Raw genomic sequence first — 57,671 nt, 5'->3', positions numbered from 1 at the left:
AGAGAAGTAATCTACTCCAAGATTTACTTCTCTTTCATTTTATTAAAGAATACTCTACTAAAAATAATCTCATTCATTTGTAACAATTTCCCTTCTTTAACCGTACAATTATAAAATGTAAAAAACAGAATTATGAGCGCAGCAGGTTCTATAATGAGTGCCAATACTAGTTTAAAAAATAATCGAAGAAGTAAAACTTCTAGATTAGAAAAATTTGTAAATACTACATCTAACAATACTAGTGAATTTTTTGACCCAAAAAAAGCAACACCTGAACAATTAGAAGCAATTAGACAGCGATTACAAGAAGAACACAAAGCCATTCAAAAAAAGAAAATTATACTTACAGTTAGTATTGTTGGTTCTATCGTAATTGTATTAACTGTTTTAAATTATTTTTTATAAATTATCTATTATGGGAGGATATTATGGTTCACCAGCTACAATTCTGAAAAACAATAGAAACCTACTTAAAAAACACGATCGCAATAAATGGAAAAATTTGCAAACTTCTTATAGAAAGGCATTAAAAGAAAAAGAAGCTTCTCCAGAATTATTAGCAGAAATTAGAAAAAAAATCCAAAGGCAAAGAAGAAATAATATTCTTATCCCATTACTATTGACTCTTATATTTGCCACTTTACTCTATTTGGGGATAGCTTGTTATTTTAATTTGGGTTAAACTAATTTTATAATGCATGAGGAATTATACCCCTATTTCATCAATATCTTTTCCAATGTCATCAATATTTTCAATAGGCTCTACTTTTTTTGATTTCCAATGTTTTTCTAAAAAAAATAAAACGCATAACAAAATAAAGCTCCTATTGGAATTCCAATAAGACTGTACACAACATTATCGATATCTATATCTAAATAAAAAAATTCAGATATAATAACTAAGATTATTCCATACACAAACTGACCGAAATAATAGGTAATTACACCTAAAATTGCAAACAACCATTTGTTTTGATTGTATTTTTCAGCAAGTGTGTAAAAACGCTTACCTAACCAATAAATTAAAAATAATCCCAAAAACATAACTATTCTTTTCTATATTTTTTAGTTTCTTCGAAAACATGTTCTAATATTTTCGCATCTTGTTCAGAAAATTCAACTTGTCTACGTTGCATTACCACTTTAGCTACTTCAAAAGCTTTTTTGGTGAGGTAAGTAGTAAATCCAGATGCGCCACCCCATGAAAAGCTGGGCACAAAGTTTCTTGGAAATCCGCTTCCAAAGATATTGGCAGAAACACCAACTACTGTACCTGTGTTAAACATGGTATCAATACCACACTTGCTATGATCGCCCATCATTAATCCACAAAATTGTAAGCCTGTTCTAGCAAAACTTTCCGTTTCATAACTCCATAAGCGCACTTCTTCATAATTATTTTTTAAGTTGGATGTATTGGTATCAGCACCTATATTGCACCATTCACCTAAAACCGAATTCCCTAAAAATCCATCATGTCCTTTATTGGAATACCCAAACAACACCGAATTATTAACCTCTCCTCCTACTTTACAATGAGGACCAACCGTAGTGGCTCCATATATTTTAGCACTCATTTTTACTTGAGCAAATTCACATAATGCAAAAGGACCTCTAATTACAGAACCTTCCATAACCTCAGCATTTTTACCAATATAAATAGGTCCTGTAGACGCATTTAAGGTAACAAACTCTAATTTTGCACCTTCTTCAATAAAAATATTTTCTGGTGCAATCACATTTACACTTTTTGGAATCGGTTGTGAATGCCTGTCTTCTGTAAGTAATTGAAAATCCTCGCGTATTGCTTCATCATTTTTTGAAAATATATCCCAAGTATTTTCTATTCGAAGAATTTCTTCATCATAGTCAATCAATTCGTAATCGTCAAAATCTACTTCTTCTTGAGTATCATTAGAATAAAATGCAATGATTTCTTCTCCAGAAATAATGGCTTGATTGGGTTCCAAATTTGTAATCATCTCCACTACAATTTCATTTGGAAAAAACGAAGCATTAATCATAACATTTGCTTCCATCTCAACCATTGGAAATTTTTCCATCAAATACTCTTCCGTTAATGTTGTAGTGGTATAACCTAGGTATTTTTCCCACTTTTCTCTAATAGTTAAAATGCCTACTCTAATATCGGCTACAGGCCTAGTAAAAGTAAATGGAAGCAAAGCATTGCGAACGGTCCCGTCAAAAAGTATGTAGTTCATTTTAAATAAATTTAAAGATTGAAACGTTTCAAAAACGAGAGCTTTTTCAACGTAAGCCAAAGTTACATGTTTTAAATTATTTTCATAAAAAAACCTTCCGAAAAGGAAGGTTTTTTATATTCAGATAAATTTCGATTATTTTTTATCGAATTTAGCATATTTGCTTTTGAATTTATCAATACGTCCTGCTGTATCAATAAGTTTCGATTTACCTGTGTAAAAAGGGTGAGATGTTCTAGAAATCTCCATTTTAAATACTGGATACTCTACTCCTTCGTGCTCAATTGTTTCTTTTGTTTCTACTGTAGATTTAGTAATAAATACATCTTCATTTGACATATCTTTGAAAGCTACTAATCTGTAATTCTCTGGGTGAATTCCTTTTTTCATCTTGATAAATCTTTTTATTTGTGATTATAAATTGCTTCGCGGCTTCTTTATTTTATTAAAAAAGGTGTAAACACTTTATAACCTTTTCGTTTATAATCTTTTAATTTGAGAGTGCAAATTTACACTAAATTTTTAATTCACAAGCATAGGTGTAACTTTTTTTTATTTTTTTACACTAATAAGGAGAAACTTTATTATTTCTATATTTGTAAACTATTAAAACTAACAAACCATGAACGAAATTATTAAAAAAAACGGAATTAAATTTGGAATTATTTCAGGTGTAATTGGAATTTTATCGATAATAATCCCCTATGTAACAGATTTAGGCCTTCTTGTAAAATGGTGGTATGGAATATCGATCTTATTGATTTATTTTATCGTTGGGTGTTTTTTATTGATAAACACTAGAAAAGAATTAAATGATGTTATTGCATTTAAAGATGCTTTTCTTACTTATATAATTTCAGCCTTAATAGGTATTGCAATAGGAGTGGTTTTTAATATCATTTTCTTTAATTATATAGATACTGAAGTGGCTCAACAAGTAAAAGATTTAAATATCGAAAATACGGTTGCCATGATGAAGAAATTTGGAGCACCAACTAATTCTATTAAAGAAACTGTTGAAAAATTAGAAAATTATAATCAATTTGGTATTGCAGAACAATTAAAAGGTATTATTTGGAGTTTATTAGGCTCTACCTTTTTTGGATTAATATTAGCTGCAATATTTAAGAGAAAACCAAAAGAACAATTCTAAATGAATCTATCCATAGTTATTCCTTTATTAAACGAACAAGAATCGTTACCTGAATTACATAATTGGATTGTAAAAGTTATGACTAGTCATAACTTTTCTTATGAAATATTGTTTATAGACGACGGAAGTACCGATGCTTCTTGGGCAACTATTGAACAGCTTTCAAAAGAGAATACAAATGTAAAAGGTATTCGGTTTTTAAAAAATTATGGCAAAAGTCAGGCTTTACATGCTGGTTTTGCTAAAGCTCAAGGTGATGTTATTATTACTATGGATGCCGATTTACAAGATAGTCCGGATGAAATCCCAGAATTATATAATTTGATTTGTAAAGAGGGATTTGATTTAATTTCTGGATGGAAAAAGAAACGTTATGATTCGGTGCTTTTTAAGAACATTCCTTCTAAATTATTCAACTGGGCTGCTAGAAAAACATCAGGAGTAAAATTAAATGATTTTAATTGTGGTTTAAAAGCATATAAAAACGAAGTCATTAAAAACATTGAAGTTTCCGGGGAAATGCATCGCTATATTCCAGTTTTAGCTAAAAATGCAGGATATTCAAAAATTGGTGAAAAAGTAGTGATTCATCAAGCCCGAAAATATGGTAGCTCTAAATTCGGTATAAGTCGCTTTATTAATGGCTTTTTAGACTTGATTACTATTTGGTTTTTGTCTAAATTTGGGAAACGTCCTATGCACTTATTTGGTGCGTTAGGCGTGTTTATGTTTTTCATTGGTTTTGTAGCAGCAGGTAGTATTGGTTTTATGAAACTATGGAAATTATACCATCACGAACCTACTATTTTAATAACGAACAACCCTTGGTTTTACATTGCGTTAACCACTATGATTATAGGAACTCAATTGTTTTTAGCAGGCTTCTTAGGAGAAATCATTTTGAGAACTAAAAACAACGAAGAACGATATAAAATTTCAAAAATAATAGCGTAATGAAGAAGTATTTATTACTACTATCTCTTTTATTAATTTTTAATAGTATTAGTGCCCAAATTAAAACAGGTAGTGACCATACTAATAATTTAGAAATTACTTATGAAGTTATTTTTGATTCTTCTAAAAATAAAACAGAAATAGCAGATTGTATTAGTGAAAATGATTTTTTAGAGAGTATGACAAACTATATAACAGATAGAGAAAGGATTTTTTTGAAGGGTAATTATGAATATACTTATTATATAAACAATACCGAAATATTAGCTGGAAAGATTTCTCATGATTATTTGATCACTGTTCAAAACAATAAAGTTTACTTCAGGTTTTTTAATTTTATACACGCTGAAGGCAATTCAAAATTTAATTCTATTGGCATATTGCCATTTAATTTTAACAATACAGTAGCGTCAGTTTTTACAAAAGATAATTACTCCGAAATACTTTATGATTTAAAGTTTAACGTTGCAAACCAAATAAGACAGTTAAGTAAAAATTGTTTTTAAAACATTCTAAAAACATATAATATGCATATCGACAAACAAATTCTAGACAAAGCAAATGAATGGTTAACGCCTACATTTGACACCAAAACAAAAGAAGAAATTGAAACAATGATGACTAGTGCTCCTAAAGAGTTAGAGGATTCGTTTTATAAAAATTTAGAATTTGGTACCGGTGGTATGCGTGGTGTAATGGGAGTAGGCACCAATAGAATTAACAAATATACCTTAGGAAAAAACACACAAGGCTTAAGTAATTACCTTAAGAAAGTTTTTGCAGGTGAAGCGCTTAAAGTAGCGATTGCCTATGATTGTCGTCATAATAGCAACACACTCGCTAAAGTGGTGGCAGATGTTTTCTCTGCAAATGGAATTCAGGTCTATTTATTCTCTGACTTAAGACCTACTCCCGAATTATCTTTTACTGTACGTTATTTAAACTGTCATGCAGGAATTGTTTTAACAGCTTCTCATAATCCACCAGAATATAACGGTTATAAAGTGTATTGGCAAGATGGGGGTCAACTAGTTCCTCCTCAAGATGGTGAAATTATTGATATCATTGAAAACCTACAATATAGCGATGTTCTTTTTGAAGCAAACGAATCGTTAATTGAATATATTGATCAAGAAATTGACGAAGCATTTTGCCAATCTACTCTTGAAAATGCAAGTTTTAACACACCACAAACGGCCAAAGACCAATTAAAAATTGTATATACATCTTTACATGGCACCTCTATTAAAGCAATTCCAAATGTGTTAGAAAAAGCGGGCTATACAGATGTTAATATTGTAGCGGAACAAGCGGTTCCAGATGGTAATTTTCCAACCGTAAAATCTCCAAATCCTGAAGAACCAGAAGCGCTAACTATGGCAATGGCTTTAGCAGATAAAATTAATGCTGATATTGTTGTAGGAACCGATCCTGATAGTGACCGTTTAGGAGTGGCTGTTCGTGATTTAGAAGGTAATTTAAAGTTGTTGAACGGAAACCAAACCATGGTTATTATGACTGCCTTTTTGTTAGAACAATGGAAAAGAGCTGACAAGATTACAGGAAATGAGTTTATTGGCTCGACTATTGTATCGACTCCAATGATGCTAGAATTAGCTTCTGAATATGGGGTAGAATGCAAAGTAGGTTTAACTGGGTTTAAATGGATTGCTAAATTTATCAAAGATTTTCCAAACCAGCAATTTATTGGAGGTGGTGAAGAGAGTTTTGGATATATGGTAGGTGATGCCGTAAGAGATAAAGATGCTGTTGCTGCCATTTTACTCGTTTGTGAAATTGCTGCACAAGCAAAAGCTGCTGGAAGTTCTATATTTAAAGAATTAATAAACTTGTCTTTAGATTATGGCTTTTATAAAGAATACCTTATTTCTATTACTAAAAAAGGAATTGAAGGCGCTCATGAAATTAAACAAATGATGATTGATTTACGTGAAAATCCTTTGAAAGAAATTAACGGGCAACGTGTGGTTTGCATTGAAGATTACCAAAGTTCGAAAGCATTAGATTTAATGAGTAATGAAACCTATGAGATTACCATTCCTAAATCGAATGTATTGATTTATTATTTAGAAGATGGAACTAAAATATGTGCACGACCAAGTGGTACTGAACCTAAAATTAAATTTTATTTTAGTGTCAATACTATCTTAGAATCAATTGAAGCCTATAATAATACAGAAGCATTTTTAGATCAAAAAATTAAAAATATTATAACAGAAATGAATCTTATCTAATGGATGAAAATTTAAAAAAAATAATTCCTTTTGCTTTAAAATACAAGAAAAATGCAGTTTTAAACATTATATTCAATACCTGTTACGCCTTTTTCTCAACCATTTTAATGGTTAGTTTAATCCCTACATTAGATGTATTATTCAAACAATCAGAAACGGTATTAGTAAAGCCTGAGTTTAAAGGTATAGGCAGTTTAAAAAATTATTGCCAAGATTATTTAGGGTATTATTTAACAGCTATTTCCGAAGAAAGAGGCTTAGAATATTCCTTATTATTAGTGGTTTCAATAGTAATTGTAACCGCCTTGTTTAAGAATTTATTCAACTACTTAGCCTCTTATCAAATTACTATTTTACGCTTGGGCGTTTTAAAAGATTTAAGAGAAAAATTATACCATAAAATTATCCACTTACCTATTTCTCATTATTCAAATACTAGAAAAGGTGATATTATGGCTCGTATGCTAGGAGATGTTTCTGAAGTACAAGCTTCTTTCTTTCAAATTTTGGAATTAATTGTTAGAGAACCTTTAACAATCCTTTTTTCAATAGTAGCCATGTTATTAATTAGTGCCAAACTAACGCTTTTCGTATTCATATTTATTCCTATTTCTGGATTAATTATTTCAAGAATTGGAAAAAATTTAAAATCGAAATCACTTAAAGTACAGCAAGAACAAGGCGTTTTCATTTCCATTTTAGACGAAACCTTAACGGGACTTAAAGTGGTTAAAAGTTATAATGCAGAAGATGCTTTCGTCAAAAGATTTACAGGATCTTTATGGCGTTTATTAAGATTAAATACCAGTATCTTTAATAAAAACAATTTAGCGTCTCCTTTAAGTGAATTTTTAGGCATTGTAACGATTGCTGCTTTATTATTATACGGAGGACATTTAGTATTAGTTGAAGAATCATTAGACAGTACTTCTTTTATTGGTTACATTGCTTTAGCTTACACTATTTTAACACCTGCAAAGGCCATTTCAAAATCTTTTTATCAAGTAAAAACGGGTTTGGCAGCGGCAGAAAGAGTGTTTATTTTAATGGAACAAGAAAATAACTTAACCAATAAAGACGGAGCATTTGAAAAAAACACTTTCGATATCGGAATCGAAATTCAAAACATCAGTTTTGCTTACCAAGATGAACCTGTATTAAACAATTTCTCATTGCATATTCCAAAAGGGAAAACCGTTGCTCTTGTGGGCCAATCTGGAAGTGGAAAAAGTACTATTGCCAATTTACTGACTCGTTTTTATGATATTCAGGAAGGTAATATTCAAATTGATGGTGTAGATGTACGAGACTGGAACATGCATTCGTTACGCGATTTAATAGGTTTAGTAACCCAAGATTCTATTCTATTTAATGACACGATTAAAAACAACTTATTAATTGGAAAACCAGAAGCTACTGAAGAGGAGCTCATTACTGCTTTAAAGATTGCCAATGCCTATGAATTTGTTAAAGATTTACCAGATGGAATTAACACAAATATTGGAGAATCTGGAAGTAATTTATCGGGCGGACAAAAGCAGCGCTTATCAATTGCTAGAGCGGTTATAAAAAACCCTCCTATTATGATTTTAGACGAAGCTACCTCAGCCTTAGATACAGAAAGCGAAAAATTAGTACAAATTGCCTTAGAAAACATGATGCAAAATAGAACTTCTGTAGTTATTGCACACCGTTTATCGACAATTCAAAAAGCAGATACTATTGTGGTAATGCAAAAAGGACAAATTGTAGAACAAGGTACTCATACCGAACTTTTAGCCAAAGATGGTATGTATGCTAAACTTGTATTGATGCAGTCTTTTGAATAGATTTCATCCATAAATTTAATTTACAGCGAATTGAAAAGTTAAATACTTAAAAATATATTTCAAAAATCATTACTTTTGAGAGTCTTGTTTTTAAAGTATGTATGTAACGAGTGCAGATATTAAGTTAACCAATAATGATCAAGTAATTATTTGGAAATATTTGGATTTATCCAAGTTTTTAGACATGTTGTTATCCCAAAAATTGTTCATGTCTCGATCTGATAAATTTGAAGATCAATATGAAGGTACTTTTTCAGAACCTACTTTTGAAGAAATTAAAAAAATTGCAGCAAACAATCCGAAGTTTTTAGATTACTATAAATCGCATCGTGAGAAAGTCGTAGTAAGTAGTTGGCATGCTAATGAATACGAATCGTTTGCTATGTGGCAAATTTTTACAAAAAACAACGAAGGCTTAGCCATTCAATCTACGATTGGAAGATTAAAAAAAGCGTTAGAGGTAGAAAAACATTTTCAACAATTTATAGGAGAAGTAAATTATATAGACTACAAAAAAGAATACATTCCTTTTGAGGATACCTTTTTTCCTTTTTTATTCAAGCGTAAAAGTTTTCAATACGAGCGGGAAATTAGAGTAATTTCTGATGTAAGTCATGCTAAAATTTCGATTAACGATGGTTTAAAAATAGAGGTTATTATTAATGAGTTAATTGAAAAAATTTACATTCATCCAAAAAGTGAAAATTGGTATAAAAACTTAGTCGTTCAAATGGTAAAAAAATTAGGATACGAAATTGCCATTGAAAAATCAGATTTAGAGAGCGATATCTTAATTTAAAACTTTATTGAATTAAATCTTTGGCTTTATCCCAAATTTTACTTCCCTCTTCTTGTATTTTAGTAGCGTTTTCTTCCAGATATTTCATATCCTTTACCTCTTGAATCTTTTCATTGCACTTTTTAAAATTTTCAATCATTAGCAAAACTTCTTTTTGATCTTGGATGTTACTTTCATTGAGTATTTTTTCCCAATCCATTTTTGATAGTTGATCGGTTACATAAGAAATTACAATTTTACTAATGAATGCTTTATCGTAAACTGTATTTATCCATTCTCCTTGTTTTCTGTTTTCAAGGTAACGAATGGTTTCTTCAATTTGTTCTTTATCATTTTTAGAGAGCAAAGAACTGTTTTTTAACTTTTTTAAAGCTACAATAGCTTTTTGATTATTTTCTCTTTTAATACTAACGTAGGCATCAATACTCCAAGACAATTCGTTATTTAAGCCTAATGTATTACAATCTTCTAAAAAAACTTCAAAATCATCTAACCCTCTTTCTTCATCTATGTCTCTTTCCATAGAAAGTCTATCTATTCCTCGAAGTAAATAATTTAGAGAATGAAAAGCTATATAATTTTGTTCTTTATCAAAATTATTCCAACCAAAAAGAGTTTGTATTAACTGTAAATCAACTTTTTGATTCGTATTCAACCAATCGATATTTTTAGTAGCTTCATTTTCAGAAAGATAATACAAGCTTTTTTCCATGAAAATAAGACCTCTATAATATTGAAAAATCATTTTAAAACCAGCATCTTCTATGTTTTCTGGATTTATTTTCGAAGATTCATACAAGGTTATTGATTTACCAAAACTTTTACTTATTACGCCAATAATTCCTAAAAAAGCATGCTCATACGTTTCGATTTTTTTCTTTTCATCTCCAGCTAGCAATTTTTGTTTGGTCATTTTTTCTTCAGAATTAGTATACTGCATTGCCTCTATAAGTGTTGGAAAAACATCCTCATCTGTTTTATCTATCACTTTTTTTAAATCTAAATAATCTTTGTAAATAGAAGCCATTTCAAGAAAAGAAATATTCTCTGTATCAACGTCTTTTAATGTATTTGACAAATCATTTAATTTATCTTTAAACGGAAGGAATTCACTAGGATAGTTTTCCATTGGAACTGACGAACGCATTGCTATTTTTAAAAATTTATATTTAGCAATCTCATCTGTTTTTAAACATTCTTCTAGATTTGATTTGTCTTTTTGTAATAACTCTAAATCTGTTTTCTCCTTTTTACAGGAACAAATTATTAAACAGATAAAGAAAATGAATCGTTTGTTATTCATTTTCTCGCTGTTTTTCTATTTTGTCTTCCAATTCTTGTTTGGGTTCATATCCAATTGTAAGAAATTCTAATGCACCACTAGCGGTATATGTTAATTCATAGTATTGTAAACCTCCCTCTTTACATTCGGTTCCTGTTGCACGATAATCTCCTCCAAAAGTATCGGTTGTATTTCCTGAATCGTTTACTCCGTCTATATCTTGGTCAACATAACCAAACTTACTTGAAAACGGTAAATTTTCTCTATATCTATTTATTTCGTCAACTTTCATCCCTGCACCTACTGGAAAACCATGTAAATCAACATAACCATTATATACCGTAAGAGGGTAAACATAATTTTTAGGATCTGCTTTTTCTTTTAATCTAGTTTCATTCTCTTTTAGAAATTCTTCATCCCAATCATCTCTATTGAAAGGCTGCCAATCTTTAGCATAATTCAACAGCCCTTCTTTTCCTTCTGGGCTATCTAGTTTCACAAAATAAATATAAACTGCTGCTACATTTCCTTTTTTTTCACCTTGCCAATCATCAACACCAATACCTAAAGAATCCCAAACCTGAGTTAAATCTGTTTTTCTACTTGGTTTACCTAATACTTTTTCCCATGTAGTAAGTGGCATACCTAATTCTAACCGTTCGCCCTTGTAAAAAATTCCACAACGTTCTACTTTTATAGATGCGTTAGTAATATCTTTATCCTTATTTTTCATGTTTTGACATTGTATGTTTAAAATGGTTAATAATAATAAGAGGAGTACAATTTTTATCCTATGTATCATTTTGTATTCTTTTTAAAATAATCCATTACTTCTTTTATTCTTTGCATGCTAGCTTTATTAATTTCTTGAATTTCAACATGTGCATGCTCAAAAATTGTAGCATACTTTAAGCGATCTATTATTGCTTGATTATTTTTATTGTTTTTCCAATCTAAAATAATTTTATTTAATTCAGGATGAATCTTTTCAGGATGAACAAAATAGGTATCTGCAATATAATTGGCCAATTGGTCTCCATTCCAACCTTGATTAAATTTGGTTCCAATGTCTTTAACTGCTGTTTTTGCTAATGATGCAGCCAATTTATTTAATGGATGTGAATAGGAATCTTTGGCTAATTGCGAATGTGAAGGGCAATTCCCATAATTTGAATTCAAATGTGATTGCGCTTCTGGAATTACCTTGTCAAAGGATCCTAAAATTACATTGATTACTACTTTTGGAAAATAGCCCATGGCTTGAGCTAAATAGTTAGTTGACATTGAAAAAGTTTCGGCCATTCTTGCACCTAATTTTTCAGGAAAATCAGTTGAAAACCAGTGTAATCCATCTGCTTTTTTATATTCCGCAGCTATAAAATCTTGAAAGTTCAAATAATCTTCAAACCAGCTCAACCAAGTAGAAAACTCAACTCCTAAATAAGTGCTATTTGTTTTTGCCGTATCACTTTTTTGTCCATTAGCAAAATCTTGAAGTGTTTTTAAAATTAACATTTCAGCTAAGGTTCTATGCTTTGGCACCCTTCTTTTATATTCTTTAAATTTAGGATCAAATAATAAATCACTAATCTTTGGGCCTACACTAGCAATGGTGTCATCTGCTAAAAATGTACCGCTCACTACAGGCAATTGACTCCAAGCTTTTCCCTTATAATCTTGAATCCATGGATAAACATCTGCTCCATGCATTCTTAAAGCTATCTCTGTAAAATTAGTATGAGCAAAATAATCTTCTAAAACGTGTAATGCTGCACCAAGACATCTAAATCCTTCTTTTGTTTTCCCATAATTACATGCTGCTCGAATTTGCTCTTTTACATAAGTAACGGTCGCTGGTCTTTCTGGAAAATCTCTCCAGAAAAAGTTAGACATATTTCTGGTGGAATCTATTAGCCAAGATTGTTGATTATCACCTGCATATAACGTTTTTTGTTGTCCATTGTAATTGAAGGCTATAATTTCACCTTTGTCGTCTTTAATTTGTGATTCATCTTCTAATCCTTTAGGATTATCTATATGCTCTTCTGGTCTATAAATTCCTAAAATATCTTTATTTAAGGCACCAAAATGTGTATCAAAAGTTTTCTTTAAATCATTATAATTATCGATAGGCTCTTTGCCTCCATGTTTTGAAGCATCATAAACAAATTCTTTTATGGCTAAGATTTCTATTAAATTGACCCATCCTTGATGTGACAATTTCATTGGCGAAGCTTCTTCAACAACCTTATTCTTTTGTGTTTGTATAGCGAAATTTGTACTTCGTACTGTTAAGCCAACGATTACCTGTGAAAAATCGCGCAACCAATTTCCATAATAAATTTGATTAACTTGATTGGCATCAAATAAATCTCTAGAAACTAATGATTCAAACTCAATATCACCATGAGCATAAGCAGCATTCGTATTTGTTTTTCTATTTCTTCCGGCACCAAAATTAGAAATATCCTCACCAGGAATTTCGTCATATTGCTGGGTTTCGTTTACATAAGTTGTTATTTTTTCATGCAGTTTAGAAAAATCTACTACTAAATCCCCTGAATAAGCAGGTATTTCTGTTGTAGCATAAGTGAGTGTACTTTCATTAAAAATATCAAATTTGAATAACTGATAAGAAAATTTGGCTCCTTCATCGATGACATCGTTGTCTTCTTTTCCATTGGTAGCATAATCTGTTCGTAAAAGATTATCAATATGGTGTCCAAATTCTTCCACTAATGCAGCTAAAAGCATGGCAGAAGTGTCGTTGTTAGTTACTGCTTCTTCAATAATTTTTTCGTAAACAATAATTTTTCTTTGCTTATTACTATACCCTGCATCATGTCCGTTAACTGGTATTTTTGAAACAATAATTTCAGGATTCTTTACTTTTTTATCGCATAAATCTTTATATAATTTACTCAAAGCGCTAACTTCAATATCGTTACCAAAAACTTCCAACATAAAAAAAATAAACGGCATTTCGGCTAAATCCTCTGCCAAGGATGTTAATTGATCTAAAGCATAAGTACTTTCTAAGGTATAAACTTTATTTTCAAGCACCTTAACATTTGGGATTTCAGGTTCTCCAAAAACAACACCTTGATTTGAAGTAATATTTATTTTCTTTCCGGCATTAATTACAATATTTCCAGAGGCATAATATATTTCGTTTCCACCTGTTTTTTCTGTAATTGTACCCTTTACTATTCTTGTTCTAGTCATAATTGAAAAAATTTAAAAGGGGCAGTTTTTTAAAAAATTATCTAAATAGGCATGTATTCTTCAACTTCCCATTGATCTGCTAACAAATTGATAAAATGATAATGTACTTTATCGTTCTTATCAAATGCGCCATTCTTATTAATATCTTCAATACATCTGAAGTAAAGTCTGTTTTGAACTTCAATAATATTCCAATCGATAAGTTCTTGAAGTGGTTCAGATAATTTGGTAAAACCAGAGCCATCAATAGTACTAATATACAATGATTTAATATCGTTTTGATTTACTTTACCATCTTTATTGGTATCCGAATCTACCAAAATATAAACTAAAATTTGTTTTTTAGACTTTTCAGCTATGGTATTCAAATATGTTACTGTTTGAATTTGAATGGTTTTATCTGTTAAGGGTTTTACAGTTGTAGAATCGATATGTTGAAATTTAAGATTTTCAAAATACCCTGTTAATTCAAAACGATTGTAGTTAGAAATAGCATAACTTACTTGATTGGTCTTACTAGAACCATATACTTTGCTATAATCATCATAAACCCGAATATCTCCTACTGGATGAATAAGAAATTTTGTTCCTTCCATTAAGATGGGCAAATCGGCTATTTTTATAGAAGACGAATCTACTTTTTTAGGTTCTATAGCTTCTTTAGCTTCTTCATAAATAACTTTAGGTGTTTGTTTTTCTTGTTTGCAACTTATTAAAAAGGCAATACTTAAAAAGAAAAGGTATTTTGTTAAGCTGTTCATTGTTTGAATTTTGTTTATTGTTAAAATCTAACTTTATTTGGTTTTTAAGAAGAAAAATTAGTTGTATACTTCAAAGTGTATAGTCAAATATAGTGATTTTTACTACTAGTTACATTACATGCGAGCGATTAATTTTACATTAAAAACCCTTGTGGTAAGGTAATTAGGCACACCATATTGCGATTTAGTATATACATCTCTCACCCAAGTATTGGTAATGGCATTTTGGTTGTTAAACAAATTAAAGATTTCTAAACCAAGAGAAAAATCAGTAAAAGGCTGTAACCATTTTTTATCTGATTTAATGGATTCATCTTTAAAAACATAAGAAAAACCAACATCTGCTCTTCTGTAATCTTTTAATCGCAATTGGAAATCGTATGGATCTGCATAAGATGGAGAACCACCTGGCAGACCTGTATTGTACACTAAATTAAGATATACTTTAAAATTAGGAATATTGGGCATATAATCTTGAAACAATAAGCCAAATTTTAATCTTTGATCAGTAGGCCTAGAAATATAGCCTCTATCATTTTGATTTTCTTCCGTTTTTAAATATCCAAAACTAAACCAAGATTCAGTTCCTGGAACAAATTCACCATTTAAACGGGTATCAAAGCCATATGCATAAGCTTCTGCTTCATTGTTAGCACGATACCGTATTCTAACATTATCAATAGTATACGTATTTACATCAGTAATCTTTTTATAATACGCTTCACTAACCAATTTAAAAGGTCTGTCTCCCAACTTAAAACTATAATCATTACTGACTACAAAATGGAATGATTTCTGAGCATTTACATTGGGTTGTACTACACCATTATAATCTCTTAATTCTCTGTAAAACGGTGGTTGATTATACATTCCTCCTGAAACACGAAACAACATGTCTTTTTCCCAGTCGGGCTTAATAGCAAATTGAATTCTTGGAGAAAAAGAAAACTGACTTTTACCTTCTTCTATATTCCTACCTGTAACTTGCCATTGATGCCCTCTTACACCTACATTTAACCAATATTTATGTGTACCAATTTCCCCTTTATAGTTCCATTGTGCATATCCTGAAACTCGATTAATAGTAGTATAATTTGTTGCCCTAATATTTCTGTAAGGTGCCAAGGGACCAACATAAGGATTATAAGGCTGGTCGTTTTGGTAATCTAATATTGGTGCAGGTAGAGAAAATCCTGCTGAATCAATAACTTCCCATTCTACTATTCGATCTCTAATATCTTCTTTTGTATACTTAATTCCCCATTCTATTTGCGTTTTCTCATTTACTTCATGAAATCCTTTCGTTTCAGCATTAAAAATCAAAGCGTCTAAATCATTTCTAGCATGATTTAATTGAGAACCAATACCTCTAGAATAAACCACATTTCCAAATGTTTCAGAACCTATATTAGAATCAACTTCTCCCAAACGATACTGTGCTAAAATATCATAATACTCTTGTTCTTGCGTATGATAAGTTGACACAATAAACTTTAATTTGTTATTAGCATTGTATTGGTAAACCGATTTTAAAGCACCAAATAAAGTAAGATATTTATCTTTTTCTTGGCCTTGATAATAGATTAATAAAGCAATAGGGTCGCTAACTGTGCCAAAATTGGTCTGACGAGTTAGTGGCTCATAATTGTATTTATTTTGAGATATATTTCCTAAAAAACTCCAACTCCATTTAGTAGATGCATTGAAATTAACTAAGGTTTGAACATCTGCAAAAGAAGGTCTAAAATTAGTTTCAGTTTCTTTACTATTCACAAGTAAGCTATTATCTCTATAACGAATTCCAGTAATATTACTCCATTTCTGATTTTTTGAAACACCTTCCACTGTTAAGCTTCCTCCCATTAAACTTGCTTCTAAACTAGCTCCAAATTGTTTTGGATTACGATAGGTAATATCTAAAACAGAAGACAACTTATCGCCATATTTAGCTTGAAAACCTCCTGCCGAAAAATCAACATTTTCAACCATATTGGTATTGGTAAAACTCAATCCTTCTTGCTGTCCTGAACGAATTAAAAATGGGCGATATACTTCTATTTCATTGACATATACTAAATTTTCATCATAATTCCCACCTCTTACCGCATAAGAGGTACTTAATTCATTGTTAGAATAGACACCAGGAAGTGTTTTAAGCACATTCTCTATACCTGCATTAGCTCCTGGTATAGTCCTTATCACCACAGGATCTATAGTGGTAACTCCTTCTACTCTTTTTTTACCAATTCCAGTAACGGTAATTGGACCTATTTGGTTTACTCTATCATTTAAAACAGGATAAAATTCAAAATCTTCATTTTTCTTTAATGTAGTAATAATAGTAGCACTTTTAAAGGATACGTGAGAAAAAACGATTGTAATTTCCTTTCCTGCTGGAACTTCTAAAGAATAGAAACCATTTTTATTAGTCTCTGTTCCTTTTCCATCAACACTTACCGTTACGTTTTCTATAGGATTATTAAATTCATCTAAAATAACTCCTTTAATTCTTGCCGTTTGAGCTAAAAGAAATTGCCCTAAAAAGCAAAAAAAGACTAAAAAAATTCGTTTTTTCAATTATTCCAACTTTAATTATTCATAAAAAAATGCGACTCAAAGGTAGCTGAATTTTGCATATTATCGGTTACCACAACTTTAAAATCATTTTTACCTTTTACATACTTATTATCACTTAACGTATGAATTAGCTTTTTAGTCTTATAGTCGTATTCCATTAATATCCATTCGCCGTTTAAGTAGGCATTATAGGTATCAATTCCAGATAGATTATCCGCAATAGAAACGCTTAAGGTTTTTTGATTTTTTAAATCCTTTCCTTCAACAAAATTCACATTATAAATTCTTGGGGCAATAGTATCTTGAGCTAGTTTAAAAGTATCTAAATCTCTCACTCTTGTTGAAAAAGTAGTTCCTTTTCTATAGGTTTTATTGTAATATAATTTGTATCCTTCTACTGAAGCGATAAACGTTTTATCTAAAAGATGCGCTGGAATACCTTCCACATCACTAAAAGTTACTGTAATATTTTTTTGGATAGGAATGTTTTTTTCTGAAAAGCTCAATATACCATCCTTTACTTCGAAATTAAACTTAAAATCATCGTAAAAAGCATTCTCAGGCACATAAACAGATACATTTTCTTTTGTGAAATTATTTTCAACTTTAGATCGCATAGTGTATGTTTTTTCATCAGTATCTTTTAGAATAGTCGCCTTTTGATTTTCATATTCAATAGGAATAATAATTGTAGTCATATTTCCATGATAATCAAAAATTTCAATTTTATAGGTATAATTAGTATTTACTTGCGTATTAATAATACCATTATTTTTAGTGGATTTAATAACTGACAAAGGATATGATGTTATGTGAAACAAACGTTGTACCCGTTGGTTCATTTCTTTGTAACGTTCATAATCAATTAAATTGTTTATATATCTTGATTCATCAAATGAAAAACTTTCAAAATCATATTGATAATACAAAACACCATTTAAATAAGCGTTAACTTTATATAATCCATTTTTATTATACGGATTGGTGCAATAATCATAGGCATTAATTCCAAAACCAATTTTACCATTTGTAGTCACTTTTGAAGCCAAATAGGTTCCATCGGCTTGTTTATTGAAAGAAATAGCAATCGGTTTCTGCGATTTATTTACAACTGCAGTATCTATTGGATAAGCCACAATTCCTTGTAGAAAAGGATTTCTTTTGTCGGAAACATATTTGGTAAACCCAAAATGTAACGGGTTAACCACTTTTTCAGTTCTAGAATCTCTAAATTCAAAATGCAAATGCGGACCTCCACTTCCACCTGAATTCCCTGAAAAAGCAATAATATCTTTCTGTTTCACTGGTAACTCCGATGCACTTGGAAACATTTCTACTTCAAAAGATTTTTGAGCATACTGTTTCTTTTTTATGTAATCTTCAATAGGGCCATTGGCTTCTCTTAAATGGCCATAAACCGACACATAACCGTTTGGATGTGTCACGTAGATGGCTTTTCCGTAACCGTAAGTCGAAATTTTAATCCTAGAAACATAACCGTCTGCTACTGCATATACTGGTAATCCTTCTTTTTTATTGGTTTTAATATCTAATCCTGAATGAAAATGATTAGAACGTAATTCACCAAAAGAGCCAGACAAATCAATAGGAATATCTAATGGTGAAATAAATTGATTGGGATAATTTGTTTTTGTTTGCCCAAAAAGTGTGGCTGATAACAATAGGAAAATAATAAATCTCATGTGCGTATAGTATATTTAGGCTAAAATAATAAAAATTCATATACATTTTAGATAAAAAAAATGCTTTTTATAAGTGATTAACAATCAATTTGTTAAAAAAAAAATAACAGAAATTATAATTTTTTACAAAAAGTATTGTTATTATTCAATAGTAATGCTAATTTTGTAGCAATAGAAATGAATTTTATCATTGATGAATGGATTATCTGAACTAATTGATTCTCTTGAAATTAAATTTTTCAAGCTCAACCAAAAGTTGATACAACTTGAGAAAACGAATAAAGAGCTATTAGAAAAAATTAAGGTTTCTGAAGATATTCAAGAACAACAAGCTGTTGAAATAGCTGAATTAAAAGATAATGTTGAAAATTTGAAGATGGTAAATTCATTATTAGGCAGTGAAGAAAACAAGAGAGAAACGAAACTCAAAATAAATTCATTAATTCGAGAAATTGATTATTGCATAGCACAACTTTCTGATTAGAGAGGTATGAGTGAAAAATTAAAAATTAAAATATCGATTGCAGACCGTGTATACCCTCTAACCATAGAGGAATCACAAGAAGAAGGTCTAAGAAAAGCTTCTAAAAAAATCGATACTATGATTAAAGAATTTGAACAAAACTATGCAGTGAGAGACAAACAAGATGTTTTGGCTATGTGTGCTTTACAATTTGCAGCACAAACGGAGCAAAAACAAATTGATTCCTCTCAAGAAAATGAAATTGCCCTGAATCGATTAAGGAATTTAGATAAAAAATTGAGTGATTTACTCTATAAATAAAACGTTCTTACATACAAACAAAGATACTGCCTACATTAGTATATATTTGATAAACTCAACACTAACAAATTAAAATGAGTGAATCTTCATAGCTATTGCAAGCCCTTCAGTGGGAAGCATGAAATATGAGTTAGCTCAAAACTTGTCTTTACGAGTTTATACAAACACCTAATGTAGGCTTTTTTTATATAATTTATTTAACAAACTATGGACATACTAAGTATAATAATTGGAATCATCGCAGGTCTTGCTATAGGATTTGGAATTGCTAAGTTTCTTGAGAAAAGCAATGTATCAAATCTTATCAAAAATGCTAAAAAAGAAGCGGGTTCCATTTTAAAAGATGCTAAAACGGAAGCAGAATCACTTAAAAAAGATAAAATACTTCAAGCCAAAGAAAAGTTTTTGGAATTGAAAGCAGAACACGAACAAGTAATCTTATCAAGAGATAAGAAAATGGCTGAAGCTGAAAAAAGAACGAGAGATAAAGAATCTCAAATTTCTAATGAGTTAGCAAAAGGTAAAAAAGCAAATGACGATTTGGAAAGAAAAATTGCCGACTACGATTCTAAAGTTGAATTTCTAGAAAAAAAACAACAAGAGATCGACAAATTACACAAAAGCCAAGTAGAACAACTAGAAGTAATCTCTGGTCTATCTGCCGATGAAGCAAAAAATCAATTAGTAGAAAGTTTAAGAGCTGAAGCCAAAACAAATGCGATGTCTTTCATTCAAGATACTATGGAAGAGGCAAAATTAACGGCTCAGCAAGAAGCTAAAAAAATAATCATTAGTACTATCCAAAGAGTTGGAACTGAAGAAGCGGTAGAAAACTGTGTTTCTGTTTTTAATATTGAATCTGACGATGTAAAAGGTAGAATTATTGGTCGTGAAGGTAGAAATATTAGAGCCTTAGAATCAGCTACTGGTGTCGAAATTATTGTTGACGATACTCCAGAAGCTATCATATTATCTTGTTTCGATCCAGTAAGAAGGGAAATTGCTCGTTTAGCTTTACATAAATTAGTAACTGACGGTCGTATTCACCCTGCAAGGATTGAAGAAGTTGTAGCTAAAACACAAAAACAAATTGAAGAAGAAATTATCGAAGTTGGAAAACGTACAGTTATTGATTTAGGTATTCACGGTTTACATCCAGAATTAATAAAAATTGTAGGTAGAATGAAATACCGTTCTTCTTACGGACAAAACTTATTACAACACTCTAGAGAAGTTGCAAACCTTTGTGGTATAATGGCTGCAGAATTAGGATTAAATGTAAAACTTGCTAAAAGGGCTGGTTTACTTCACGATATAGGAAAAGTTCCTGATACTGAAAGTGAGCTTCCACATGCTATTTTAGGTATGCAATGGGCTGAGAAATACGGTGAGAAAGAAGAAGTATGTAATGCTATTGGAGCACACCACGATGAAATAGAAATGAAATACTTAATTTCTCCTATTATTCAAGTTTGTGATGCTATTTCTGGAGCAAGACCAGGAGCAAGAAGACAAGTATTAGATTCATACATTCAACGATTAAAAGATTTAGAAGACATTGCTTTTGGTTTTAACGGAGTAAAAAATGCTTATGCTATTCAAGCAGGTAGAGAACTTCGTGTAATTGTAGAAAGTGAAAAAGTTACAGATGAAATGGCTTCTAATTTATCGTTTGAAATTTCGCAAAAAATTCAAACAGAAATGACTTATCCAGGGCAAGTAAAAATAACCGTAATTAGAGAAACAAGATCTGTAAATATTGCAAAATAATACTTCAGAGAATTATAATTAGCAAGCGCTTTTCAAATTGAAAAGCGCTTTTTTTATATAACCTCAATTCATTAAAAAATACTTTTGGCATGATTTTTTCGTTTATTTAAAGTATAAACACAAAATAAATGTATATGAAAAAAGTCATTTTAGCTTGCTTTACTCTTTTGTTAGTAAACGCAATTTTTGGTCAAAATGGAAATTCAGAAAGTTTCGGAATTAAAGGGGGGCTAAATTACTCTACAGTTACTAAAGGAGATTTCAATGAAGGTGCAGATCCAAGAACGAGTTATTATATTGGTTTTTTTGGCGAAGTTCCCATAGTTCGCAATGTATTATCATTACAGCCAGAAATTATTTATTCTAGACAAGGTTTTGAAAATAATTACACCACAATCTTAGGTAGCACTTACACACAAGAATACCGAATAGATTACATTAATTTACCTATTTTAGCCAAGATTCATATTGGAAGTGTCTTTTCAATAGAAGCTGGCCCACAATTTGGTTTTAAAATCAATGAAAAAATTAAAACCAATGATAATGCTACCGTAAACAATGATGTTAATAGTTTTGATACTGCTTTAGCAGGTGGCGTTTCTTTTAATATTGATAATTTCCTCATTTCTGCTAGATACACCTACAGTTTAAAAGAGGTAATAAAAGATACCGACTCTAAAAATTCCGTTTTCCAACTCGGTGTTGGTTTTAGATTCTAAACATAAAAAAAGCATTACAATTGTAATGCTTTTTTTATGTTCTGGGATGATAGTTTTGCAACACTTCTGCCAAAAACTTTCTATCTAAATGCATATATACTTCTGTCGTGGTAATAGATTCGTGACCTAACATCAACTGAATCGATCGCAAATCGGCTCCATTTTCTAATAAATGTGTCGCAAATGAATGCCTAAATGTATGCGGACTAATTACTTTATTCAAATTAATTTTAACTGCTAAATCTTTAATAATAGTAAAAATCATCGCTCTAGTTAACTGCTTCCCTCTTCGGTTTAAAAATAAAGTATCTTCATATCCTTTTTGAACTTGTACTTGATTTCGAATTTGATTTTTATAAATAGCAATATATTTTTCAGTTGTTGTTCCTATGGGTACAAAACGTTGTTTATTTCCTTTCCCTGTAATTTTAATAAAACCTTCTTCAAAAAACAAATCAGAAACTTTCAGATTCACTAATTCAGAAACTCGCAAACCACAACTATATAATGTTTCTAAAATAGTCCTATTTCGTTCCCCTTCTAATGTTGACAAATCTATCGCATGAATTAAAGCGTCTATTTCAGCAACTGAAAGCGTGTCAGGCAGTTTTCTACCCGTTTTAGGCACTTCAATAAGCTCCATAGGGGTATCTTGCCTATAATCTTCAAAAACTAAATAATTAAAAAAGCTTTTTAATCCAGAAATAATCCTTGACTGACTTCTCGCATTTACTTTAGAAGCAATATCATAGATAAATTGCTGAATCGTTTCTTCTGTAATGGTAACAGGCGATTCGCTATTTTGATGTTGATCAAGAAATAACATTAGTTTTTCTATATCAAAAGAATAATTTTCAATAGTATTTTCTGAAAGTCCTCGCTCTAATTTTAAATAAAGTTGGTATTCTTTTATATAGGTTTTCCAAACACTCATAAGCCAAAAGTATCAAAATATTTTGATAAAAAAAATCCCGCATTTGCGAGATTTTTTAAGATAGATATACATTCTATTTAAAAATGCAAAGTTAAATTTAAAGAGAACACCCCTACTCCTACATTAGTTGTATTATCTAAATCACCAAAAGCAAATGAAAAGCTTTTATCTCCTTCAACTGTTTCAGCATCAGCAGTACCTAATTTTGTAGTTGTTTCTGAAGCACCATTTAAAGCAAAACCTACTCTATAAGTATATTGTGCTCCAATAGCAAATTTTGGAAAAATAAAATATTCAGCACCTATAAACCCTTGGATACCTACTCCTAAATCTAATCCAGATTTTTCCTCAACACTACTTACAAAATCGCCAGTTTCTGTATCAGTAATGGTTACTTCTTCATTGCTAAAAGCAGTAGTTAACAAAACGTCTGCTCCATAAAAACCTTGTAAACGTGTATTTCCTTTTCTCCATTCTTTACCTAAACCTGCTGCTAAAGCAAAATCATTGTTTTTGGTTTCTACAGTTGTTCCTGCATCTGGACCAGTAACAATTGGTGAGGTATTATTTTGAGTTCCAAAACCTAAATTAGCCACTACTCTATATGCTTTTTTGTCAGAAACAAACATTTTCCCTACAAATGTATTGGTTCTTACATGACTAACTTTAGGAGCATTATTTCTACTGGTTGAACCACTAAATGCATTTCCTACATACTCAAAAATCCCATCAGCATTAAAACTGATAGCCCAATCATCCATTTGAGGCAAATAATGCTCCCCTTTACTGGAAAGAATTGGGTTCACTAAAATCTCATCTTCTTGAGCATTTGCAATAATAAAACTGCAAAATGCTACCACAGAAAGTAATACTTTTTTCATTTTGTTTATTTTAAATTTTGTTGATGCAAAACTATAAAAAAAACTTTACGAATACTAGTACAATTCAAAAGACAACTTTTGTTTAAAATAAAAAATCTCGAAGTGTATTCGAGATTTTTTATTTTTTAACTATAATTTAAAAACACCGCCTACATTAAAAGCCCCATACATGTTTTTAATTGTATAATAGCTTTTTTTAGGTACTTCTGACAAACCTGTCATTCCTTGATAATCTATTAAAACACTAATTTTTTCGTTTACTTCTATTTTGCAACCAATTCCATAAGCCAACCCTAATTGGGTACTGTTTGCTCGATTTTTTATATCGCTACCATTTCCTTTGGCAGAATTTAAAAACCCAAAATTTGGTCCAAAATTTAAATTCCATTTTCTTGTTGAACCAAAATGCCAGTTTGCATTTACAGGAATGGTTACATAGTTTAATTTCTCCGTGTAATAAGGAGTTACTTCCGATCCCATAGTTTGAAAAAGCAAGCCACTTCTTAAACTCCATCTGTCATTAAAAAAGAAATCAAAATCTGCGCCAAAATTAACACTAGAAAGACTAGAGTTATTTAATCTTTCTTCTCCATAATAATTAGACGTAGCAAAACCTATGAGAGGCGTTAATTCTACATCATTTTTACTTCTGTGTTGTGCATTAATAAAGCCAACCACAAAAAGTACCATAACCAAAAAATGTTTTTTCATGTAAATCGTATATAAAAATTTGAGGCTGCAAAACTATTTATTAATTTGATTATTACAAGTACTTTTGTAAGAAAAAAAGAAACTACTATAAACAAAAAAATCCTCGACTTTGTCGAGGATTTCATTTATAAAAATTGGTTACAAATTAGAATTTGTAGTTAACTCCAAAAGTTACAGCTCTCCAATCTCCACCGAAACCAAATGTATTTGTTTTTTCAGCTCCATTTCCACCATTATCATTAGATGTGAAACCTAAAACTGCGATACCAGCTTCAATTGAAAAATTAGAAGATACGAAATAGTTTAAACCAGCACCTACATTTACACCAAATTCTTTTACATCAGCATCAACTGCAGTGAAATCTTCTGGATCAAATTCATATTTGTATCCAGTATAATTTGCTGCTAATTCAGCAAATAATGAGAATTTACTAGCTGGTGTAAAATAGTAACGACCAAAAGCACCAACACCGAAACCACTATTAGTAGCATCAGCAGCACCATTGTCAAGCTTGTTAGAAATATAACCTACTGATAAACCAGCAGCAATATTATCAGTTACAAAGTAACCAACTTTAGGAGCGATTTCAAAAGAATTTTCTTTAAAATCTCCAGTTTTGCTGCTTCCAAATGATACAGCTCCTGAAATAAAAACATCTCCTTGAGAAAAACCACCATTTGATTCTTCTTCCTGAGCACTAGCAAAGCTAAATGCAAAAACTGCAACAGCAGCAAATAATAATTTTTTCATTTTTAATAAATTTTTAAAAAATTTGTGAAGGCAAAGCTAGAGAATAATTGGGTTCTGGCAAGAAAAAAAGTATTAAAAAAAACATAAAAAACGTAAGTATCTAACTATCAAACAAAAAAAAATCCCGTATATTACGGGATTTTAATTTTTTCTATAAAAAGATTAGAATTTGTATGCTACAGCAAACGCAAAATTACTGTTTTTAATACTATCATCTCCTTCTTTATTCACATCACTAAGACCAAAACCATATCTTAATCCTAAATTAATGTTTTCAGTTACATCGTAACCTGCACCAACATTAAGACCAAAATCTGTAGAATTAACATAATCTTTAAAATCGACATCGCCTCCATCCGATTTTGCTTTTGCAGATAACAAGAAGCCTATTTGTGGCCCTGCTTCTAAACTAAACCCTTCTGTTACATAATATTTCGCCATAACAGGGATGTTTAAATAATCTAAGTTTAAAGAAGGATCTCCAGCACCATCATATTTTGTTCCTTGAGCTGAATACAATAATTCTGGTTGAATAGCAAATTTATCAGAAATACCTATTTCTGCAAAACCTCCAACTTGAAAACCAACTTTCATTGAAGTGTCATCATCTCCTGTAAGAGTAGATAAATTTAAACCCGCTTTTGCACCAAACTTCACTTCTTGTGCGTTAGTTACACCAAACGCTAACACTGCAGCAGCAGCAAAAAATAATTTTTTCATTGTTATTAAATTTTAGTTATTATAACAAATTTATACTTTTTTTTAAAAGAAAATCACAAAAGCAATCCCTTTATTAACATTTTTTTTAACATATTTTATATGAAGCACTGTATATCAGTCAATTAAAAAAACGCAACTCATTAAAAAACAGGAAAAATAAACATTTTTTAACACTAATTTTATTATGTATTTCCTTCATAATGAACTATCAAACTCTAAAATTAGAAATTAAAGGAGGCTTAAACTATGCCAATATAACTGGCACTTCTATTCAAACAGATGCAATTACTAGTTATCACACTGGTTTATTGGGAGTTATCAAAACAAACAATAAATTTGCTGTTCAACGAGAAGCTTCACATGAAAATGCTACTCAAGAATTTAAAAATAAATTAGGTTATTTATCATTACCAGTTTTTGTAAAAATAGGACTCAGTAAAAGTTTATCATTACAACTTGGACCACAAGCTTCTTTTTTATTGAGTAAAAAAACGAATTCAATTTAAACGATTATAATTCTTTTGAATTTTCTATAGATGGAGGTTTAGGCATCGATATTACAAATCATATATTTGTTGAAGCAAGATATATTTTAAGTCTAAGCGAAATAGCGAACGACACTAAAATTAAAAATAGTGTTTTCTAATTTTCCGCAGGAATTTTATTCTAAAAATCATAAACTTTTTATAAAACCATTCTTCTAACGAATGGTTTTTTTATTTTTACTCAAAATCTAAAACAGATATGAAAATAGCAATACTTAATGGCCCCAATCTCAATTTGTTAGGAAAGAGAGAACCTGAAATTTATGGTAATTTAACTTTTGAAGACTATCTTACTTCTTTAAAAAGTAAATTTTCCGAAATTTCTTTCACTTATTTTCAAAGCAATATCGAAGGCGAACTAATAGACCAGCTTCATGCAGTAGGATTTTCATATGATGGTATTATTTTAAATGCTGGCGCCTACACACATACCTCTATTGGTCTTGGAGATGCTATTAAAGGCATTACCACTCCAGTTATTGAAGTTCACATTTCTAATACTTTTTCTAGAGAAGATTTTAGACATCAATCGTATATTTCTCCAAATGCTAAAGGTGTTATTATTGGTTTTGGATTAAAAAGTTATGAATTAGCCGTTCATTCTTTTTTATAATTCATACAACCATTTTTTAAACAAAAGCGTCTATTGAATAAACCCATAACAACAATGAAAAATTTATTTACGCTAGTATTTATTTTAACTAGTAGCTTTATTTTAGCCCAAATCAAAGGAACTGTAACAGATAGTAATGGTAATGCACTACCCTATGTAAACATTTATATCGAAAACACTTATATGGGCACTACAACTAATGAAAATGGTAAGTACGAATTGAATGTAAACACTTCTAAAAACGTAACTTTATTATTTCAATATCTAGGATATAAAACACAAAAACATGTATTAAATATTACACAATCTCCTTTTGTTTATGATGTTACATTACAAGAAGAAGATTTTCAATTGAATGAGGTAGTCGTACAAAATGGCATTAATCCGGCTGATGAAATTATCAAAAAAGCTATTGCTAATAAAAAAATAAATGCTGACAAAACCGATAAATTTGAAGCTGATTTTTATTCCAGAGGAATTTTTAGAGTAAAAGATATTCCTGAAAAATTTATGGGAGTTGAAGTTGGTGATTTAGACGGAAGTCTAGATTCTACAAGAAGTGGTGTTATCTATTTATCGGAAACTGTTTCTAAAATAAAGTTTGAAAAACCAAATAACCTAAAAGAAGAAATTATTGCTTCAAAAATAGCTGGAAATGATAATGGTTTCAGTTACAATACCGCATTGAATACCAATTATGATTTCTATGAAAACTATGTCGATTTTGGTATTAACATGATTTCTCCAATTGCAGATAATGCCTTTAATTATTATCGATATAAATTAGAAAGCACCTTCTATGATGATAAAAAACAATTGATTAATAAAATTAATGTTACACCAAAAAGAGATAAAGAACCCGTTTTTGAGGGTTACATCTACATTGTTGAAGACACTTGGGCTATTTATGGTATCGATTTGGATATTAAAGGATATCGCATGCAACAGCCTATTTTGGAAACCATGAAATTAATTCAAAATTTCAGCTACAACAAAGAGGAAAAACTTTGGGTAAAAAATGTACAATCGTTAGATTTTGATGCTGGTATTTTTGGAATGAAGTTTACGGGAAAATTTACCCATGTTTTTAGCAATTACCACTTTAAAGAAAGCTTTGAAAAAAAGACTTTTGGCAAGGAAATAGTGACTTTTGCTGAAAACGCAAACAAAAAAGAAGATTCTTATTGGCAATCCAATAGACCCGTTCCATTAACAGAGGAAGAAGTCACTAATTATACTAAAAAAGACAGCATTCAAATTGTAAGAAAATCGCAAACCTATTTAGATTCTATCGATGCCAAATCCAACAAATTCAAACCGTTTGATGTAATTGGTGGCTATACTTATAAAAATTCATATAAAAACTGGAGCCTTTCTTATGAAGGTTTAGTTAATTTTACTTCCTCAGGTTTTAATACGGTGCAAGGTTATAATTTGGAAAGTGGTTTTTCTTTTCGAAAATGGAATGAAGAAACGGGTAAATTCACATCTCTTAGTTCCAAATTTAATTATGGATTTGCTGAAGACAGATTACGCGTTACGGGCCGTTATTATCACCGATTTAACAATAAAAATTATGCTAATCTATCGCTTTCAGGAGGTAGTACTGTAAGTCAATTTAATAGTAACGATCCTATTCCACACTTTGTAAACACAGTTAGTTCACTTTTCTTCAGAAACAACTTTATGAAATTGTACAATAAAGAGTTTGCTGAAATTAATTACGGACAAGAAGTGGTTAATGGTATTTTTGCCAATGCTAAAGTTTCCTATGAAAACAGACATGCGCTTTTTAACAACACGGATTATTCTGCAACTAAAAAAGAGGATATTTATACTTCAAACGACCCTTTAAATCCATTTAACTATACTTCTGGATTTGAAAAACATAGTTTGTATAAAGCTAGTATTTCTACACGAATTCGTTTTGGTCAAAAATATATCTCTAGACCAGACGGAAAAATAAATATTCAAAATGACAATTATCCAGTACTAAGTTTGGCATACGAAAAGACTTTTGGAGGTAGCGAATCTAATTATAATTATGATTTTGTAGCGGCTCGTATTGATTACAACAAAACATTTGGAAACAAAGGAGAATTTGACATTAACATAAGAGGTGGAAAATTCTTTAATGCAGAAGGCATTTCTTTTATAGATTACAAACACTTTAATGGAAACCAAACCCATGTAAATTTTAGAGGTAATTATACAAATGCTTTCAATTTATTGCCTTATTACACACATTCTACCAATGACTCGTATATAGAAACGCATGTACAACATAATTTTAAAGGATATATTATGAATAAAATTCCTTTAGTAAACAAATTACAATGGAATTTAGTAGGTGGTTTTCACCAAATTAATGTTCCTAATGTAAAACCATATCAAGAATTTAGTGTTGGTTTTGATAATATTGGTTTTGGCAAATTCCGATTTTTACGAATTGATTATGTGAGAGCCTATCAAAACGGTTTCCAAGGAGACGGAATTCTATTTGGATTACGTTTTTAATTATAAGTAATTATCCATAAAAAAATCCAAATTCAAAAAAATGAATTTGGATTTTTTATTATATCTTGAAAATGATTTATACTCTCACAATATCAGCTCCAAGAGCTCTTAATCGTTCATCTATTCTTTCATAACCTCTATCAATTTGCTCAATATTTTGAATTGTACTCGAACCTTTAGCAGTTAAAGCAGCAATTAGTAAAGAAATTCCAGCACGAATATCTGGAGAACTCATTGTTGTTGCTTTTAATTGCGATTGAAAGTTATGTCCCATTACTACAGCTCTATGTGGATCACAAAGCATTATTTTGGCTCCCATATCAATTAATTTATCCACAAAGAACAATCTGCTTTCAAACATTTTTTGATGAATTAAAACATCTCCTTCTGCTTGTGTTGCTACCACCAAAACAATACTCAACAAATCGGGAGTAAATCCTGGCCAAGGTGCATCTGCAACAGTTAAAATAGAGCCATCAATATCCGTTTTTATTTTATAACCATCTTTATGAGCAGGAATATAAATATCATCTCCTTTTCTTTCTAAAGTAATACCTAACTTACGAAATACATTTGGAATTTGTCCTAAATTGTCCCAACTTACATTTTTAATCGTAATTTCACTTCTTGTCATAGCAGCAAGGCCTATCCAAGAACCAATCTCAATCATATCAGGAAGAATTCTATGCTCACATCCTCCTAACGATTCCACGCCTTCAATGGTTAATAAATTAGAACCAATGCCTTGTATTTTGGCTCCCATCGAATTCAGCATTTTACACAATTGCTGTAAATAAGGCTCACAAGCTGCATTGTAAATTGTAGTTGTTCCTTCCGCTAAAACCGCAGCCATAACAATGTTTGCTGTTCCAGTAACTGAAGCTTCATCAAGTAACATGTAAGTTCCTTGCAATTTACCATCTATTTCAACACCATAAAAATGATCTTCCCTTTCATATCTAAACTTGGCACCCAAATTGATAAACCCTTCAAAATGAGTATCTAAACGACGACGACCAATTTTATCACCACCTGGTTTTGGAATATAACCACATCCAAAACGTGCTAATAACGGCCCTACAATCATAATTGAACCTCTCAAACTACCACCTTCTTTCTTAAAAGCTTCTGTTTTTAAATAATCAACATTTACCTCATCGGCTTGAAAAGTATAATCTCCTGCTCCGTTCTTTTGAATTTTAACTCCTAAATTACCTAGTAGTGTAATTAATTTATTAACATCAATAATATCGGGAATATTCGTAACTCTAACTTTTTCAGACGTTAACAATACAGGACACAAAACCTGTAACGCTTCATTTTTAGCTCCTTGTGGAGTAATTTCACCTTTAAGCGGCTTGCCTCCTTCTATTTTAAATGTTCCCATGAAAATTAATTTCTTTTGTGGTTTTTAGGGTTATTATTTGTTTTCTTTTTGTGATTTTTAGAATTCGTGCTTTTATTTCCAGAATTAAATTGCGATTTATTAGAAACTTTTTTGTTCACTTTCATTAAATTATGTGAATTTGAAAGTTCTTCATTAGATTTAAACAAATTAATTTTCCCATCAGATAATTCTAATAAATGTTGGAAAATAACTTCATCTTCAACCGTTTCTTTATTCCAGCTTAAATAGCATTTTTTCATATGGTTTGCAATAACCAATATTAAAGCACTTTTTAAATCTCCTTCTTCCCATTTTATAGCCACATCAATCATATAGGTAATATTGTTTCCGTAAAAACGATATTTAGGAAAGTTTTGCGGGTATTGCAATATCTCTGGGCGTTGATTTAAAGCTTCTCTAGAAGGAATTGGGTAAGGTGAATCTACATCCAATTTAAAATCGGACATAATAAACAACTGATCCCATAATTTATGCTGAAAATCGGGCACATCTCTTAAATGTGGATTTAAAGATCCCATTACCGAAATGACATATTTTGCCGCTTTATTACGTTCTTCTTTATCTTGAATTTCAGTAATCTGATCGATTAATTTCTGCAAATGCCTTCCATATTCAGGAATAATCAATGGTTCACGCAATGAATTATATTCTAATTGTGATACTGCTTCCGTTTTAATTTCCATAATTATAATGATATGATACCTTCTACCACAGACAACTCTTGATATTTGTCAATCACGCTCTGTGGGCTACTCATTTGAACACTAATAGACACACTAGTGTATTTTCCAGTTTTAGATTGTGTTGTATTGATAACGGCTCCCATCTCATTGAAAGCGTTTTCTACTTTTTCAACTTTTTCAACATCTGAAGGAACAATAAATTTAAATAAATATTCTGTTGGCCATATAGAAGTATTAGCCAATTCTTCTTTCAAACGAATGTAAAAGTCTTCCGTTTTCTTATCCATCTCCATTTTTTTAAAGTAGCAAATATACCTTTTTAAGTTAAGAATTAATATTTTGAAGAACATAAATTTAATTTATAGACTAGTTTTTTAAAAAAAACTTACTTTTGCGTTTTAGTTTTTAATGGAATGGAGAAAGAAATTATCGTTTTAATTGGTGGCCCAAGTTCTGGCAAAACAACTTTAATTAATGCATTAACACAAAAAGGATACATTTGTTATCCTGAAATATCAAGAGAAGTAATTCAAAAAGCTCAAAAAAAAGGAATTGAACAGCTATTTCTAGAACAACCGCTTTTATTTAGCGAACTATTATTAGAAGGAAGAATTCATCAATTTAAAAAAGCCAAACAAGAAAACAGTGACATTGTTTTTATTGACAGAGGTTTGCCTGATGTCATTGCTTACATGAATTATATTGGTGATACGTATCCTAATGAATTTCACGAAGCCTGTGTACAGCATAAATATTCTAAAGTTTTTGTATTACCTCCTTGGGAAGAGATTTATACTAGTGACAGTGAACGCTATGAATCTTTTGAAGAAGCTGTTCAAATTCAAACGCATTTAGAAAACACTTATAAACAATATGGGTATCAGCTCATTCATGTTCCCAAAGACACTATTGAAAACAGAGTTGCTTTTCTCATGAATGAACTCAGCAAATAATTTTGTAACTTTATCTAAGTCCCTTTAAAAAGAATGTCAGAATCTTTACAAATTCTTCAAAAATATTGGAAATATCCCTCTTTTAGAGAGCTTCAAGAAGACATTATTGATTCTGTTTTAAAAGGTAACGATACTTTTGTTTTATTGCCTACTAGCGGAGGTAAATCTATATGTTACCAAGTTCCTGGCATGCAAATGGATGGTATTTGCTTGGTTATTTCACCTTTAATTGCCTTGATTAAGGATCAAGTTCAAAATTTACAAAAGCGAAACATTAAAGCGATAGCCCTCTTAGGTGGAATTTCACAAAACGAAACCATTGACTTACTCGATAATTGCCAATTTGGAAATTATAAGTTTCTGTATCTTTCTCCTGAAAGATTACAACAAGAATGGGTTGTGGAACGCATTAAACAACTTCCAATTAATTTAATTGCCATAGATGAAGCACATTGTGTAAGCCAATGGGGACATGATTTCAGACCTTCCTATCTAAAAATCAAAGATTTAAAAGCACATTTTCCAAAAACTCCTTTTTTAGCCTTAACCGCTTCGGCAACAAAACGCGTTCAGGAAGATATTGTACAAAACGTAGGCCTACAAACTCCTGCACTATTCCAAAAATCATTCTTTAGAAGTAATTTGGCTTATCATGTTATTGAAACAGAAGATAAATTATATAAAGTTAGACAAATTCTAAGCAAGAATCCGCAGTCGAGTATCGTATATGTTCGTAACCGAAAATCATGTCATGAAATAACTCACCAGTTAGAAGCATTTGGTTTTACAGCCACTTACTTTCATGGTGGTTTGCCTAGCAAAGAAAAAGAACACAATATGCAACTCTGGTTAGAGAACAAAGTCCAAGTTATGGTAGCAACTAACGCTTTTGGAATGGGAATTGACAAACCTGATGTAAAAACAGTAATTCATATTCAACTGCCAGAAAACTTAGAAAATTATTATCAGGAAGCAGGACGGGCTGGAAGAAATAATGAAAAAGCATTTGGCATTTTACTAGTAAGTGTTGGTGATATCGACATGGCTAAAAAACAATTCTTAACCTCTTTGTCTGATAAAGACTTTTTAAAAGAAGTTTATATCAAACTCAATAATTATTTCCAAATAGCTTATGGAGAAGGTTTTAATGAACAATTTAATTTCAATCTGAACCAATTTTGCACACAATATAACTTTCCCGTTCTCAAAACTTTTAATGCATTACAATACTTAGACCGACAAGCCATAATTACACTTCAAAATGAATATTCTGAAAAGATAAGCCTCCAATTTACAATTCCTAGTAAAGAAGTCATTCGCTACATGAGTTTAAATCCAAAATCGGAGGAAATTATTACTACTATTCTCAGGACTTATCCTGGTGTTTTTGAATTAGACACATTAATCAATATGAATCTTATTGCTAAAAAATCGGGAACCAACGAAAAAGAAGTCTTAAAAACAATAACCGATTTAGAAAAAAGCAATAACATTTTACTCCACATTCAAAACAATGATAGTAGAATTACCTTTAATGAAGTAAGAGAAGATGCTTTAACTATCAATCGGATTGCAAAACCGTTGGAAAAGCAAAACGAATTAAAAGTAAACCAATTAAAAAGTGTAATGAATTATATCTCAGCTGAACAATGCAAAAGCAATGTTTTATTAGCTTACTTTGATGAAAAACCAACAACTCCTTGTGGCATTTGTTCCTATTGCGTATCACAAAAAAGCACGCTTGATTTGAATTTGATTGACAAAGTAATGCAATTATTAAAAGAAAAAAATGCTAACTCTAGAGAAATTCAAAATAGCTTAGACTTAACCACAGAACAAGTTATCTTTGCGGTACAAACATTATTAGAAAAAAATAAAATAGCAATCAATACTTATAATCAATATTATTTATTATAATGGAAAAATTAAAAATCGTATTCATGGGAACACCAGACTTTGCCGTTGGGATTCTCAATACTATATATCATAGTCCGTACGAAATTGTAGGCGTAATAACTGCACCAGACAAACCTGCAGGCAGGGGGCAAAAAGTGAGTATGAGCGCTGTAAAACAATACGCTTTGGAGCACAATTTGAATTTATTACAACCTACAAATCTAAAATCGGAAGATTTTTTAAACGAATTAAAAAGCTGGGAAGCTAATCTACAAGTAGTAGTAGCCTTTAGAATGTTACCAGAAGTAGTCTGGAAAATGCCTCAATATGGCACATTTAATCTTCATGCCTCTTTGTTACCTCAATATAGAGGTGCTGCACCTATCAACTGGGCTATTATAAATGGGGAAACCAAAACAGGTGTTACCACTTTCTTTATAGACGACAAAATAGACACTGGAGCTATGATTTTGCACAAAGAAATGCCTATTGCAAATGATGAAACTGTAGGTGTTCTACATGATAAACTAATGCATTTAGGTAGCCAAGCGGTTATTGAAACTTTAGATATTATTGCTAATGGCACGGTTCAAACGACTATTCAAGAAGAAAAAGGAGCTTTAAAAACGGCTTACAAACTAAATAAAGAGAATTGTAAAATAGACTGGCAAAAGAAAGGTAATGAAATTTACAACTTAATTAGAGGACTAAACCCCCACCCTGCTGCATGGACCTATATTAAAGATGAAGAAAATGAATGGAATGTAAAACTATATGACATTCAATTTATACCAGAATCACACAAAGAGGTTATTGGAAAAATAGTTACTTCTAAAAAAGAAATGAAAATTGCTACACTAGATGGTTATTTACAAATAAACAGTTTACAGTTTCCTGGAAAAAGAAAAATGGAAACAAGAGAATTATTGAATGGAATAGCATTTTCAGAAAACGCAATCGCTTTTTAAGCCTTATAAATACTGACAAAATCGATTTTGTTATCAAAAAACACCAAGGTTATTAACAAAACCATTGTTTTATTAACATTTTAAGGTAAAATAGTTGTAAACACTTGCACAATTCAGTTATACGACTAAATTTGTGTTGAAATAATTAAGTTTAACCAAATTAATAAACATTTTATTATGAACAAGTCAGAATTAATCGATGCAATGGCAGCTTCTGCTGGAATTACAAAAGCAGCTGCTAAATTAGCTTTAGAATCATTTTTAAGCAACGTTGAAGGAACTTTGAAAAAAGGCGGGAGAGTTTCATTAGTAGGTTTTGGTTCTTGGTCTGTATCTAAAAGAGCGGCTAGAGACGGTAGAAACCCTCAAACTGGTAAAACTATTAAAATTGCTGCTAAAAATGTAGTTAAATTTAAAGCTGGTGCAGAATTAGACGGAGCTGTAAACTAATCTTATTTTTTTACATACATCAAAAAATCCCGCAAAAGCGGGATTTTTTTTTAATTTATTAAGAAAAATATTTGATTTTGTAAACTTTTTTTGATAATTTTAAATAAAAATCATTGCTTATGATATCAGTTTTACCCAAAAAAGGACATTTGCTGATAGCAGAACCTTCCACTTTAGGAGATTTTTCATTTAACCGATCAGTTGTATTATTAGCTGAGCACAATAATGATGGATCTGTAGGATTTATTTTAAACAAACCATTAGGATATACTATAAATGATTTGGTTCCAGAAATCGAAGCTTCATTTAAAGTGTATAACGGTGGGCCTGTAGAACAAGACAATCTTTATTTTATTCATACTATTCCAGACATTATTCCAAACAGTATTGAAATTGCACATGGAATTTATTGGGGTGGAGATTTTGAAACCACAAAAACACTGATCAACAAAGGCGAAATATCCAAAAACAATATTCGTTTTTTCCTAGGTTATAGCGGTTGGGCTGTAAATCAGTTAGAAAGTGAATTAAAAGAAAATTCATGGATAATAACCGAAAATACACAAAGAAGCGAACTTTTAGCACAAGCTACTCAATATTTTTGGAAAGAAAAAATTCAGGAACAAGGTGGTGAATATGTATTATTCTCTAACGCACCATCGGATCCAATTCTTAACTAAGTCGGATCATCACATTTAAAGCCTGAAGCAACTCAGAAGCTGTTTTTACCTCATATTCCTTTTTTCTGTATTTAGTAATTGGCTGAATTCCTGTAATTACATTGGTTACAAATAATTCATCTGCTTTTTGCAAATCAAAAGGTGAAATAGATTGCTCCACAACTTCATATTGTTCTTTTTTCTTAGCTAAATTTAAAATCTGCTTTCGCATAATACCATTTAAACAACCATCTGTAACAGGTGGTGTACTTATGGTATTTCCCATTCGCATAAAAATATTCCCTTGTAAAGCTTCAATCACGTTTTTTTCATCGTTGAGTAAAAGACAATTATCGTATCCATTTTCAGAAGCAAAAATACTTCCAGCTACTTGTATGATTTTATTATTTGATTTTAAAGAAGAAAAAAGTTGTTTTGTAACGTAGGCATCTTTGTATAATTCAACTTCATAAGCTGTCTTTTTAAAACCATAAATATCGCTTTCCAAAGGCACACAGGCAATCACATAAGCAATATTATTTGTTTTAGGTAAATAAAAGCCTGCCTCTTTTCTAAAAATTGAGAGTCGCACACGAAACGAATGGCAATCAATTTCTTGAGCATTGACTAGTAATAAAATTTGTTCTTCAAAAAATTCCATGGTAAAATTCATCGGAATTTCCATTCTAAAAATACGCATAGACGCCATCAACCTAAAATAATGATCTTCTAAAAACAATACTTTTTTATCCAAAACCCGAACCGTTTCAAACACACTGTCTCCAAACAAAAAACCTCTATTTTCTTCGATAGCTATTCCACTATTTTCTAAAATAGTGCCATTATAATTTACCATAATAAAAAAAATCCCGATTAAAATCGGGACAAATATACTTTATAATATTGAGTTTTTATACAGAACCAAGCACATGTTTTAAATCAGAAACTTGATTTTCCCAAAGCAATTTGGATTCTTCCATTTCATCCTCCTCTGAGAAATCTACCACTACTAGAGAAACATCTTTAGTAATTTCATCTTCCATAATTTTAATTTCGAAAAAATACTCTGTTTCACCACCATCTTCATCTAACCAACGGAACTTAACTCTTTCTCCAGTACGTTTGGCAATTAATTTAGCTTTCTCTTCAGAATCGTCCCAAATAAAAGTAAAAAGTTCTCCTCTTGAATTTACATTATCTGCAAACCATTCAGACAAACCAGAAGGCGTTGATATGTATTGATATAATAAAGAAGGCGAGGCATGAATGGGGAATTCTAATTCGTATTTTAATTTAACTTCCATTTTTTAAAATTTATTTTGGAAATATATAGAGAATAATCTGAAAAACCAAAAAGAAAAAAACAGATTTTTTAAAAAAATATTTTAGTAAAAAATGTTTGGAGTAAAAAGAAATAATTATATATTTGCACCCGCATTGAGAGATGCACAACCAACAAAATAATGGCGAGGTAGCTCAGTTGGTTAGAGCGCAGGATTCATAACCCTGAGGTCACGGGTTCAACTCCCGTCTTCGCTACGAAAGTTAAATACTTAAAAACATTAGATTTTATGCGGTTTTGAAGAAATTTGAAACCGCTTTTTTTATATCTTTAACTAAGATAATTTTAACAAATGCATACGAAAACGCATACGGTTTGAAGTCATTTAGTAAACCAAAAATATACGATGCAAAAGGCGATTTATCGAAACGCTGGTATGTTTACTATTCTTTCAGAGATTCTCTTAGAAATAGATTGTAGTGGTAGTTAAGTTTTAAATTAAACTATATTGCTAACCCAAAAAGCTACCTAAAAGGTTAACTTTATGTAACTTTGTAACATATATACAAGTTAAAGACAATGCCAAGAACTCTCATATACTTTGTTACCATAATAGGTTTGATAAATTCCTCATGTGATAATAGAAAAACTTCAGCTAAACCTAAAAACGAATTACAAAACGTAATTAACACCGATTCTATAGTGAAAAAGAGTCAACCTAACATCGACTCTACTTTAATCGTAGTTGATTCATCTTCAAACTTAATATGGATGAAAAAGGACTTTGGAATTATAAAACAGCGATATTTAAGAGACTGGGAAGAAATATTTCAGTGGAAAGATAAGTTAAATTCCGAAAATTATGCAGGCTTTTCAGATTGGCGAGTTCCAACGATAAAGGAATATCGCAGTATTAACCAAAGCAAAGAAGATCGTAAATTATATAGAGAGCAATTTGAGGAATTAGATACTTCAAATGTCTGGGGAAATGGAGCATATGCCTTCTGGAGCAAAACAACTCCAAATAAAAACACATCAAGTTATATAAGTTTTATAGATGGCTTTGCAACATCTGGTAGCAGAGGAAAACAAATGGCAACTGGTCCTTGGAAGGGAATTGAATTTGGCATGAGTGTTAGATTAGTTAGGGATATTGACAGTTTATAACACATATAAACATGTTGCTTAAAAAACAATGGGGAAAATATAAATAAAAAACATACACTTAAAAAATGACAACAACTTTAAAATTTTTCATCCTGATTTTTGCTGTTATTTTTTTGAAATGTTCGTTCAAATCGGATACAGTTTTTCAAGATGATAAAACTTTTGACAATATATCAGACTCTTTAATTTTAGTAAATTATAAATATGAAGTAATAAAAGACTATATTGAAGATACTGACTCAATGTCTAGAGAACATATAGACAGTATTCTTAGTGAAAACAGAATAAATATTGTAAATAGTAACGTTTTTTATTCGCCAGACAATTCTTTTAAAATTTTCACAATTGAAATGGAAAGTTGTGGGGCTTATTGTAATTCTGATTGGAAATCTTGGATTCATTTCAACCTTAAAGAGAAAGAAAAAATTAAGCAAATTGATTTTACAACTATTGACACCATTTATAAACTTCCAGATCACAACTATTTGATTATAGATAATAGCTCAAGAAGACCAGCATCTGTAATGACTGTCTACTGCGAAACTGCACACCTTATTTCATTTTCTTTGGATTCAATAATTACACATGCAATTGTAAAATCAAAACAGGAGAACTATTTTGGTTTTTGTCAAGAAAATGGGGTTAATATGGAAGAAAGCCCATATATAAAATATGATGCAGATAAAAAACTACTTACATATCAATACGGAAATAATTATTTGTATTCTCAAGGGCTTGACATTGATACAATAAGACAAGGAGAACTTAAATACATCAATGGACAATTTGTTTTTGAAAAAGAAAATATCACAGTAAATAATAGAGAAAAACAGGATGGCGAAAACTAGCAAACTTGTAATAAAAACAGATCCATTTTGTACCAAGAATAAAGCAATTCTTTTTTATTATTTTCTAAACATTTGCTTTCCGTTTTCTTCCTAGGTTCACGATTTTTCTTCGTTATAAATTATAGTATTATTAGTGTCTTCCATGTTTTAAAATACTTTACTCTAAAAAAACATCTATTAAACAATAGCATTTATTTATCAATAAACAGATGTAAACACTTACAAATAGCAGGTAAAAATACCAATAACTAAGTATTGCAACCCGAAAAAGAACGAGATATATTTGGATTATCCAGATTAACATTTGCTATACATATTGCATTATTTATAATTAATAAAAAAATATGCTTAATGGGTAAAACTATCAACTGAATTAAGTAAATAAATTCAATAAATAGTATTTCTGTATAAGTTAAACATAATAAGCAAGATTGTATGCAAAAAAAACAAAAACTTAAAAATTTAAAACGATGAAAAAAATGATTTTTATGAGTGCAATCTCACTATTTTTAGGGTTAACTGTAAAAGCGCAACAAACAAACATTATTGTATCTATTGCAAAAAAATCTACCAGCTGTAACTCAACCGACTTAGGTTACCAAATTTATTATGGTGAATTAGGATCCTATGAATTGGAAAAAAAAGCTGTCGCAGATGTAAAGAGAAATAACCCAGGATGGGAAAACGTAGAAAGTAAAGACAATATAGATTGGGGAAATTACATGGGAAATTACATGGTAATTGTTATTGCAACTACAACAGACTCAAAAGGGTGTCAAAGAAACACTTATGGAGTAGGTTTTGGAAAAGAGAACAATAGTGCTTTAAAAGATGCTATATCTCATGTGAAGGCTAGAAATTGGACTTGGAGCGAGAGTAAACATGGTTACAGAATTGTGACAGAAAAGAGATATTGATAAGGTGTCCTCTATTTCACTATCAGTATAAAGTCCTTTACTTTTGCTTTCTTTTCTTTTCAATTTCAGATAAAGACAAGCCTTTTTCTCGCATGTATAAATTATGTTTTGGACTTCCTATAATTTGAGAAGAATACACACCTGAATGCCCAGAAAATAAATATGCGGTAGAACAAGCCAGCGCAATAAAAACACCAGATTCTATCCCAAAAAGTTCGAGTCCCATAATCGTACAAGCTATAGGAGTATTGGTAGCACCTGCAAAAACTGCCACAAATCCCATCCCAGCTAGTAAATCCATTGGTAATGGAATAAACCAAATTAAAACATTTCCTAAAGTAGCTCCAATATAAAACAAAGGGGTTACTTCCCCTCCTTTAAAACCAGCACCTAGCGTAAACGATGTGAACAACATTTTTAATAGAAAATCATATGAATTTAAATTTGTATTAAACGCGTCTATAATCGTTGGTATTCCTAATCCAATATATTTTGTAGTTCCCATACAATATATGACGATAGCTAAAATCGTTCCTCCAATAACGGGACGAAGCGGTGGGTATTTTATATTGTTTTTAAAAAGGTTGTTCCAAAAATGAGTTAATTTAGAAAAAGACATAGCGACCAACCCAAAAATAATGCCTGCTAATAAAGACCACAGAAGATTTACTGGTGTCATTTCAACTACAAAATTAACATTATATTTCGTATGAGTAACATTCCAAAATTGACAGAAATAATCAGCAAAAACAGCAGCCATAAAACTTGGAATTATAGCATCTAAACGAATTCTACCCAAAATGAGTACTTCCAATGCAAAAATTCCTCCCGCTAAAGGAGTTCCAAAAACAGAAGCAAAACCGGCACTTATACCCGCAATTAAAACTATTTGTCTATCTCTTTTTGATAATTTTAAAATCTTTGTGAATCTATCGGCAACAGCGCCACCAATTTGTACTGCCGTTCCTTCTCGGCCTGCTGAACCACCAAAAAAATGGGTTAAAAGTGTTCCAAACAAAACAAGTGGAACCATTCTAAATGGAATTATTTTTTTGGGTGAATGAAATTCTTCAAGCAATAAATTGTTTCCTTTTACAACACTATTTCCATACAAATGATAGGATAAACCAATAACAAAACCTCCAACGGGTAACAACGCTATAATCCATAAATGTGATTCTCTCCAATCTGTTACCCATTCCAAACTTAAAAGAAAAAAAGCGGAAATACTTCCTGCTATAATTCCTAATATCAAGCAAATAAAAATCCATTTTAAAAGATAAATTAATGAAGGTATTTGCTCAAATGAGGTTAAAAATTTTATACGCTTTGTATTATTCATATTGCCTTAAAATAAATGATTCTATTGTAGCATAAGCCATTAAAAGTAGATGTCATCAGTCCCGAGTGGAACGGTTTAAGGCAGACCTCATTGCCGAATTTGAAATACAAATATAAACAAAAAAAACACGTAAACAATACTAGTTAAAAATTACACCTCTACCTTTCATTTCGGAAATAAAGCTAAAAAAAAGTATATTTTGAATAATCAAATTTGACATTTGTTACAGAAAGCTTCCTTAAGAAATATTCTCCAAAAGTAAAGCTAAGTAAGAAATTAATGAGAAATAAAAAGAAATGGATAGATAACAAAGAGGAGAATTTACTCTAGCTTTTAAATAAAATAAAAAATATCATTCATTCTTTATTTGCTACTAACGGTTTAGTTGATTTAACAAATCTTGAGAACAAATCTGATTTGGAATATATATATGCTTTATTTTTGAATTCTAATTTTGCTTCTAGTAATGATAAAATGGACCAGTGTTTTGGTACAGATGATGTGATTGTTCTTAAATTAGTGATTGAAGGAAATAGATATTTAAGATATTGGAGAAAAATAAATTGGCTTTCAAAACCAAATAATCATGACTGTTATATATCTTATCAAGACCCTTTTATAGACTATTTAAATATGAAAACAATCAACTTGAAATAGTTGAAATAATGTTTGGCGATTACGATAAAACCGATCTAGAAGGACCATACTGGATTGAATCCGAAATAAATTGGATATATACTATCTAAACATAAACAAACACTATTTGTATATAAAGTGGATTTTTTATTTTTTTAGAATTTTCATAATCTTTATGTTTCCATTTTCATTTTCTAACTGAAGTAAATAATATCCAGCAGAATATTTTGACAAGAATAACTCAGTCTTACCAGAAATGATATTTCCTGAAGTTATTTCTACACCTAAAAGAGAATAAATCTTATATTTTAAATTTGAATCAGTACTTACAGTAATGGAGTTGTTAAATGGATTTGGATATACAGATGTATTAGCAAATCTAAAGTCATCTGTGTTCAACATGTTGTTTATCTCATAACAGTAACTTTGACTACCACAACTATTCGTTGCAGTAACACATACGTTATAGGTATCTAAATTGTTAAAAGTATGTTGCGGATTTCCTTCTATTGATGTATTTCCATCATCAAAATCCCAAATGATTGAATCGTATGGAAGTGATCCACTATAGTTAAATGTAAAGGTTTGCTCATTTTGACCGTCTTGACTAAAAGAAAAACTAGGTTGGGGTGAAACACAAGGACAGTTAGCACTACCATATTTTGCAACAAAAAAATCTTCCCAAGATGCGCTAAATGTATCACCATTAAAATATAAATAACCATTAAAGTTCCCTCCTAGGTAATAGTTATTATTGTTATCAGAAGACAATGCATACCCAAATTCTGAAGCACCAAAATTGCTCTCTAAGTCTTCAAGACTTATTATAGTTCCATCACTTTTATTAAATCGTGCAAAAAAAACATCATAAAACGCATTAGGCTGCTGAGTAAGAGTAACATCATCCCAAGTTATACTAGCATGTTGCCCCGTTATTGCTATTTCATTATTATTTATTACAATAGCGTTTCCGTCAGATGCTGCTAATGTTTCTGCATTAGTAGACCATATGCCTTGCCCTAAATCATCAATTTTAATAATATAAGGAAACATATGTGGTTGATTTGAAGTAAATGTTTGACCTGCAAAACTATCCCCTGCTAGTCCACTTCCTGTAATATAAATATCATTATTGCTATCTATACAGAAATCGGTTATCTTTCCAAAAATGTTAGGGTCATTTTCTATTTTCCAAATATAATTTCCATTACTATCAAAAGCCACTAAATACATATTGGAATTAATATTTTGGTCACCTACTGTAATTATACCATTATCGGGATCAAAAGTACCACCTATGTAAAACCCACCTGTGTTAGAGTTTCTTAAAAATTTAAATTCATCTAAAACACCTATCAATTCAAATTGTAAGGGTATTGCCTCAAGAAATGTTCCGTAAGTATCATATTTAAAAATAAAAAAATGATCTCCCGCTGTATTATTTACAAAAGCCCCTTCTGCATAAGTTCCAGGTGGCACAAGACAAAGCCAATAACTATTCCCTTGTATATCTGTTTGTACACCTAGACCAAGACTATGACTAAACGCTTCAGTAATTGACACATTATCCTGTTGTGGCATTCTTAACCATTGAAATACACCATCAGGATTGTATTTAAGTAAAAATAAATTTTTTTTATTTACATCGGGTAAAACAGAAAAAGGGATAATAGAATCGGTATCAAAATGTACAGAAAAGTTTTGCGAAGAATTATAGACAGTTCCAGACACATAAATGTTTCCAGCTCCATCAACTTGTAAGTTCTCTATTCTATCGGTACTTGGTCCTCCAATAACCTTATTCCAACGATATGTACCGTTGCAATCATAGCTAGCAATTAAATAATCTCTATTTGAACCACCATCGTAAGCGGTTAATGGCATACCATCAAGTTGAAGTCCTATTTTTCCAATAGTGCTTAAAAAATATAAATTACCTTGAGGATCATTAAGCATATCTATCGTTTTTTCTGTACCACTAATTTGATTGTTTGAACCACCATCAATTGCCCATTGCCAAGTTTGGGAGTTAGATATCTTATAAAAAAATAAGCAAAAAAATATAAAAAATGAATGTTTTAAGGTAAAGTAATTTTTCTGCATGCTTGGAAATTTTGGCTCTAATATAAGTAATATTTTTTTTTACTTAGGGATTTTAACCTAAATACCATTTGAAGTTTTCATGAATGATCAAAAAGGAAACATTTTTTTTCAAAAATTTAACTATCTAATTGTGATAATTTTATCGGCTTTTATTCTAAATTATTTTTTTATTTAAATAATTTACTTTAAAGAGGAACTAAAACTTAAAATTTCAAAAGAATTTATTTTCTAAAAATCTTCATCCTATTTTGGTCCTCTTTTTTTAAAACAAAAACAGAAAACGGTATATTTGAGAAAAACAAATTTAAAAACTCTAGCAAATGTATGCTTGCAGTTCTGCTTGAATATGAGTAATTCAATATTTATTTAGAAACTTAATACAAAATGAACACTATTCTAAAAAATAACATTGGTATTTTTGAAAACTTAACAGATGAAGAAAATATAAAACTGAGTACTGTTTTTAAACATCAAAAATACAAAAAAGGAGATTTTATCATTAGTGAGAATGATATGGTTCAGGATGTTTATTTCATACATTTAGGGTTAGTAAAACTCTCTCACTTTGACAGTAATGCTAAAGAATTTATTTTATCATTTGCATTTGAAAATTGGTGGGAAACAGACTTTTCTGCTTTTTATAATAAAACCAAAGCTACATTAATGCTCCAATGCCTTGAAGATACTGAAGTATATAGTTTGAGTTATGATTCGTATTTATCTATTTTAAGCAAATATCATTTAGCTAACTATTTTCTTGAGAAATCCATAAAAGGTCATATTGCTAGTCAAAAAAGAATATTATCACTACTGAAGTCTACTCCAAAAGAGAAATATGAACAATTCCTAAAATTATACCCTACACTTGCAAATAGAATACCAAAATCTGTAATAGCAATTTATTTAGGGGTTTCAAGAGAAACACTTAGTAGGTTATATAAACGAAAGAACCTTTAAAAGTGATTTTGGTCACAATCATTTTACAAAACCGTTGATAATTTTGCATTAATAAACTTTATTAAAAAAGACAAAAATGAAAAAACAAATTATCAATCCATGGACTTGGCAAGACGCAAGAAATTATGTACAAGCAATAGATGTAAAAAACATTGAAAGTACTTTATACGTTTCAGGACAAACGGCAATAAATGATGAAGGCATATCTAGCAAGGAAAGTATGCGTTCGCAACTAATCCAAGCTATACAAAATTTAGAAAAAGTAATTAGCAGTGCTAATTATGAATTAAAAAACATAGTACGCCTAAATATTTACACTACTTCAAACTCCGAACTATTTGAAAATTTCGACATAATACAAGACTGGATTACAACAAATAAAATAAAACAAACGTCTACTGTATTAGAAGTTAAAAGTCTTTTCGAAACATTAAAAATAGAACTTGAAGCAACAGTGGTAAAATAGAAAACAGACCATTTAACCAAAACAAATGGTATATCTAATAATAATTTTTAAAAAAAATATACTAGAAAAAATACTGTTTTTAATAGAAAAAATCTGTAAAATTTTCTAAGAATAAACAAAGACTTGAAATAAATAAGAAATATATTTAAAACTAATTAAAAAACTTGATAATTCAAATCCTAAAAAGAATTCTATAACACATTTCTTTTATATACTTGACTTCTATCTATTCGTTGTAAGTTATCTTTTTTTTGTGTGTTTTTCCCCATTCTGCCAAAGCTGTAATAATATCTTTTAATGACTGACTGTAATCGGTTGGCACATATTCTACCAAAACAGGAATATGTTCTGCAAATACTTTTCTTTCTATTAAATGATTAGCTTCTAATTTTTTCAATTCATTTGATAACACTTTTGCTGATATACTGTTTAGTGATCGTTGCAAATCATTAAATCGTGTATGTCCTCCTAAAACAGCAATCATTACTCTTATAGTCCATCTGCCTCCAAGAACATATAAGGCATCTTCCGTAGCCGATAAACTATTTGTACATTCCTTTGGAGTTAATTCTAATTTATTTACTGACATTTTTAATATTTCACTTAGAAACTTTCCAAAAAGTAACTACTTACATTTTGGAAAGTACTATATTTTAGAAAGTAAATATAAATATTTTTGTAATGATATAAATTATAAATTAAGAAAATGAAAAGAACAAAAATAACGTACTACGTTACAACAGGAATTATTTCAGCAATGATGCTATTTATTGGTTTTGAAACATTATTAAAACCTGAAGTAAAAGTTTCAATGCAACATTTAGGGTTTCCAGATTATTTTAGAATAGAATTAGGAATTACAAAATTTATTGGAGCAATCATGCTTTGGTTACCCTCAAGATTATCAAAAGAAATAGCATACACTGGTTTTACTATCATGTTTGCTTCAGCTTCGTTAGCTCATTTTGCAGTAGGAGATCCAACAGAAAAAGTCATTGCAGGATTTGTTTTTCTTGCAATTTTAATAGCATCTTATGTGAGTTATATTAGATTACATAGTCTAAAAACAACTTAAAGTATCAGTACTAAAAACATTTTTAATCATTTAATTGATCATATCTATAAGATTACTATTTTAACCTTTATTTTCCATTAAAAAAAATTCCTAACTATCACATAGTAAGGAATTTTTTATATTTTAATGTATGTTCGTGTAAAACTGCATGCCTAAAACAATACTTTCTTAAATACCGCAAGTTTCGGATTTTTTTTAGCCAATATAAACCTAATCTTTGCATCTCAATATCATAAATTATTCTTCATGAAAACATTTATTTTAATTCATGGCTCTTGGCATTGCGCTTGGAACTGGCATAAAGTAGTACCTATTCTTGAAAACCAAGGTCATACCGTTTATGCCATTGATTTACCTGGAATGGGTAGAGATAAAACGCCTATTCAAAATGTAAATCTAAAAACTACAGTTGAAAAACTTTGTGAACTTATCGACAGTATAGAAGAAAAAGTAATTCTGGTAGGACATAGCAAAAACGGAATCATGATTTCGCAACTTGCAGAATATCGGTCAGAAAAAATTGAGAAATTAATCTATTTAGCGGCTTATTTAATTCCTAATGGTAAAACACAAGCTGCGTATTCTTCTCAAGACCTAAACAGCGTGCTAAAACCATATGTAACAAGATATCCTGAAACCAATTCACATACCCTACAACCAGAAATTTACAAAGAAGGACTTTATCATGATTGCGAAGATACTATTTATCAAATGGCGAGAATGTTATTGGGTCACGAAAGTGCTGAAACAGGAAAAACACCTTTGGAATTAACTGAAAAAAATTACGGAAGTGTTCCAAGATTTTACATAGAATGTACACAAGACAAAGCGGTAACACCTTACATTCAACAAAAAATGTATCATGAAACTCCATGTACAAAAATATACAAAATGCATACCAGTCATTCTCCTTTTTTTAGTCAGCCCAATGAATTGTGTGCTATCTTTTTAGAAATAGCTAATAATTGAACATGAAAACTATTGTAGCAAAAATAGACGCCATTAATTGGTATTTAGTAACCGAAGAAATGCATCAAAACGGTTATACTATTGTTCCAAAAGTACTTTCAAACGAACAATGTGAACTATTGAAAACCAATTATAACAACCCCAATTTATATCGAAAAACAGTAACAATGGAACGTTATCGCTTTGGTTTAGGAGAATACAAGTATTTCAATTACCCCTTACCAGAAATCATTGAAACTCTTCGTACCAACATTTATACAAAATTAGTACCAATCGCTAATACTTGGTTCAAGTCCTTAAAAATGGAGCTTCAATTCCCATTACTACATACTGAATTATTAGAAAAATGCCTCCAAAACGGACAAGATAAAGCTACACCTTTGATTCTAAAATATAACAAAGATGGATTTAATACCTTGCATCAAGATTTATATGGCACAATTTATTTTCCAATTCAAATTGTATTTGTTTTAGATGAGCCCGATTCAGATTTTACAGGAGGAGAATTTGTAATGACACAACAAATTCCGAGAGCGCAATCTAAAGCAATTGTGTTGAAACCTACAAAAGGCGATATGCTGATTTTTACTACTAACTTTAAACCTGAAAAAGGAAGTAAAGGATATTACCGAGTAAATATGAAACACGGAGTAAGTGAAGTCAAATCGGGTAATAGACACACATTAGGTATTATTTTTCATGATGCGATAAGTTAGTTATGATACATCACTCAGAAATAGCAAACAATGATTTATATCGTAAAATAAAACAACGAGAGATTAATTTTGGTGGTAACAAAAAACTCAAAATTTACGGTTTTTTAAATTGTAAATCAGGCAAACGAATGAATCGAGAAAATAGGGTTTTCTTTTCTTCTATAAAAGAAGCTATTGAAAATGGTTTTAGACCTTGTGGGCACTGCATGAAAAGTGATTATAACATATGGAAAAATGATCTTTTGTAGGCAAACCAAAGAGCTAACAACAATAAACCTCTCACATTCATAAGAACAAAGGCTTCTAAAACGAAGCTTTTGTTCTTATTTTTTAGATAAATATTTACTTTTTAACCACAATCGAGTTGGCATATCATATAATCTCATAGCTGCTATAGCAACAATAACAGAGACTAACATGGTTAAAATTGCAAATGGCCAACTTTTTTCAAGTGTATAATTGTGGTTTGAAACCCATGCCATATAAACATAGACAATCGGAAAGTGCGTAATATAAATTGGATAAGAAATATTACCCAAAAAATCACTTACTTTAGCCGTTGCACCCTTTACTTCTCCACTTGCCCCTAACCATACTATAAAGGGAAAAACAATAATTAGACAAACACATTCATACAAACCGTTTTGCCAAAGATGTTCATGCCCTCCAATTCTTGGCATTACTAAACAAACAACTAAAAGTACAGATGCAAGTAAAAAACTATACTTCTGCTTACCTACTTTCACAGTTCGAGCTAATACTATACCTGCTAAAAAAGGAAATGCTAAACGAATAAAACCAATTTTTAATTGAGTTGGATCATCAATTGCCCATCCACCAATAATATCTCCTTGAGGATTTGTAAGTGAATAATGAATCGTAAATAGCATGGCTACTAAAACTAAAATGAACATTATTTTATTAGTTAACCTTCTTAAAACTAAAGCATATGAAATATTAGCAATTTCTTCAAAAAACAATGTCCAAGAAGGGCCATTTATTGGAAACATTTCATTCCAACCTCTAATATCTAATCCTTTCCCTACTGGTATTAGAAAAAAACTCATACTTGTTAAAATAAGTAATTTCCATACAGCTACTTCGGAAATTCTTCCCCAACCCAGAATTTCAGAATCTTGAAAATAAAACAATACCGCACCAAAAATAGCTCCAAAGATGAGCATTGGTTGTAAACGAATTATTCTTCTCTTAAAAAAATGTCCTAAAGACATAATATCCCATCTGTCATCATATGCATAACTGATTACATATCCAGATAAAATGAAAAAAAAATCTACCGCTAAATAACCATGATTTAACAATTGCTTTGTGTGATCACCTCCCGAATGAATCTCTAAAATGTGAAAAACAACTACAACTAAAGCGGCAATACCTCGCAGTGCATCCAAAATTTTGTAATGCAATTTTGATTGTAAAAGGGCGTTTTTATCAGTCATATCTATAAGTAATATTTGGACCATAAAAGTAAGAGGTTTGAAACAATTCAAATTGAGATATAGTTGAATAATATTGTCTTATATTTGTATTTTATATCAAAAAAACAACAACTTGCCCGATATTATAAAATATTGTCATTCCGAAAATCATTTGAATCAATCCTTTAAATTAGACCATGTACATATTAAATGGGATAAACAAATTCATTTGCATAGACAGGATTTTTGGGAAGTAGCCTATATAATAACAGGAAGGGGCACAAGAATTATTGGAGATAATATAGCGTCTTTTAATGCAGGAGAAATTATTTTAATTCCTCCTCATCTTCCTCACTGTTGGTCATTTGATGAATTTACTCATGATGAAGAAGGTAAAATAGAAAACATCTGTTTGTTTTTTTCTACTGATATCTTAATTGATTTAAAAGCAACTTTTCCAGAATTATCCGAACAAATAGAAAGTATTAATAAAATCTCAAATGGAATAGCTTTTCAAGAACAAGCATTGTTTAATTTACAGAACATTTTAAAATTAATGCTCAATCAAACCCCTCAAGAAAGAATTATTTCTTTTTTATCAGTTTTATCAATTTTAGCTCATACTCAAAACACTAACATTGTAGGACAACCCATTATTGAAAACCGAAACACTAAAAAAATACAACTTTTAGAACTCTATGTTATGAATAACTTCCAAAATAATATCGCTTTAGATGATGTAGCGCAATTTTTGGATATGGAAAAATCATCATTTTGTGTATTTTTTAAAAGAATAAAAAAAGTGACTTTTTTTCAATATTTAACCGAGTATAGAATTATATCTTCTTGCAAACTTCTCATTAATTCCGACTTGACGATTTCAGAAATAGCTTATTCATGTGGTTTTAGAGACATACCTTATTTCAATCGAACCTTTAAGAAAAGTAAAGCTATGACTCCAAAAAGTTATAGAGAAACCGAAAGAAAAAACAACAAAGGCTTCGAAAATGAAGCCTTGTTAAAAAAAGTGAATTCTTAAATTTTTATGACAATATTCCTCCAGTAGGTGGTTTAATAGTAAGTACTAGAATCAACATCTACTCGAGAAACATTGTTTTGAAGTTTTAAATTACTACTTCTTTTGCTGCGCATATCAAAAGAACAGGACTGTCATACCTAAGGATCCCTTTTTTCATGGCAAAAATTAAACTATCTGTTCTACTAATTTAAGTATTTTTTTTTAAATCCACTCTTTTTTAAAAAGAATTTAATTGTTAAAATACCCCCTAAATAATGATTTTGATAAAAATCGTATGTTGTATCTTTGAAAATGTAACACCAAATCAGATTATATACAAAAAATAAATACGTTTAGAAAAAATGTTTTTTGGAATTTATTCTGAAACTGGTATGATAAAAAAAGTAGCTAAAGGAACCATAACTTGAATTACTAAAATTATGAACGAAAACTATTATTTAGAAAAATTCAAAAAAGCAGCTGAAAAAATTAATATAGAAGAATTAAAAGCTAAACAATTACAAATTCATGTGGGCATTACTCTAGATTCTATTGTTTTAAAATTATACAAAACCACATGGTCAAACGAAAACACTGATCCTCTTACTGCTAAAACTAGAATTTTTTTTGCTATTTGGGTAAACGAAAAAACGTTAAAACAGAATAGAATTTACTACAATATTCATGCTTTAAAACTTCGAGAATTAAAAGGATATCATTTAAAAAGTAGCGATTTTGCTCAAGCTTTTAGACATGATTTCCAGAAATATAAAAACAATTGGAAAAATGTAAATACTCAATTTGGTCCTTTAACCTTATTAGAAGGCTGGGAATCTTATGATAAAGAAAACCTAGAAAACATAATCGCAAAATTGGCAATTAATTTTCTAACCATTGAACACCTAATCGATGATACTTTGACAAAGTTTGAACACTCTAAAAAACACTAGGTTAAATATTAAAAATACGTATTTATACGTACAAAAAAAGAGCAAAAATCAGTATAAATACGTATTGACAACTAATGCAATAGCACGTATTTTTGTAAAATATAACCTATTAATTTTTAAACCATGAAAAAACTACTTGCACCCTGTATTGTACTATTTTTATTCGTCATTTCATGTCAGGAAAAATCAGAAAAACAAAACATTTCAGCTTTTGAAATTAAAGGAGAAAACGATGTTGTTTTTATGGAAATTAAAGAAGATGGAACCATCTACTCAAACAACAACCTCATTGGGAAATTTGAGAATCAAAATATATTAAAAGACAAAAATGACCATATTATTTTAACTTTAAAAGAAGGTTTTTTATATGATGACAAAGAAAACAAGTTAGTCGCTATGGATGAGAATGGAAAAATTGAGAATAGTTCCGGTAACACATTACGGTGGGATGAAAATGGAGAGCTACTTAATAACGAAAAGAAATCAGGATTTAAAATTAGCCCAGTAAAACAACAGTTATTTCAACCCGCTTCCATCCTATTGTACAGTTATTTACACATTCATTTAAACAACCCATGAATGATAAATGGCACCAGAATATATCGATTTAGTAAAGAATAAGCGATAAAAAAACGAAAAGGGTTTTGGTTAACACCAAACCTTTTTTATTAGATAATTTTCGTCTATTTTTACAACCAATATTGTTAAATTTCAAACAAGAAATGAAAAAAATAGTTTTCTTGATATTTTTTTTAAGTATATCAACCTTTTTAAAAGCGCAAAATAGTATTTCTGGAACCATTTCAGAAGAAAATTCTAACCTACCTTTAGCTGGAGCTTACATTTACATTACCGAATGGAACAAAGGAGTAGTTTCAGACGAAAATGGAAATTATTCTATAAGCTTAAATGCCAAAGGGCGATTTACGCTTCAATTTTCTTATTTAAGTTACGAACCTGTAATCAAAGAAATTATCATTTCTGAAACCACGAACGAACAAAAAATAGATGTACAATTAAAAAAACATATCATTCAAATGGATGAGGTCGTTTTGTCTAATTCTTACATTAATACACAAAGTACAAATACTTATGAAGTAGATGTAGTAGACATCGATAATATTGCCAAAGTAGGTGGCTTTAGTGTCATGGATATTTTAAATAAAATTCCTGGTGTAGACGCAGTTACCTCTGGAACTATGGTGAGCAGACCTTCTATTAGAGGCCTCTCGAGTAATCGTGTTTTAACGGTTATTGATGGGGTGCGTTTTGAAACACAACAATGGGATGACGAACATGGTATTGGCGTTAATGAAAATGGTTTTGAAAAAATTGAAGTCATTAAAGGACCTGAAAGTTTATTATATGGACCAGAAGCTATGGGTGGTGTGATTAATTTTGTAAAAACCAAACCTGCTGCTATTGGAACAACGAAAGGTTCTGCTTTTGCAGCCATGTCTACCAATAATCTAGGCTGGAGAGCGAATGCAAAAGTAGATGGAGCTAAAGAAAATTTAAATTGGGGGGTGAGTGCATTAGGCAAACTTTTTTCTGACTATTTTATCAATAACCAATCGTTTCGAGTTCCTAATACCCGATTATTAGAATATGGTGTCAAAGGATATGTGGGTACTCACAAAAAATGGGGGGCTACCAATTTAGAATATACTTTTAATCAAGCATATTTTGGAATCTTAGATGGAAAAGACATTTCTTTTGGTCCAAACGGTGAAATCATCAATTCAGATATTGAAAAAGAAAAATACCCTTTTGAAATAGAAGCGCCTTTTCATACAGTAGTAGATAACAGAATTACCTCCAGTTCTACTTTTCTAACAGGCAAGTCAAAATTCGATTTGGTTGTAGGCTACCAAAACAATCATCGTACTGAAAATGAAGAATTATCAGGCGTAAAAAAAGGATACAAATATGTAGACATGACCTTACAAAGTTTAACTTATAACTTAAAATGGTACGCTCCTACTTGGAATAGATTCAGTACAATCATTGGTTCTCAAGGGATGTACCAAAACAATAAAAACAATTCGGGAGCGCAAACCGTTTTAATTCCTGATGCAAGGATTAAAGATTTTGGTTTATTTGCAGTAAATAAATACCAATATAATAATTTTAATTTTAGCTTGGGTGCACGTTTTGATTCCAGAAATTTAGACACAGATGAAACCAATGGTTTGAATTATACAATTCCCGAAATTTCTAAATCGTACAATAATGTGAGTGGTTCAGCAGGAATAGCCTATACGATTGCAAAAAAACTAACCTTACGTACCAGTTTTGCAACTGGTTACCGTTCGCCTAATTTAAACGAATTAACATCTAACGGTTTCAAATTAGAATCACAACGCTTTGAAGTAGGTAATGCTAATTTTAAAAAAGAACACAATCAACAATTTGATTTTAACGCCGTTTATGCTAATGAATCAATAAGCATCGAAGGGGCTTTCTTTATGAATACCATTCGTAATTATATTTATATTGAACCAACAGGAACCTCTGTTCCAAGTAATTTAGATCCTGCTGTAAGTGTGCCTTTGTATGAATACCAACAATCGGAAGCACAAATTACAGGTGGAGAAGCAACTGTTTCTATTCATCCTGAAGGCTTAAAATGGTTTCGTTTAGACAATAGTTTTGCAACCTTAAAAGGGATAAGAACAGACAATGATTCGTATTTACCTATGATGAATCCTACCAAATTAACGAATACTTTGTTCATCACACTGAATGATTTTGGTAAATTTAGTAGTTCGGTTATCAACCTAACAATTGCTTCTACTTTCGACCAAAACCAAGTAGCTGAAAATGAATTAAAAACACCAGGTTATTCTATTTTCAACATAGGCATTGGTACCACTTATAAAAAAACGGCTTTTACGTTAACCGCAAACAATATTTTCGATAAAAATTATGTAAACCATATGTCTCGTTTTAGAGCATACAATATTTCAGAACCTGGTTTAAATATTGCATTGAGTGTAAAAATACCCTTAGATTTAAATTAATTTCAGATAACTAAAAAAGCCTTTCTCATTCTGAAAGGCTTTTTATTTATTACTATTTTATTACTTCCGAACAAAATTATGTAGCATAAAATCCAGCTGAAATCCCATAGAAAAATACAATTCTTTTGCCATTTCTGAAGCTTGCAAAACCGCTATGGTTGCTCCTTTATTTTGGGCAATTTCTAAAACAAATTGCATTATTTCTCTCGCAAAACCTTTTCCTCTCATTTCTGGAACAACACCTAAACAATGAATACCAGCAATCGTTTGGGTTATATATAAAGCAACTGTTCCTACTGGTTGTCCTTCAAAAACTATGTTAAAGAAAGAGAGCTTATCTTTCATTTTTTGAAGTATTTCTGGTAAAATAGGATATCCAAAAGCTTTTTCAAAATTAGTAGTCCATATTGCAATACTATTATCATCTTCTATTTTTTGAAACATCACTCTAGAGGTTATATCCCATTTTTTATCAAGTAACAAAGACATTCCATACTGACTTGATTTTAATTGAAAGGAAGAAAAATCATAATTGTTCTCATATTCCCCTTCATTAAAATAAGCATACGTGAGTGGAACAGTATTATCTTGTAACCAATGACTTATTTTTTTAATTGGGATATCATTATTGTTTTGGTACCAAATTCGGTTTGGCCATTGCCCTTTGGCTACTGTTGCAATAGCAATACTTTCAGAAACAATATAATTCCCTGTAGCTAAAGCTACTTCTTTCCATAGAGAAGTTAAATTTTCAATATTTTCTTGTGTGATATTCATTATTTCATATTTAGTAAAAAGACTCCGATAATCATCGCTAGAATTCCTAAAATTCGCTTGGGTGTAATCATTTCAACAGGTAGATGCAACCAACCATAACTTCCTGCTAAAAAAGAAAATAAAAGTTGTCCACACAAACCTAAGGCAATTACTTTAGAAATACCCAATTTAGGAATAGTATAAAAATAGAAAGAGATGCCTAACATGCTAAAAAATGCTCCTATAAACCATAAATACCAAGGTACATCGGCTAACAATGTGATTGTAGGTGTTTTTTTTGCAAGTAAGGAAGCGAGTAAGATTCCAAAAAAAGTACTTCCCACCGAAGTGACAATAACCGCAAATATAGGTTGCTTTAAATAATTACCTAATTGCGAATTGAAACCAGCTTGAACGGCTAAAAAAATACCGCCTAAAAATGCAATGATGTATAAACTAATCTCTTTCATACAGCAAATTTCGATTAGAATTTTATACTAGTTCTTTACATATGTTGATGGATATTATTTTTCTTTTAATTCTTTACGAATGCGACTTAGCTGTGTGGGAGTAATACCTAAATTAGAAGCAATATGATGCAACGGAATTCGCTTATCTAAAGTTGGATGCAACTCTAATAATTGTAAATATCTCTCAGTAGCCGTTTGCATCACCAAACTAATTTCTCTTTTTTCTTTGTCCACTACCCAATTTTTTTCGAGATAAGCAATATAAAAATCTTTTAAATCTGTATGGTTATCAATAAGTTCCCGATACTTCTTATAATTCAGAGAAAGTAGGATACAATCTTCTAACGTTTCTAAAGCAAATTCTGAAGGCGTCTCTTTTAAACAAGACACTTTTGAGCCTGCAAAATTTTTTTCTAAAAAAATATTTTTGTTGTACGTATTTCCTTTCTCATCTATAAAATAGGCAATAATGGCACCTTTACAAATCACATGAAGTGCTTTCGCTACTTCTCCAACTTGTAAAAGCAACGTTCCTTTTGGCCAAAACTCCAATACTGATATTTCATACAATAATTCCATTGAAGCATTACTTACAGGAGCATAACTTCGAATTACTTGTTCAAAAAGAGTTTTATATGTAGTCGGATTTGACATTTTTGTAAAATTTTACAATTATAAAAAGGTCTTAGTAATAATTGAATAAAACTTCATGAAAAATAACAAAAAAATATTTTACTACATAGTTTGAGTCGTCCTAAAATAGATTGACAAGTTTTACAATAAATTAATTAAAACCAGTGAAGCTAGCTTCACTGGTT

General features: G+C 30.4%; 58 protein-coding genes, 1 tRNA gene, 1 pseudogene and 1 riboswitch. Of the genes and pseudogenes, 34 read left to right on the top strand and 26 right to left on the bottom strand.

Translation table 11 applies throughout. The features are described 5' to 3' along the window. Nucleotides 1-132 precede the first annotated feature (132 nt). Nucleotides 133-405 carry a hypothetical protein gene (locus tag CX675_RS18405; RefSeq protein ID WP_130736722.1) on the top strand — a complete coding sequence of 91 codons (273 nt, stop codon included), beginning with the start codon at nucleotides 133-135 and terminating at the stop codon, nucleotides 403-405. 10 nt (nucleotides 406-415) lie between these two features. Then, the gene (locus CX675_RS18400; protein WP_130736721.1) at nucleotides 416-682 is read left to right on the top strand and encodes a hypothetical protein; all 267 of its coding nucleotides are present in this window, start codon (nucleotides 416-418) and stop codon (nucleotides 680-682) included. A 107-nt stretch (nucleotides 683-789) separates the two neighbouring features. Here the strand turns inward: CX675_RS18400 and CX675_RS18395 are convergent, their stop codons facing one another. From CX675_RS18395 to CX675_RS18385, 3 genes are all read right to left on the bottom strand, one after another. Then, a complete protein-coding gene (locus CX675_RS18395; RefSeq protein WP_130736720.1) occupies nucleotides 790-1,044 on the bottom strand; it encodes a hypothetical protein in 255 nt (84 codons plus the stop codon). 2 nt (nucleotides 1,045-1,046) lie between these two features. Beyond that, nucleotides 1,047-2,222: a GlmU family protein gene (locus CX675_RS18390; RefSeq protein WP_130736719.1), complete on the bottom strand. Its 1,176-nt coding sequence runs from the start codon at nucleotides 2,220-2,222 to the stop codon at nucleotides 1,047-1,049. A 135-nt stretch (nucleotides 2,223-2,357) separates the two neighbouring features. After that, on the bottom strand, nucleotides 2,358-2,612 hold the full coding sequence (locus tag CX675_RS18385) for a type B 50S ribosomal protein L31 (RefSeq protein WP_130736718.1): 255 nt from the start codon (nucleotides 2,610-2,612) through the stop codon (nucleotides 2,358-2,360). Between the two features lie 232 nt (nucleotides 2,613-2,844). Between CX675_RS18385 and CX675_RS18380 the strand changes: the two genes are divergently transcribed. The 6 genes from CX675_RS18380 (at nucleotide 2,845) to CX675_RS18355 (ending at nucleotide 9,212) form a co-directional block, all read left to right on the top strand. Then, nucleotides 2,845-3,375, top strand: coding sequence for a DUF4199 domain-containing protein (locus CX675_RS18380; protein ID WP_130736717.1), 531 nt, complete (start codon nucleotides 2,845-2,847; stop codon nucleotides 3,373-3,375). After that, on the top strand, nucleotides 3,376-4,329 hold the full coding sequence (locus CX675_RS18375; RefSeq protein ID WP_130736716.1) for a glycosyltransferase family 2 protein: 954 nt from the start codon (nucleotides 3,376-3,378) through the stop codon (nucleotides 4,327-4,329). Then, complete coding sequence (locus CX675_RS18370) at nucleotides 4,329-4,835, top strand: hypothetical protein (protein WP_130736715.1); 507 nt, start codon at nucleotides 4,329-4,331, stop codon at nucleotides 4,833-4,835. Before CX675_RS18375 ends, CX675_RS18370 begins: the two co-directional genes overlap by 1 nt. A gap of 21 nt (nucleotides 4,836-4,856) precedes the next feature. Then, complete coding sequence (locus tag CX675_RS18365; RefSeq protein ID WP_130736714.1) at nucleotides 4,857-6,584, top strand: phospho-sugar mutase; 1,728 nt, start codon at nucleotides 4,857-4,859, stop codon at nucleotides 6,582-6,584. Continuing rightward, nucleotides 6,584-8,413: an ABC transporter ATP-binding protein gene (locus CX675_RS18360; RefSeq protein ID WP_130736713.1), complete on the top strand. Its 1,830-nt coding sequence runs from the start codon at nucleotides 6,584-6,586 to the stop codon at nucleotides 8,411-8,413. The genes CX675_RS18365 and CX675_RS18360 overlap by 1 nt, the downstream gene beginning before the upstream one ends. A gap of 97 nt (nucleotides 8,414-8,510) precedes the next feature. Then, complete coding sequence (locus CX675_RS18355; protein WP_130736712.1) at nucleotides 8,511-9,212, top strand: hypothetical protein; 702 nt, start codon at nucleotides 8,511-8,513, stop codon at nucleotides 9,210-9,212. Nucleotides 9,213-9,216: 4 nt separating this feature from the next. Here the strand turns inward: CX675_RS18355 and CX675_RS18350 are convergent, their stop codons facing one another. The 6 genes from CX675_RS18350 to CX675_RS18325 all read right to left on the bottom strand — a co-directional run bounded on the left by CX675_RS18350 (nucleotide 9,217) and on the right by CX675_RS18325 (nucleotide 18,760). Continuing rightward, entirely contained in the window at nucleotides 9,217-10,515 is a 1,299-nt protein-coding gene (locus CX675_RS18350) for a short-chain dehydrogenase (protein ID WP_130736711.1), read from the bottom strand. Further along, complete coding sequence (locus CX675_RS18345; RefSeq protein WP_130736710.1) at nucleotides 10,508-11,227, bottom strand: hypothetical protein; 720 nt, start codon at nucleotides 11,225-11,227, stop codon at nucleotides 10,508-10,510. The genes CX675_RS18350 and CX675_RS18345 overlap by 8 nt, the downstream gene beginning before the upstream one ends. A 65-nt stretch (nucleotides 11,228-11,292) precedes the next feature. Beyond that, nucleotides 11,293-13,719, bottom strand: a complete 2,427-nt coding sequence (locus tag CX675_RS18340) for an HET-C-related protein (RefSeq protein ID WP_130736709.1) — start codon at nucleotides 13,717-13,719, stop codon at nucleotides 11,293-11,295. Between the two features lie 41 nt (nucleotides 13,720-13,760). After that, nucleotides 13,761-14,480 carry a hypothetical protein gene (locus tag CX675_RS18335; protein ID WP_130736708.1) on the bottom strand — a complete coding sequence of 240 codons (720 nt, stop codon included), beginning with the start codon at nucleotides 14,478-14,480 and terminating at the stop codon, nucleotides 13,761-13,763. A 114-nt stretch (nucleotides 14,481-14,594) separates the two neighbouring features. Then, nucleotides 14,595-17,057: a TonB-dependent receptor gene (locus CX675_RS18330; RefSeq protein WP_165396091.1), complete on the bottom strand. Its 2,463-nt coding sequence runs from the start codon at nucleotides 17,055-17,057 to the stop codon at nucleotides 14,595-14,597. An 11-nt stretch (nucleotides 17,058-17,068) separates the two neighbouring features. Further along, complete coding sequence (locus CX675_RS18325) at nucleotides 17,069-18,760, bottom strand: M23 family metallopeptidase (protein WP_130736707.1); 1,692 nt, start codon at nucleotides 18,758-18,760, stop codon at nucleotides 17,069-17,071. 193 nt (nucleotides 18,761-18,953) lie between these two features. Between CX675_RS18325 and CX675_RS18320 the strand changes: the two genes are divergently transcribed. From CX675_RS18320 to CX675_RS18305, 4 genes are all read left to right on the top strand, one after another. Beyond that, complete coding sequence (locus CX675_RS18320) at nucleotides 18,954-19,244, top strand: hypothetical protein (RefSeq protein ID WP_130736706.1); 291 nt, start codon at nucleotides 18,954-18,956, stop codon at nucleotides 19,242-19,244. A 6-nt stretch (nucleotides 19,245-19,250) separates the two neighbouring features. Continuing rightward, complete coding sequence (locus CX675_RS18315) at nucleotides 19,251-19,544, top strand: cell division protein ZapA (protein WP_130736705.1); 294 nt, start codon at nucleotides 19,251-19,253, stop codon at nucleotides 19,542-19,544. Nucleotides 19,545-19,751: 207 nt separating this feature from the next. Next, on the top strand, nucleotides 19,752-21,314 hold the full coding sequence (rny, locus tag CX675_RS18310; RefSeq protein WP_130736704.1) for a ribonuclease Y: 1,563 nt from the start codon (nucleotides 19,752-19,754) through the stop codon (nucleotides 21,312-21,314). Nucleotides 21,315-21,448: 134 nt separating this feature from the next. Next, nucleotides 21,449-22,033, top strand: a complete 585-nt coding sequence (locus CX675_RS18305; RefSeq protein WP_165396090.1) for a porin family protein — start codon at nucleotides 21,449-21,451, stop codon at nucleotides 22,031-22,033. 34 nt (nucleotides 22,034-22,067) lie between these two features. Here CX675_RS18305 and xerD read toward each other — a convergent pair whose 3' ends face one another. The 5 genes from xerD to CX675_RS18280 all read right to left on the bottom strand — a co-directional run bounded on the left by xerD (nucleotide 22,068) and on the right by CX675_RS18280 (nucleotide 26,030). Next, nucleotides 22,068-22,967 carry a site-specific tyrosine recombinase XerD gene (gene xerD, locus CX675_RS18300; RefSeq protein ID WP_130736702.1) on the bottom strand — a complete coding sequence of 300 codons (900 nt, stop codon included), beginning with the start codon at nucleotides 22,965-22,967 and terminating at the stop codon, nucleotides 22,068-22,070. Between the two features lie 77 nt (nucleotides 22,968-23,044). Beyond that, entirely contained in the window at nucleotides 23,045-23,848 is an 804-nt protein-coding gene (locus tag CX675_RS18295; protein ID WP_130736701.1) for a hypothetical protein, read from the bottom strand. Nucleotides 23,849-23,977: 129 nt separating this feature from the next. Then, nucleotides 23,978-24,559, bottom strand: a complete 582-nt coding sequence (locus CX675_RS18290; protein ID WP_130736700.1) for an outer membrane beta-barrel protein — start codon at nucleotides 24,557-24,559, stop codon at nucleotides 23,978-23,980. Between the two features lie 145 nt (nucleotides 24,560-24,704). Further along, nucleotides 24,705-25,310 (bottom strand): outer membrane protein, encoded by a 606-nt coding sequence (locus CX675_RS18285; protein ID WP_130736699.1) that lies wholly within the window; start codon nucleotides 25,308-25,310, stop codon nucleotides 24,705-24,707. A gap of 162 nt (nucleotides 25,311-25,472) precedes the next feature. Next, entirely contained in the window at nucleotides 25,473-26,030 is a 558-nt protein-coding gene (locus CX675_RS18280) for a porin family protein (RefSeq protein ID WP_130736698.1), read from the bottom strand. Between the two features lie 200 nt (nucleotides 26,031-26,230). On the opposite strand from CX675_RS18280, the pseudogene CX675_RS18275 reads away from it, so the two are divergent. From CX675_RS18275 to CX675_RS18265, 3 genes and pseudogenes are all read left to right on the top strand, one after another. Continuing rightward, nucleotides 26,231-26,676 (top strand): annotated as a pseudogene (locus tag CX675_RS18275) (porin family protein). A 98-nt stretch (nucleotides 26,677-26,774) separates the two neighbouring features. Next, entirely contained in the window at nucleotides 26,775-27,188 is a 414-nt protein-coding gene (aroQ, locus tag CX675_RS18270) for a type II 3-dehydroquinate dehydratase (RefSeq protein WP_130736697.1), read from the top strand. A gap of 54 nt (nucleotides 27,189-27,242) precedes the next feature. Next, complete coding sequence (locus CX675_RS18265) at nucleotides 27,243-29,705, top strand: DUF5686 and carboxypeptidase regulatory-like domain-containing protein (protein ID WP_130736696.1); 2,463 nt, start codon at nucleotides 27,243-27,245, stop codon at nucleotides 29,703-29,705. 76 nt (nucleotides 29,706-29,781) lie between these two features. Here CX675_RS18265 and murA read toward each other — a convergent pair whose 3' ends face one another. Genes murA through CX675_RS18250 form a run of 3 tightly spaced genes read right to left on the bottom strand, consistent with a single transcriptional unit; the run spans nucleotide 29,782 to nucleotide 32,089 of the window. Then, on the bottom strand, nucleotides 29,782-31,092 hold the full coding sequence (gene murA / locus CX675_RS18260; protein WP_130736695.1) for a UDP-N-acetylglucosamine 1-carboxyvinyltransferase: 1,311 nt from the start codon (nucleotides 31,090-31,092) through the stop codon (nucleotides 29,782-29,784). Between the two features lie 5 nt (nucleotides 31,093-31,097). Next, a complete protein-coding gene (locus CX675_RS18255; protein WP_130736694.1) occupies nucleotides 31,098-31,796 on the bottom strand; it encodes a DUF4290 domain-containing protein in 699 nt (232 codons plus the stop codon). A gap of 2 nt (nucleotides 31,797-31,798) precedes the next feature. Beyond that, nucleotides 31,799-32,089, bottom strand: coding sequence for a DUF493 family protein (locus tag CX675_RS18250; protein WP_165396089.1), 291 nt, complete (start codon nucleotides 32,087-32,089; stop codon nucleotides 31,799-31,801). 120 nt (nucleotides 32,090-32,209) lie between these two features. Here CX675_RS18250 and CX675_RS18245 point away from each other — a divergent pair, with 120 nt between their 5' ends. The 5 genes from CX675_RS18245 (at nucleotide 32,210) to CX675_RS18225 (ending at nucleotide 36,743) form a co-directional block, all read left to right on the top strand. Further along, nucleotides 32,210-32,749 (top strand): AAA family ATPase, encoded by a 540-nt coding sequence (locus CX675_RS18245; protein WP_130736692.1) that lies wholly within the window; start codon nucleotides 32,210-32,212, stop codon nucleotides 32,747-32,749. Nucleotides 32,750-32,782: 33 nt separating this feature from the next. After that, complete coding sequence (locus CX675_RS18240) at nucleotides 32,783-34,666, top strand: ATP-dependent DNA helicase RecQ (protein WP_130736691.1); 1,884 nt, start codon at nucleotides 32,783-32,785, stop codon at nucleotides 34,664-34,666. Then, a complete protein-coding gene (gene fmt / locus CX675_RS18235; RefSeq protein WP_130736690.1) occupies nucleotides 34,666-35,613 on the top strand; it encodes a methionyl-tRNA formyltransferase in 948 nt (315 codons plus the stop codon). Before CX675_RS18240 ends, fmt begins: the two co-directional genes overlap by 1 nt. A gap of 177 nt (nucleotides 35,614-35,790) precedes the next feature. Then, entirely contained in the window at nucleotides 35,791-36,063 is a 273-nt protein-coding gene (locus tag CX675_RS18230) for an HU family DNA-binding protein (RefSeq protein WP_130736689.1), read from the top strand. A 119-nt stretch (nucleotides 36,064-36,182) separates the two neighbouring features. After that, nucleotides 36,183-36,743: a YqgE/AlgH family protein gene (locus tag CX675_RS18225; protein WP_130736688.1), complete on the top strand. Its 561-nt coding sequence runs from the start codon at nucleotides 36,183-36,185 to the stop codon at nucleotides 36,741-36,743. On the opposite strand, the gene CX675_RS18220 is transcribed toward CX675_RS18225, so the two are convergent. Both CX675_RS18220 and CX675_RS18215 read right to left on the bottom strand, forming a co-directional pair. Continuing rightward, nucleotides 36,736-37,578, bottom strand: a complete 843-nt coding sequence (locus CX675_RS18220; protein ID WP_130736687.1) for an aminotransferase class IV — start codon at nucleotides 37,576-37,578, stop codon at nucleotides 36,736-36,738. The two genes, CX675_RS18225 and CX675_RS18220, sit on opposite strands and share 8 nt — an antisense overlap. Nucleotides 37,579-37,633: 55 nt before the next feature. Further along, nucleotides 37,634-38,026 (bottom strand): START-like domain-containing protein, encoded by a 393-nt coding sequence (locus CX675_RS18215; RefSeq protein WP_130736686.1) that lies wholly within the window; start codon nucleotides 38,024-38,026, stop codon nucleotides 37,634-37,636. Nucleotides 38,027-38,187: 161 nt separating this feature from the next. Here CX675_RS18215 and CX675_RS18210 point away from each other — a divergent pair. From CX675_RS18210 to CX675_RS18195, 4 genes are all read left to right on the top strand, one after another. After that, nucleotides 38,188-38,261, top strand: a tRNA-Met gene (locus tag CX675_RS18210). 322 nt (nucleotides 38,262-38,583) lie between these two features. After that, nucleotides 38,584-39,171, top strand: coding sequence for a DUF1566 domain-containing protein (locus CX675_RS18205; RefSeq protein ID WP_130736685.1), 588 nt, complete (start codon nucleotides 38,584-38,586; stop codon nucleotides 39,169-39,171). 65 nt (nucleotides 39,172-39,236) lie between these two features. Further along, entirely contained in the window at nucleotides 39,237-40,019 is a 783-nt protein-coding gene (locus tag CX675_RS18200; protein WP_130736684.1) for a hypothetical protein, read from the top strand. Nucleotides 40,020-40,507: 488 nt separating this feature from the next. Next, nucleotides 40,508-40,936 (top strand): hypothetical protein, encoded by a 429-nt coding sequence (locus tag CX675_RS18195; protein WP_130736683.1) that lies wholly within the window; start codon nucleotides 40,508-40,510, stop codon nucleotides 40,934-40,936. A gap of 37 nt (nucleotides 40,937-40,973) precedes the next feature. On the opposite strand, the gene CX675_RS18190 is transcribed toward CX675_RS18195, so the two are convergent. After that, nucleotides 40,974-42,278, bottom strand: coding sequence for a voltage-gated chloride channel family protein (locus tag CX675_RS18190; RefSeq protein WP_130736682.1), 1,305 nt, complete (start codon nucleotides 42,276-42,278; stop codon nucleotides 40,974-40,976). 39 nt (nucleotides 42,279-42,317) lie between these two features. Continuing rightward, nucleotides 42,318-42,382: riboswitch (Fluoride riboswitch) on the bottom strand. A 679-nt stretch (nucleotides 42,383-43,061) separates the two neighbouring features. Further along, nucleotides 43,062-45,017: a T9SS type A sorting domain-containing protein gene (locus tag CX675_RS18180; protein WP_130736680.1), complete on the bottom strand. Its 1,956-nt coding sequence runs from the start codon at nucleotides 45,015-45,017 to the stop codon at nucleotides 43,062-43,064. Nucleotides 45,018-45,401: 384 nt separating this feature from the next. On the opposite strand from CX675_RS18180, the gene CX675_RS18175 reads away from it, so the two are divergent. Both CX675_RS18175 and CX675_RS18170 read left to right on the top strand, forming a co-directional pair. Beyond that, the gene (locus CX675_RS18175; RefSeq protein WP_130736679.1) at nucleotides 45,402-45,974 is read left to right on the top strand and encodes a Crp/Fnr family transcriptional regulator; all 573 of its coding nucleotides are present in this window, start codon (nucleotides 45,402-45,404) and stop codon (nucleotides 45,972-45,974) included. Between the two features lie 76 nt (nucleotides 45,975-46,050). Continuing rightward, a complete protein-coding gene (locus CX675_RS18170) occupies nucleotides 46,051-46,440 on the top strand; it encodes a RidA family protein (protein ID WP_130736678.1) in 390 nt (129 codons plus the stop codon). Between the two features lie 226 nt (nucleotides 46,441-46,666). On the opposite strand, the gene CX675_RS18165 is transcribed toward CX675_RS18170, so the two are convergent. Continuing rightward, on the bottom strand, nucleotides 46,667-47,029 hold the full coding sequence (locus tag CX675_RS18165; protein WP_130736677.1) for a helix-turn-helix domain-containing protein: 363 nt from the start codon (nucleotides 47,027-47,029) through the stop codon (nucleotides 46,667-46,669). Nucleotides 47,030-47,146: 117 nt separating this feature from the next. Here CX675_RS18165 and CX675_RS18160 point away from each other — a divergent pair, with 117 nt between their 5' ends. The 4 genes from CX675_RS18160 to CX675_RS18145 all read left to right on the top strand — a co-directional run bounded on the left by CX675_RS18160 (nucleotide 47,147) and on the right by CX675_RS18145 (nucleotide 49,448). Then, nucleotides 47,147-47,515 carry a DoxX family protein gene (locus CX675_RS18160; protein WP_130736676.1) on the top strand — a complete coding sequence of 123 codons (369 nt, stop codon included), beginning with the start codon at nucleotides 47,147-47,149 and terminating at the stop codon, nucleotides 47,513-47,515. A gap of 246 nt (nucleotides 47,516-47,761) precedes the next feature. Then, complete coding sequence (locus CX675_RS18155) at nucleotides 47,762-48,484, top strand: alpha/beta fold hydrolase (protein ID WP_130736675.1); 723 nt, start codon at nucleotides 47,762-47,764, stop codon at nucleotides 48,482-48,484. A 2-nt stretch (nucleotides 48,485-48,486) separates the two neighbouring features. After that, nucleotides 48,487-49,200: a 2OG-Fe(II) oxygenase gene (locus CX675_RS18150; RefSeq protein WP_130736674.1), complete on the top strand. Its 714-nt coding sequence runs from the start codon at nucleotides 48,487-48,489 to the stop codon at nucleotides 49,198-49,200. Nucleotides 49,201-49,202: 2 nt separating this feature from the next. Next, on the top strand, nucleotides 49,203-49,448 hold the full coding sequence (locus tag CX675_RS18145) for an Ada metal-binding domain-containing protein (RefSeq protein ID WP_130736673.1): 246 nt from the start codon (nucleotides 49,203-49,205) through the stop codon (nucleotides 49,446-49,448). 75 nt (nucleotides 49,449-49,523) lie between these two features. Here the strand turns inward: CX675_RS18145 and CX675_RS18140 are convergent, their stop codons facing one another. After that, nucleotides 49,524-50,681 carry an acyltransferase gene (locus tag CX675_RS18140; RefSeq protein ID WP_240723692.1) on the bottom strand — a complete coding sequence of 386 codons (1,158 nt, stop codon included), beginning with the start codon at nucleotides 50,679-50,681 and terminating at the stop codon, nucleotides 49,524-49,526. A gap of 88 nt (nucleotides 50,682-50,769) precedes the next feature. Here CX675_RS18140 and CX675_RS18135 point away from each other — a divergent pair, with 88 nt between their 5' ends. The 4 genes from CX675_RS18135 to CX675_RS18120 all read left to right on the top strand — a co-directional run bounded on the left by CX675_RS18135 (nucleotide 50,770) and on the right by CX675_RS18120 (nucleotide 55,627). After that, entirely contained in the window at nucleotides 50,770-51,675 is a 906-nt protein-coding gene (locus CX675_RS18135; protein WP_130736672.1) for an AraC family transcriptional regulator, read from the top strand. 419 nt (nucleotides 51,676-52,094) lie between these two features. Further along, complete coding sequence (locus tag CX675_RS18130; protein ID WP_130736671.1) at nucleotides 52,095-52,604, top strand: hypothetical protein; 510 nt, start codon at nucleotides 52,095-52,097, stop codon at nucleotides 52,602-52,604. 123 nt (nucleotides 52,605-52,727) lie between these two features. Further along, nucleotides 52,728-53,183, top strand: a complete 456-nt coding sequence (locus CX675_RS18125; RefSeq protein WP_130736670.1) for a hypothetical protein — start codon at nucleotides 52,728-52,730, stop codon at nucleotides 53,181-53,183. Nucleotides 53,184-53,326: 143 nt separating this feature from the next. Next, the gene (locus CX675_RS18120; protein ID WP_130736669.1) at nucleotides 53,327-55,627 is read left to right on the top strand and encodes a TonB-dependent receptor; all 2,301 of its coding nucleotides are present in this window, start codon (nucleotides 53,327-53,329) and stop codon (nucleotides 55,625-55,627) included. A 60-nt stretch (nucleotides 55,628-55,687) separates the two neighbouring features. Here the strand turns inward: CX675_RS18120 and CX675_RS18115 are convergent, their stop codons facing one another. The 3 genes from CX675_RS18115 to CX675_RS18105 are packed head-to-tail and all read right to left on the bottom strand — an operon-like array spanning nucleotide 55,688 to nucleotide 57,507. After that, entirely contained in the window at nucleotides 55,688-56,404 is a 717-nt protein-coding gene (locus CX675_RS18115; protein ID WP_130736668.1) for a GNAT family N-acetyltransferase, read from the bottom strand. Beyond that, nucleotides 56,404-56,853 (bottom strand): DMT family transporter, encoded by a 450-nt coding sequence (locus tag CX675_RS18110; RefSeq protein ID WP_130736667.1) that lies wholly within the window; start codon nucleotides 56,851-56,853, stop codon nucleotides 56,404-56,406. Before CX675_RS18110 ends, CX675_RS18115 begins: the two co-directional genes overlap by 1 nt. A gap of 54 nt (nucleotides 56,854-56,907) precedes the next feature. After that, nucleotides 56,908-57,507, bottom strand: coding sequence for a Crp/Fnr family transcriptional regulator (locus CX675_RS18105; RefSeq protein ID WP_130736666.1), 600 nt, complete (start codon nucleotides 57,505-57,507; stop codon nucleotides 56,908-56,910). Nucleotides 57,508-57,671 lie beyond the last annotated feature (164 nt).

Source organism: Flavobacterium sp. J27, from assembly GCF_004303025.1.
Taxonomy (GTDB): Bacteria; Bacteroidota; Bacteroidia; order Flavobacteriales; family Flavobacteriaceae; genus Flavobacterium.
The sequence above is the reverse complement of the archived record's forward strand: the minus strand, read 5'-3'. Positions and strand labels throughout refer to the sequence as shown.

Coding starts and splice junctions, on each gene's coding strand:
- CX675_RS18220 (WP_130736687.1), bottom strand. CDS start 37,578: ATGGTAAATTATAATGGCACTATTTTAGAAAATAGTGGAATAGCTATC.
- CX675_RS18380 (WP_130736717.1), top strand. CDS start 2,845: ATGAACGAAATTATTAAAAAAAACGGAATTAAATTTGGAATTATTTCA.
- CX675_RS18315 (WP_130736705.1), top strand. CDS start 19,251: ATGAGTGAAAAATTAAAAATTAAAATATCGATTGCAGACCGTGTATAC.
- CX675_RS18350 (WP_130736711.1), bottom strand. CDS start 10,515: ATGAATAACAAACGATTCATTTTCTTTATCTGTTTAATAATTTGTTCC.
- CX675_RS18190 (WP_130736682.1), bottom strand. CDS start 42,278: ATGAATAATACAAAGCGTATAAAATTTTTAACCTCATTTGAGCAAATA.
- rny (WP_130736704.1), top strand. CDS start 19,752: ATGGACATACTAAGTATAATAATTGGAATCATCGCAGGTCTTGCTATA.
- murA (WP_130736695.1), bottom strand. CDS start 31,092: ATGGGAACATTTAAAATAGAAGGAGGCAAGCCGCTTAAAGGTGAAATT.
- CX675_RS18215 (WP_130736686.1), bottom strand. CDS start 38,026: ATGGAAGTTAAATTAAAATACGAATTAGAATTCCCCATTCATGCCTCG.
- CX675_RS18150 (WP_130736674.1), top strand. CDS start 48,487: ATGAAAACTATTGTAGCAAAAATAGACGCCATTAATTGGTATTTAGTA.
- CX675_RS18400 (WP_130736721.1), top strand. CDS start 416: ATGGGAGGATATTATGGTTCACCAGCTACAATTCTGAAAAACAATAGA.
- CX675_RS18295 (WP_130736701.1), bottom strand. CDS start 23,848: ATGAAAAAAGTATTACTTTCTGTGGTAGCATTTTGCAGTTTTATTATT.
- CX675_RS18285 (WP_130736699.1), bottom strand. CDS start 25,310: ATGAAAAAATTATTATTTGCTGCTGTTGCAGTTTTTGCATTTAGCTTT.
- CX675_RS18255 (WP_130736694.1), bottom strand. CDS start 31,796: ATGGAAATTAAAACGGAAGCAGTATCACAATTAGAATATAATTCATTG.
- CX675_RS18370 (WP_130736715.1), top strand. CDS start 4,329: ATGAAGAAGTATTTATTACTACTATCTCTTTTATTAATTTTTAATAGT.
- CX675_RS18395 (WP_130736720.1), bottom strand. CDS start 1,044: ATGTTTTTGGGATTATTTTTAATTTATTGGTTAGGTAAGCGTTTTTAC.
- fmt (WP_130736690.1), top strand. CDS start 34,666: ATGGAAAAATTAAAAATCGTATTCATGGGAACACCAGACTTTGCCGTT.
- CX675_RS18130 (WP_130736671.1), top strand. CDS start 52,095: ATGAACGAAAACTATTATTTAGAAAAATTCAAAAAAGCAGCTGAAAAA.
- CX675_RS18250 (WP_165396089.1), bottom strand. CDS start 32,089: ATGGAGATGGATAAGAAAACGGAAGACTTTTACATTCGTTTGAAAGAA.
- CX675_RS18335 (WP_130736708.1), bottom strand. CDS start 14,480: ATGAACAGCTTAACAAAATACCTTTTCTTTTTAAGTATTGCCTTTTTA.
- CX675_RS18265 (WP_130736696.1), top strand. CDS start 27,243: ATGAAAAATTTATTTACGCTAGTATTTATTTTAACTAGTAGCTTTATT.
- CX675_RS18225 (WP_130736688.1), top strand. CDS start 36,183: ATGATATCAGTTTTACCCAAAAAAGGACATTTGCTGATAGCAGAACCT.
- CX675_RS18355 (WP_130736712.1), top strand. CDS start 8,511: ATGTATGTAACGAGTGCAGATATTAAGTTAACCAATAATGATCAAGTA.
- CX675_RS18145 (WP_130736673.1), top strand. CDS start 49,203: ATGATACATCACTCAGAAATAGCAAACAATGATTTATATCGTAAAATA.
- CX675_RS18280 (WP_130736698.1), bottom strand. CDS start 26,030: ATGAAAAAATTATTTTTTGCTGCTGCTGCAGTGTTAGCGTTTGGTGTA.
- CX675_RS18125 (WP_130736670.1), top strand. CDS start 52,728: ATGAAAAAACTACTTGCACCCTGTATTGTACTATTTTTATTCGTCATT.
- CX675_RS18325 (WP_130736707.1), bottom strand. CDS start 18,760: ATGAGATTTATTATTTTCCTATTGTTATCAGCCACACTTTTTGGGCAA.
- CX675_RS18195 (WP_130736683.1), top strand. CDS start 40,508: ATGAGTGCAATCTCACTATTTTTAGGGTTAACTGTAAAAGCGCAACAA.
- CX675_RS18160 (WP_130736676.1), top strand. CDS start 47,147: ATGAAAAGAACAAAAATAACGTACTACGTTACAACAGGAATTATTTCA.
- CX675_RS18320 (WP_130736706.1), top strand. CDS start 18,954: ATGAATGGATTATCTGAACTAATTGATTCTCTTGAAATTAAATTTTTC.
- CX675_RS18305 (WP_165396090.1), top strand. CDS start 21,449: ATGAAAAAAGTCATTTTAGCTTGCTTTACTCTTTTGTTAGTAAACGCA.
- CX675_RS18240 (WP_130736691.1), top strand. CDS start 32,783: ATGTCAGAATCTTTACAAATTCTTCAAAAATATTGGAAATATCCCTCT.
- CX675_RS18230 (WP_130736689.1), top strand. CDS start 35,791: ATGAACAAGTCAGAATTAATCGATGCAATGGCAGCTTCTGCTGGAATT.
- CX675_RS18175 (WP_130736679.1), top strand. CDS start 45,402: ATGAACACTATTCTAAAAAATAACATTGGTATTTTTGAAAACTTAACA.
- CX675_RS18390 (WP_130736719.1), bottom strand. CDS start 2,222: ATGAACTACATACTTTTTGACGGGACCGTTCGCAATGCTTTGCTTCCA.
- CX675_RS18405 (WP_130736722.1), top strand. CDS start 133: ATGAGCGCAGCAGGTTCTATAATGAGTGCCAATACTAGTTTAAAAAAT.
- CX675_RS18340 (WP_130736709.1), bottom strand. CDS start 13,719: ATGACTAGAACAAGAATAGTAAAGGGTACAATTACAGAAAAAACAGGT.
- CX675_RS18115 (WP_130736668.1), bottom strand. CDS start 56,404: ATGAATATCACACAAGAAAATATTGAAAATTTAACTTCTCTATGGAAA.
- CX675_RS18245 (WP_130736692.1), top strand. CDS start 32,210: ATGGAGAAAGAAATTATCGTTTTAATTGGTGGCCCAAGTTCTGGCAAA.
- CX675_RS18200 (WP_130736684.1), top strand. CDS start 39,237: ATGACAACAACTTTAAAATTTTTCATCCTGATTTTTGCTGTTATTTTT.
- CX675_RS18120 (WP_130736669.1), top strand. CDS start 53,327: ATGAAAAAAATAGTTTTCTTGATATTTTTTTTAAGTATATCAACCTTT.
- CX675_RS18360 (WP_130736713.1), top strand. CDS start 6,584: ATGGATGAAAATTTAAAAAAAATAATTCCTTTTGCTTTAAAATACAAG.
- aroQ (WP_130736697.1), top strand. CDS start 26,775: ATGAAAATAGCAATACTTAATGGCCCCAATCTCAATTTGTTAGGAAAG.
- CX675_RS18385 (WP_130736718.1), bottom strand. CDS start 2,612: ATGAAAAAAGGAATTCACCCAGAGAATTACAGATTAGTAGCTTTCAAA.
- CX675_RS18375 (WP_130736716.1), top strand. CDS start 3,376: ATGAATCTATCCATAGTTATTCCTTTATTAAACGAACAAGAATCGTTA.
- CX675_RS18110 (WP_130736667.1), bottom strand. CDS start 56,853: ATGAAAGAGATTAGTTTATACATCATTGCATTTTTAGGCGGTATTTTT.
- CX675_RS18205 (WP_130736685.1), top strand. CDS start 38,584: ATGCCAAGAACTCTCATATACTTTGTTACCATAATAGGTTTGATAAAT.
- xerD (WP_130736702.1), bottom strand. CDS start 22,967: ATGAGTGTTTGGAAAACCTATATAAAAGAATACCAACTTTATTTAAAA.
- CX675_RS18170 (WP_130736678.1), top strand. CDS start 46,051: ATGAAAAAACAAATTATCAATCCATGGACTTGGCAAGACGCAAGAAAT.
- CX675_RS18345 (WP_130736710.1), bottom strand. CDS start 11,227: ATGAAAAATAAGGATAAAGATATTACTAACGCATCTATAAAAGTAGAA.
- CX675_RS18365 (WP_130736714.1), top strand. CDS start 4,857: ATGCATATCGACAAACAAATTCTAGACAAAGCAAATGAATGGTTAACG.
- CX675_RS18155 (WP_130736675.1), top strand. CDS start 47,762: ATGAAAACATTTATTTTAATTCATGGCTCTTGGCATTGCGCTTGGAAC.
- CX675_RS18165 (WP_130736677.1), bottom strand. CDS start 47,029: ATGTCAGTAAATAAATTAGAATTAACTCCAAAGGAATGTACAAATAGT.
- CX675_RS18180 (WP_130736680.1), bottom strand. CDS start 45,017: ATGCAGAAAAATTACTTTACCTTAAAACATTCATTTTTTATATTTTTT.
- CX675_RS18140 (WP_240723692.1), bottom strand. CDS start 50,681: ATGGTCCAAATATTACTTATAGATATGACTGATAAAAACGCCCTTTTA.
- CX675_RS18290 (WP_130736700.1), bottom strand. CDS start 24,559: ATGAAAAAACATTTTTTGGTTATGGTACTTTTTGTGGTTGGCTTTATT.
- CX675_RS18105 (WP_130736666.1), bottom strand. CDS start 57,507: ATGTCAAATCCGACTACATATAAAACTCTTTTTGAACAAGTAATTCGA.